The following is a 57,470-nucleotide window of genomic DNA, read 5'->3' on the forward strand; positions in this document are numbered from 1 at the left end:
CCCGGGCGCCGCCTCGAGACCGACAAGAGCGATCTTGCTGTAGCCGGCACCTTGAATGAGATTCATAACCGTCATCAGTTCGCCGTAGTCGACCAAGCGATCCGCGCGCAGGAGAACGCGCGTTTCCGTGCTCCCGCTCGTTATCCGATTGAGTTCCGAAACGAAGCTTTCGCGGGCCGTTTCCTCGTTGCCGATCGCCAGCGTCAAGTCTGCCTTCAACGTCACGAAAACCGGCTTGTCGTCTCTTGGCGCTGGCTTGGCCACGGATTGCGGCAGGTCGACCTTCATGTCGACGGTCGCCAAGGGTGCAGCAACCATGAAGATAATCAGCAGGACGAGCATGACGTCGATGAAGGGCGTCACGTTGATCTCGCTATTCTCGTCGAGATCGCCACCGCTTTCGGAAATCCTTCCCGCCATCGCCTTATCCGATCCTGGTTATCGAAGCATCGACATAGCCATCGCGCCTCTGCGGCTGCGCCTTGCGCACATGTCGATGGTCGAGGTCGCGGCTCACCAATCGCTCCACCGCTGCCGCCGCATCCGCCAGGATGAGCTTGTAGCCGCCCACCGACCGCGCGAAGTAGTTGTAAATCACCACCGCGGGAATGGCCGCGACAAGACCGATAGCCGTTGCCAGCAAAGCCTCGGCAATACCGGGCGCGACGATCGCAAGGTTGGTCGTCTGCGCTTTACTGATGCCGATAAACGAATTCATGATCCCCCAAACCGTACCGAACAGCCCGACGAAGGGACCAACTGAACCGATCGAAGCCAGTATGCCGGTGCCGCCGCTCATCTGCTTGCCGGCACGAATCTCGATACGGCCGAGTAGCGATGACACGCGCTCTTTGATGCCGGTGGCGGGAGCATGATCCAGAACCGCCTCTGAACGGGCCATTTCGTCGACCGCTGCCGAGACCATTTCCGCAGCAACGCCGGCCTTGCGGTCGAGCCCGGCCTTGACCTCGGCGAGGCCATCCGCAGCGCTGAGCACTCGGACGGCGCGCTTCAGCCGCGATTTTGCACCGACGAGTTCTATCGTCTTCACAAGGAACATCGCCCAGGTGACGACGGATGCCATCGCCAGGCCAATCATCACACTCTTGACGACGATATCGGCGGCAAGAAACATGCCGATCGGCGAAAGATCGTGCGGAAGGACCGGGTTGGCGCTTGCCCCGGGCGCCGCGGCGTCGACAGACGCAGGCAGCGCTGACGCGGCCGTGACACTCGCTTCGCCGCCGGTGGCGGCCGGTTCCGTAACGGCAGCTGCCGAGCCCTGTGCTTGCCCGGCAACTGCCGCGGGGGGATCTTGCCGTACCGCCTGGGCGAAGCCCGTCGAAACCGCTCCGACAAGTGAAATGGCGAGCGTTGCCGCAAACAACAGATTCAATTGCGGCCGGGTCCGGTGTGACATCTCGTTCCTCACATATTGTGCGCCTGTCTTGCCGCCTGGCTGCGATGCAACCCGGGGACGAGCAAGCCTGCCTTCGCATGCTCTCTACGACGAACTATGACCGAATGGCAAGGATTTGTGGAGTAAAATAATCAAGAATATTGACCTTATCGCATTCTCTGACGCTGTCGGTCTAGAGAGTGCCTTGCTCGTGGGAGAAGTCGTTGCTGCGCCAGTCATACCGGCGATGACGCTGCCATGGCCTCTCCGTGGAGGCGAACGACTTCTCGATCCGCATACGGGGCGGCGCTGCGACCTCCGTCTCATCGGCATAAATTTCGATCGCGCCGCTCCGCCGCAGAGTCTCAGCGGTCACAATCAGTGCGCGGCTCGATTTGCAGGCCGGCAACGGCCGGCGGGTGGCTGCGATGACGAGGTCTGCTGCCTCGCATAAGGACGGAAAGAGTTCGGGGGCGTCGACGATGACGATGGTCCAGCCCTCGTGGCTGCGGCCGACACACCATTCGCCTTTGCGGCACATAAAGCCGCCTGCTTTCACGGATGGTAGGATCTCAGCCACTTTCGCCGCGCTTGCTGTTGGGTCGCGCACTGCCGTTTTTGCCGCTGTAGCCGAGGCACTCTCGACGACAGGCGCAACATGATTGGGAACAGCAAGCGCCCGTTGCCATTGCGAGAAGATAAAGCCCGGAGGCTTGGGTCGGTTGGTGCCGATGGCGCCTTCGGCGATCAGCCCAACCAACTGGCCATCTTCCGATATCACGACCGAGGGACGTTGGGCCTGGCGCTCCCAGGCGATCGCCGTGCCGCCGAACACCATCAATACCGCACCAAAGAGCGCCAGCCGCGTTCGAAGCACACACAGCACGATGCCGCCGAACGCCCCCAGGGCAAAACCGGTCGCGCCCACCCGCCCCGTCACCCACTCGCCATCGAACGAAGCTACGTAGCGCGCCACCGCGAGCATCCAATCCAGCCCCTGCCCCATCACCACCAGGGGATAATATTCAAGCCCGAATGGCATAAGCAGCATGGCGAACAATCCGAACGGCATGATGAGGATGCTTATCAATGGCGTGGCGAGGACGTTGGCAATCAATCCATAGGCCGGCAGCCGATGAAAATGGGCGGCAGCATAGACTGCCGTCGCCAAGCCGCCGATGAGAGACGTGGCGACGCTGCCTATGGCAAAGTTCGAGGCCGACTCCCAGCGGTGGCCGCCGGTTACTCTCTCACGTTCCCGCATTCGATGCTCGCGCCAGCGGGCGTAGCCAGCCACCAGCGCCAGCGTGGCGGCGAAAGACATCTGGAACCCCGGCCCGGCCACTGCCGACGGTGTCCAGGCGATGATATGATTGCCGCTAGAGCGACATTCCGCAGGCTGATCGAAACGCGGTCGAAAAAGACGGCTACAAGCATGATGGAGATCATGATCCAGGAGCGAAGCGCCGAGACTGCACCACCAGCGATCAGGATATAGAGCAGGACCATCACCAGGGCCCCCGCTGCGGCGATCTTCTTGACCGGCAACCTTTCGGCCAGGCCCGGAACCAGACTTAGCAGCGTCCGCGCTCCAACAAGAAAGGTCCCCGCCGCCAGGACCATGTTCAGCCCCGAAATAGCCAGAACATGCGACAGGCCGGCGGCGCGCAGCGTTTCGACCGTATCGCGGCTGATGGCTCGTTCTTCGGAGGTGACGAGCGCCGCCGCAATCGCACCCGTATCACCGCCGACCACCGTCCGGATCCTGCCTCCAACGGCTTCGCGCACACCAGCAAGAAAAGCCTTGCCTTGCGCCAACAGGGACGTATCGGTGCGAGCGGCAACATGCGCATCTGGCATCTGTCGTGGAACACCGTAGAAGAATCCGACCGCTCCAACGCCCTTGAAGAAGGCGTCGAAGGCAAAATCGTTCAAGCCGGGCAGCGCGGGTCCCGAAGGCGGGGAAAGGCGCGCTTTTCCCTCGATGGTCGCCCCGACCGGAAACCCTTCGTGCTGACTTCGCGCCAGCAGTGTTGCCTTGGAGGGCGGTCTGCGCAGCCGCGGCACGGACGTTTCCTTGATCTCGACCAGATATCGCCAACGCCCCCTATCATCCTGCTCGCGCGACAACACGCTTCCGCGAATGCTCGTCGTCACCGGGCCATCGAGAATGACCGTGCCGAGGCGCGCGGTCTCCACCGCTGCCAGCAACATGCCGGCAACGAAGATGAACGGCACGATCGCGATCGGTCGCCAAGGCGCGAAACGACCTCGACACAGGAGTGCCGCTATGCCGAAAACGCAAAGCAGCGGTGCAAGTTTGGCAATTCCGACATCATACGCCAGCGCGAACCAAACGAGGGAGCCGAGCGCCAGAAGCACAGGGATTAGTACGAAGGTGTGCCCAAAATCGGCTTCCTCCTCCGCGGCAGCGCGCAATCGTCGGACGATCGAAGCGGCAGCCGCAGGGATCCTATAGCCCAGCGCTAAACCATTCGGTGCTGGTGACAGCCGGCGACCGGCCAGCATTGCCGGCACATCGGCGGCATGAACGGCGACTTGGCTGCCGATGAAAGGCGATCCACGATGCATCGCATCGCGCGTCGTCGGTCCTCGCTCTTCCGTCCCCATTCCCGTCCGCTCTGCCCCTCTGCGGCTGTCGGCCGATCCTGCAACCAACGTACCCACATTGCAACCGCAAGATAAGCTGCACAAAAAATAAGCAGAGCTATATGGAATGGTACCGCATTATCAGATTAACGATCATTGATCTGATTGGACATCTGCCCATAACATGCGATTATTGCGTCGCCATATGCACATTTTCGCATCGCACCAATTTGCCTTTCGTACAGCTTGGCAGTCGAAAATAAATCATATAGCAAATTCGCAACGTTCAATTTCGTGGCATTTTGCTATGCCACGTTGCCATAAGACGGAGGCTCCCATGAGTGAAAAAAGCGCGGTTGTAACATTCGATGGAAAATCGGCGGAACTGCCAGTGCGATCGGGATCCATCGGGCCGGCCGTCGTCGATATCGGATCGCTCTACAAGCAGACGAAGATGTTCACTTACGATCCCGGCTTTACGTCGACGGCGTCGTGTGAATCCAAGATCACCTATATCGACGGTGACGAGGGCGTGCTGCTCCATCGCGGCTATCCGATCGAGCAACTGGCCGAACACGGCGACTTCCTCGAAGTGTGCTATCTGCTCCTTTACGGTGAACTGCCGACCAAGGCTCAGAAGGACGATTTCGACTATCGCGTGACCCACCACACGATGGTGCACGAACAGATGTCGCGTTTCTTCACCGGTTTCCGCCGCGACGCCCACCCGATGGCCGTCATGTGCGGCTGCGTCGGTGCGCTGTCGGCCTTCTATCATGACTCGACGGACATCACTGATCCGCACCAGCGCATGGTCGCGTCGCTGCGCATGATCGCAAAGATGCCGACGATTGCGGCGATGGCTTACAAATATCACGTCGGCCAGCCGTTCGTTTACCCGAAGAACGACCTCGACTACGCGTCGAACTTCCTGCGCATGTGCTTTGCCGTTCCCTGCGAGGAATATGTAGTGAACCCGGTTCTCGCCCGCGCGATGGATCGGATCTTCATCCTGCACGCCGATCACGAGCAGAATGCATCGACCTCGACCGTCCGCCTCGCCGGCTCGTCGGGCGCAAATCCGTTTGCCTGCATCGCGGCCGGCATCGCCTGCCTCTGGGGACCGGCGCATGGCGGCGCCAACGAGGCGGCGCTCAACATGCTCGCCGAAATCGGCACGGTCGACCGCATCCCGGAATATATCGCCAAGGCCAAGGACAAGAACGACCCGTTCCGCCTGATGGGCTTCGGCCATCGCGTCTACAAGCACTACGATCCGCGCGCGAAGATCATGCAGAAGACCACGCATGAGGTTCTCGCGGAGCTCGGCCACAAGGACGATCCGCTGCTCGAAGTGGCGATGGAACTCGAGCGCATTGCGCTCACCGACGAATATTTCATTGAAAAGAAGCTCTATCCGAACATCGACTTCTACTCCGGCATCACGCTGAAGGCGCTGGGCTTCCCCACCACCATGTTCACGGTGCTCTTTGCGCTCGCCCGTACCGTCGGCTGGATCGCGCAGTGGAACGAGATGATCGAGGATCCGGAACAGCGCATCGGTCGCCCGCGTCAGCTCTATGTCGGTGCACCGCAGCGCGACTACATCCCCGTCTCGAAGCGCTGAGCGGATATCGCTTTAAGTCAAGCGGCCCGGTCAGAGATGGTCGGGCTTTTTTCTTTGGAGATAATCGAAGACGATTTCCGCGGCCTTGTCGCCGGGCGGTCGGTCGGTAGCCATGCGCTCCTGCACGACGGCAAAACCGTCAAGCATGGCACGGCGTTGTGGCGTGTCGCTCGAAAGCCGCTCGAACCAACGCGTCAGCGCCGCCGGCCGGATCATCTTGTTGAAATATTCCGGTACGACGGGAAAATCGGCGATCAGGTTTGGAAGCGCCGCCGTCCATATCCGAATCCGAGAGTGCAAAAAGCTGACGAGCCAATCGGCTCTGTAGGTTGAAACGACGGGAATACCCGCAAGTGCCAGCTCGAGAATGACCGTTCCGGAAGCGGCAAGCGCGGCATCGGCCTTTTCAAAGGCCTCCCACTTCCGGTCCGTCGCAACCGATATTTCGGGCTGCACCTTCCACGATGCCGTCAGTTCCCTTACGCGCCGCTCCTGCCGGGGAACAGTTGGCAGCAGAAAGCGCGTGCCTGGATGGCGCGCCGCCAGTTCCTCGACGGTGTCGCCAAAGATCGGCAATAGGCGGCTGACTTCGCTCCCGCGCGACCCCGGAAGCAGGAGACAGGTCGCAGGCCCCTGCGGCCGTTCCGCTCGCTGTTTTTCGCGCTGGCGGGCACGAACCGACAAGACATTGATGTCGGATGCAAGGCGGTGCCCGACATAGGTGGTCAGCGGGCCGTCGAGCGCGCGCATCACCTCCGGCTCGAACGGCAGAACCGCAAGCACGTGATCGACGTAGGCACGCATGCGCGGCGCGCGCTCCGGCTTCCACGCCCAGACGCTCGGGCAGACGTAATTGATTACCGGCAGATGTGGTAGCGCGTTGCGAACACGCCGCGCCACACGATGAGTGAAATCCGGGCTGTCGATGATCAGCAATGCATCCGGCCGAGCCGCGATGATAGCGCGTGCTGTCTGGCGGATGCGCAGGATGAGCTTCGGCAAACGCGCGAGCACCTGCGAAAAGCCCATGATCGACAATTCGGAGTAGTCGAACAGCGATGTCAGCCCTTCGGCTTCAAGCGCCTCGCCACCGACACCGACGAGTTCAAGCGAGCCTTCAAGGCGTGGGCGAAGCGCGCGCACCAGATCGGCACCGAGCAGGTCTCCGGAGACTTCCCCGGCTATTACGGCCAGTCTATAGCCCTTGCCCGTCATCGCCGGCTCCTTGATCACGATGATCTTGGGTCGAATCGACCCAGAATCATCGTGATCGATCCTAAAGAGTTAGGGCGGGATGCAGGCGGAAAACCGAACACACTTTTCCTCATCCCGCTCTAGCCCCCACGCTCGACACCCAGGATGAACAGGCCACTTTTGTCGGCTTTCTCGACGAGTTGCGAACGCTCGAGAACAAGCGCTCGGCCCGCTTCGACCGCGATGCCTGCAAGGCCCGCCGCCTCGGCCCCCGCGACCGTGGAAGGACCGATAGAGGGTAGATCCGCGCGTTGATCCTGCTGCGGCTTGCAAAGCTTGACGAGAACCCCCCGACGGCGGGTCGAGACCCGCCCCTCCACCTTCAGCGCGGCAACGCGAGCCAGCATCGCATCGGTGCCCTCAGCACCCTCAAGCGCGATCACCCTGCCGCCGACAGCGACAGCGCCCTGCCCGACGTCGAGCGCTCCCAGTGCGTTGGCAGTGGTGATCGCAGCTTGTATCTCAAGCAGATCGTCATCCGTCGGCACATGGGCTCCAAGCGGGCCGGTGTCTGCAAGAAGGTTAGGCACGACATCCTGTGCGCCGATGACGCGGGCGCCACTCGCTTCGATGAGATCCATCGCCATTCGCAAGACCGCATCGTCACCACCGGACATCAGAGTCCGAAGCACGCTCGGGACCGTGGCAAGTGTCCTTAGCGTGGGGCGGATATCACGCCATTCCGGTCGACGCCGAACCCCGCCGGAGAGCACAACGCGGTCGATGCCCTCTTTCTCGAAGGTTCGGCTGATCCCGGCAAAATCGCCGATGGCCAGAACGGTGTGGTCGAACCCTGTCCAGTCGGCGTCCGCTTCGCGTGACAGCGCAATGATGAAAGGGTCTTCGCCCTGTCGCCGCGCGGCCTCCGCCACGTGATGCGGCAGGGCACCTGCGCCGGCAATGATCGCCAACCTGCCCCCTGTAGCCGGCAGGGTGCGGGCTACCACCGCAGTCAACCTCTGTTGCCGCGGTTCGGCGACGACAGCGCGCGATCACTCTCCGCGGCAATGAAATCGAGGATCTCAAGCGCCGGTGCACAATCGAGATACTCCTGCCGGACTGCCGCAGCATTGGCGCGGATCGATTCCGGTCCCTCGAAAATCTGCTTGTACGCCCGCCGCACCGCATGGATCGTCGCGCGGTCGATGCCAGCCCGGGTCATGCCGACGACATTGAGACCGCTCAAAACGCCCGGATTGCCGTTGAGCATGCCATAAGGAATGACATCGTAGCTGACGGCCGAGAGCCCGCCGATAAACGCCTGCCTGCCAATACGCGTGAACTGGTGGACCGCCGATCCACCGCCGAGAATGGCGCGGTCGCCAACGATCACGTGTCCTGCCAGCATCACGTTGTTGGACAGGATAATATTGTTTCCGAGCCGGCAATCGTGCGCAACGTGGGAATTGGCAAGAAACAGGTTGTTGTTGCCGATGACGGTGGTGCCGCCGTGCTCGACGGTGCCCGTGTTCATCGTCACACCTTCGCGGATGGTGCAGTTGTCGCCGATGACCAGCGTCGTGTTCAGGGCGCTGTGATGCACGCTTTGCGAGTCACCACCAATGACGGCGGACGGGAAGATCTTCGTCCCCTTGCCGACCGTCGTGCGCCCGATGACGACGACGTGGCTCAGGAGTTCGACGTCTTCCCCCAGAACGACGTTCGGCCCGACATGACAAAACGGACCGACCTTCGCGTTCTCTCCGATCACCGCCCCATCTTCGATGACGGACGACGGGTGGATCTTCGCAGTCGATGCAATCATTTTCAGGCGTCTTCCTTGCTGACAATCATCGCGCCGATATCAGCTTCCGCGACAAGTTGCCCGTCAACTTTTGCATCACAGTGAAACTTCCAGATATTGCCGCGTTGCTTCTGTTTCACGACATGGAATTCCACCCGGTCTCCCGGCACGACAGGCTTGCGAAAGCGGGCATTGTCGATAGTCATGAAGTAGACGAGGTTGTCACCAATCCCGGTCTTGCGGGCGCAGATGGCGCCGGCGGTCTGCGCCATGCCTTCGATCAGCAACACGCCCGGCATGATCGGCTTTTCCGGAAAATGTCCCGTGAAATGCGGTTCGTTCGCCGTCACGTTCTTGATCCCGATCGCCGAGTTGTCGGAGTCGATTGCGATGATACGATCGACAAGCAGGAATGGGTAACGATGGGGAAGAAGCGTCAGGATTTCCTGAATATCCGCCGTGCCGAGTACCGTTGCAGCCTCATTCATCCTTGCCACCCTTGTTTTTCTGTCTTTCGCTGGCACGCATCGCCATCTCGGCGATGTCGCGCAGAAAATCCCGCATCGGGCGAGCGGGAATGCCGCCGTAACGCTCTCCGGCCGGCACGTCGCTCGCCACACCGCTCATCGCGGCGATCTGCACGCCATCTCCGATCGTGATATGGCCATTGACGCCGGTTCCGCCGCCGATCATCACGCCGTCGCCAATCTTCGTGCTACCGGCGATGCCGACCTGGCTGACGATGCCGCAATAGCGACCGATGCGGACGTTGTGCCCGATCTGGACAAGGTTGTCGATCTTCGTGCCTTCGCCGATCACGGTATCGTCCATGGTGCCGCGATCGATCGTCGTGTTCGCGCCGATCTCGACGTGATCCTGGATGATCACGCGACCAACCTGAACGATCTTGATCATTCCGCCCCGCGGGCCGGGCGCGTAGCCAAAGCCGTCCTGACCAATGCGGGTGCCAGGATGGATGATGACGTTGTTGCCGATCAGCGCACAAAGAATGCTGGCCCCGGCGGAAATCGTGCACTCACGGCCGATTCGCACATTCGGCCCGATGACGGCTCCCGCGGCGATCCGCGTTCCGCTGCCGATCTCGGCGCCGGCACCGATCACCGCCATCGGCTCAATTTCCACACCCGCCTCGAGCCGGGCTGTCGGATCGACAAACGCACCCGCAGCAACGCCCCGCTCGCTTGTGTTGTAGGATGGGCGCATGGCCATTTCATGAAGCAGAGCGCCCGCGAGAGCGAAGGCCGTATGCGGCTTCGCGGTCAGGAGAACCGGGATGTTATCCGGAACGATCGAAGAAATCGCCTTGTCGCAAATGATTGCCGAGGCATGACAATCGTTCAGCTCGTCGCGGTTCTTACGCGAGAGCATGTAGCAAACATCGCCCGATTTGGCGCGATAAACCGGTGCAACCGCGTGGATCAAACGATCCGCCGCAGCGGCATCCGACAACTCCGCCCCAATTTGATTCGCCAGGTCACCCAAGCGAATCCCTTGATGGGGCGGAAAAAACCAGTTCTGTTCCATAGACACTCCAGAACGATTTTGGACAGCAGTTCTGGACTGCTCTTTATCAGAACGACGAGTTAATGCCGAACTTGAAGTTCTGGATTTCGTCGAAATCTTCCTTCGCAACCGGCACGGCGTAGTCCACACGCAGCGGCCCGAAGGGCGATGCCCAGATCAAGCTGACGCCGACGGAAGCGCGCAACGATGCATCTTCACCACGGACGGACTCTCCGGGGCCAACGGCGACATCGTTGCCATAAAGCGTGCCGGCATCGACGAAGAGCGCACCGCGGAAGCCGCTATCACGCGGGATACCAGGCAGCGGAAACGACGCTTCCGCAGAGGCCGTAAAGTAGGTCGTACCACCGAGAGCGTCGCCGTTGTTGACGCGCGGACCGAGGCCGTTGCGCTCAAAGCCGCGGATATCGTTGCTACCCAGCTGGAATTGGTCGAAGACCTCCATCGAACCGGACGTCTTGAACAAGTGACCTGCACTTCCGCCGAGCGACGCGATGATGTCCGCCTCGTCGTTCAGCGTGTAATACCACTTGGCCTTACCCGTCAGCTTATAGAAATCGGACGTGCCACCAAGGCCGGCGAATTCCTGCGTGACCGAGGCGAGGATGCCCTCATGCGGAAGCTGAGCGTCATCCAGCGTGTTGTAGGTGATCGACTGAGAGACCGACGAGCGGGTCCACGGGCTGCCGTTGATCGCACGGTCATAAGGAGTCGACAACTCGTCCTTGTCGCCGAAGTATTCGAACTCCGTGTAGTTATACCGCAGCGTTGTCGACAGGGCCTCGGTGATCGGCGCAGTCACGCGCAGGCTGAAGCCCTGATCGTTGTAGCTGTAGTGATCGTCGTCAAAGTCGTTTTCGTTCTTGAAGAGATCGAAACCGGCGGCCAGACGGTAACCGAGGAAATAAGGCTCGGTAAACGACACGTTGTAAGTCTGGCTGTCTTCACCCTTGCCGGCGGCAAGGCGGATATATTGTCCGCGACCAAGGAAGTTCTTTTCCTCGATCGAAGCCTCGACAAGGAAGCCACCGCCGCTGCCGGCGGAATAACCGGCACCGATACCGAACGAACCGGTCGACTGGTCCTGTACGTCGACAACGATCACGACACGGTCCGCAGCACTGCCCGGCTGCGTCGAGATATTCACGCTCGAGAAATAGCCGAGGGCCTCGAGTCGGCGCTTGGCGCGAGCGATCATTTCCTGGTTGAAGGCATCGCCTTCCCCGACGTCGAACTCGCGGCGAATAACGTAGTCGCGCGTGCGCGTGTTGCCACGGATCTCAATGCGCTCGACGTAGGCGCGCTCGCCCTGGTCGACCAGATAGTCGACGGCGATCGTGTGATTGGCAAGGTCGCGGTTGCCACGCGGCGTGACGCGAGCGAACGGATAGCCCTCCGAAGCAACACGCTTCGAAATTTCGCTCATCGTGTCCTGAACATCCTTCGCCTTATAGACGGAGCCTTCCCGGCTCTGGATCAGGCCCCTCAACTCCTCGGCGTCGACACCTTCAACGGTCGATTCGACATTGACTGCACCGAAGTCGTAACGCGGACCTTCTTCGACGGTGATCGTCACCGTGTACTCATTGGTCTCTTCATTCAGCGTCGCGTCGGACGAGATCACCTGGAAGTCGGCATAGCCGCGGTTGTAGTAGAACTGACGGAGCAGCTCTTCGTCGGCGCGCAGCTTGTCCGGATTGTAGACGTCCTTGCGCGTCAGGAACGAGAAAATGCCCGATTCCTTGGTCGCGATCACCGACTGCAGCCGGCCGTCGCTGTAAGCTTCGTTGCCGACGAAGTTGATCTGCGAAATCTTCGTGCGCTCGCCTTCGTTGATCACGAAGGCAATGTTCACGCGGCCTTCGGCAATCGGCACGACTTGCGTCGTGACAGTAACGTCACTGCGGCCAATCGCGGCATAGGCGCCCTTGATAGCCTGAATATCGCTTTCGACGGTTGCCTCACTGTAAGGACCGAGCGGCTGAGTCCGCACCAAACCCTGGAGCTTATCGTCCTTGATCTTGCGGTTACCGTTGAAGACGACCTGGTTGACGAGCTGGTTTTCGCTAACCGTGACAACGAGCGTGCCGCCGGCGACATTGATGCTCACGTCGGAGAAATAACCAGTGGCATAAAGGCGCTTCACCGAAGCATCGATATCGGCGTTGCTGAAGTTCTTACCCGGGACAATCGTTATGTTCGCGCGCACGGTGTCCGCGCTTACGCGCGTTGCGCCCCGCACTTCAACCCGATTGATGACCGCGGCTTGTGCGACGGACGTGCCTGCGAGCACCCCAACACCGGTACCCGTGGCAACCATGCTTGCTGACAGCGCAAACGCCGACACCGCGTTCAAAAACCTTGAACCAGCTTTCATGTTAAAATCTTACCTTTTCCCAACGTCCCGGGGCAATTTCGTACCGACTCCGGTCACGGTTGCCGTTTTACCCGCTTTTGCCATACAAGCAAGCCAGCTAGTTAAATTCTGTTTACTTCAATTCGAACCGTGGCTTAACCGCCACTACGGATTCGACTTATCGTAAACAAATCGTTGCCGCGCAAGCCATTGCGCGGCACTCGTTCACAATATCCGAAAGGTTGTTCCGCCCTCCAAGGACCTGGAGAGCAACAAGAGCAAAGGGGCGCCGCAACACGTCCTCAAATCGCAGCCGATTTAAGGAAAGATGCAGCAATTCAAAGTGCTTCAGCGTCCTTTGCGTGTCTGATAAGACGCGCGGCGCTGCAGAGACAACGCCTCACGTCTTCGGGATCCCGTTCAGCCGAAAAGCCAGTTGATGTCGTTCCACGCCGCGAAGACCGTAAGCATCAGCACCATCGCAAATCCGATGCGGAAAGCGATATCCTGTGCCGCGGGCCCGACCGGTTTGCCGCGCAACGCCTCCACCGCATAGAACATGAGGTGACCGCCATCAAGCACGGGCACGGGCATGAGGTTAAGCAATCCTATAGAAACCGAGAGAACGGCTGCGAAATTCAGCACTTCGGCAATGCCAAGCTTGGCCATCTGCCCGGAAATCTGGGCAATACGGATCGGTCCGCCCACCTGATCGGCCTTCATCCGACCAACGACCAGATTCGACAGGTAATCGAACGTGCCGGTGACGATACGCCAGCTTTGCAGAGCTCCCTGCCCGACGGCTTCCAGCGGCCCGTAGGTCTCGATTCGGAAGTTCCCGACCTCCTGATTGGTTCCGATGCCGATCTTGCCCTCTTCCACCTTGTTGCCCAACGGGTCGACGGATTCGGTGCGTTGCGGCACCATCCGCAGGTCAATCGGCGAGCCATCGCGCTCGACGCGCACCGTGATTGGCAGTTCCGGGCGGACACTGACGTAACGTCGCACGTCGTCAAAGGTGACAATCGGCGTTCCGTCGATTGCAACAAGCCGGTCCCCCAGCTTGACGCCTGCCTTCTCTGCCGCGCCGCCCGGCGCCACCAAAGCCACGACCGGATCGGCAACAGCCCGCCCGTAGACGGAAAAGAGAACAGCAAATATCGCAATCGCCAGCACGAAATTGGCAATTGGTCCGGCGGCGACGGTCGCAGCCCTTTTCCAAAGCTTCGCTCCCAGGAACGTGCGAGCCCGATCTTCCGGCGCGATCGACTCGAGACGCCGATAGTCGGGCGTGCTCGCTGCATCGTCGTCGCCGAAGAATTTCACATAGCCGCCGAGCGGAATCGCGCAGAATTTCCATCTGGTGCCGCGACGATCGGTCCAGCCGAAGAGCTCCGGTCCGAAGCCGACGGAAAAGGCGAGAATACGGATACCGGACCAGCGGCCCACCAGATAGTGTCCCAGCTCATGAACGAACACCAAGAGGGTCAGCAGGAACAGGAAGGTGGGTATAGCGTATTGCAGGTTTTCAAGCAGAAGGCTCATTGGCATTTCCTAACGCATCCGCTGCCGCAACGTCGCGCGTCCTGGAGATGCGCGGCTGCCGCTGTCACATGTTGCATCCTTATATAATCTACCCTCAATTCAAATTCGACCTACTGCATGATTCCTTAAATCGGAATCGATTTTAGGACAAAATCATGCAGCAACTCAAAGTGTTACGGCGACCTTTGCGCGTCCGATCGGACGCGCGGCGCCGTAAGGGATTAAACAGCGGGCCTCAAAGCCCCAAGAGAACCGAACCGAAGGCGACGGCGCGCCCGCCGGCAGACAGGATCTGGGCCAACACCAGAACCAGCGCGGCGACACAGGCGAATATCAATCCGTCGACCCGATCCATGACCCCGCCATGTCCCGGAATAAGCTGGCTCGAATCCTTGACGCCGAAACGACGCTTAATGAACGACTCGAACAGGTCCCCGATCTGGCTGGCGACGGACAGCACGAGCGCGATGATCGGAATGCGCAAATCCTGCAGGGAGAAATGAGCCATGAAGACGGCAACGCCCGCTAGGACGCCGCAGATCGTCCCGCCCAGCGCTCCCGACCAGGTTTTTCCAGGCGAGATGGCCGGCGCCAGCTTCGGCCCACCGATCGCCCTGCCGGTAAAATAGGCGAAGATATCCGTCCCCCAAACGACGGCGAACACGAACAACATCGCCACCAGGCCGAGATAATCGGCGCCGCGGATCGCCGCGAGCGAAACCGCCGTCAAACCCGCATAGACTATGCCGCCCGGCAGCCACCAGCTCGTCTTGCGGGCCGACACCCAAAGCCCGGCGAGAACCGAACAGGCGGCAAGGACCGGCAGGCTGAGATGGATATAGTCGGACAGGACGAGGATTGCGATCACGACCTGAGAAAGCCACCCGAACGCATTTCCCTGAAAGTCGCTTTCACCGAGCCTGGTGATGGTCGACCACTCGTAATAGACCAGCGATCCGATCGCGACGGCGAGGATCTGAAAGGCAAGCCCCCCCGCCCAGGTCGCGCCAAGAGCGACCGCCGCAAGCACTACTCCGGAGGCGATGCGTAGCTTGAGTTCTGCCTGCATCAGGAGCCGACCGCCAGCGTCGGTTGCGAGAGGCCGCCGAAACGGCGTTCGCGGCTGGCATATTTTTCGATGGCGGCAAGGAATGTTTCGCGCGTGAAATCCGGCCAAAGTTCGGGAATGAACAGCAATTCCGAATAGGCTCCTTGCCAAAGCAGAAAGTTGGAGAGGCGCTCTTCGCCGCTCGTCCGCAGGATCAGGTCCGGATCGGGAATGCCGGCGGTGTCGATCGTTGCGTTGATCCTCTCCGCGGTGATCTCGTCCGGGCGGAGGCGACCGGCGGCCACCTCTGTCGCCAGGCGACGCATGGCCCTCGCCAATTCGTCCCTTGCACCGTAGTTGAATGCGATCACCAGGGTGATCCCGGTGTTCGCGCTCGTCGTCTCCTCCGCCTCGATCAGCAACGGAAGAATGTCACCCCTGAGATTTGCACGGTCACCGATGACGCGGATGCGGACATTCTCGCGGTGGAGATCGGCGAGATCCCGTCGTATGAATGCCTTGAGCAAGCCCATCAGGTCCGTGACCTCGGCCTCGGGCCTGCTCCAGTTTTCCGACGAGAATGCGAAAAGCGTGAGATAGCGAATGCCGAGTTCGGCGGCCGTCTTTACCGCAGCCCGCACAGCTTCGACGCCTTTTCGATGTCCCATCGTGCGCGGCAGCCCGCGCGCATTGGCCCATCGACCGTTGCCATCCATGATGATGGCAACGTGATTCGGTACGTTTGCGGGGATGAACTCTTGCATTGGCGGTCCGAAAAAAGAGACTCAGATCATCGACGCGTCAGACCTGCATGATTTCCTTTTCCTTATCGGCGAGCAAGCGGTCGATCTCGGAAATCGTTTCGTCGGTCATCTTTTGCACGCGTTCGGACTGAGCACGATGGATATCCTGACCGATCTCGCCATCCTTTTCGGCTTTTTTCAGGTCGTCCATGCCGTCACGGCGAACATGGCGGACGGCGACCTTGCTCTTCTCGGCGTAATCGTGCGCCACCTTGACGAGAGACTTGCGGCGTTCCTCGTTCAACTCCGGCAGCGGAATACGCAGGTTCTGGCCGTCAACGATCGGGTTCAATCCGAGGTTCGATTCACGGATCGCGCGTTCGACGGCGCCAACCATGGATTTGTCCCAAACAGAAACGGACAGCATCCGCGGTTCCGGAACCGTGATGTTGGCCACCTGGTTCAACGGCATGCGCGAGCCATATGCTTCGACGGTTACCGGATCGAGAACATTGGCCGATGCGCGGCCGGTGCGAAGCGACGCGATGTCGTGCTTGAATGCGGAGATCGCTCCATCCATGCGGCGTTTCAGTTCCTTCAGGTCCACACCTTCACTCATGGTTCAAGACTCCCGTTCTGTCTTCAGTGGCCCAGAGGCCTTCAAACTGTCAATTGTCCGTAACGATGGTGGCATGGCCGCCACCGGTCAATATCTCCGCAAAACCACCCTTCTCGTGGATCGAGAAAACGACGATCGGAATGGCATTTTCGCGTGCGAGAGCCACCGCGGCAACGTCCATCACGGCTAATCCCTTCTCAAGAACCTCGCTGTGGGTGAGGCGATCGAACCGGGTAGCCGTCGGGTCCTTCTTCGGATCGGCGGAGTAAATGCCGTCGACCTGCGTTCCCTTGAAGATCGCTTCTGCGCCCATCTCTGCTGCGCGAAGTGCTGCGGCGGAATCCGTCGTGAAGAACGGATTGCCGGTGCCTCCGGCGAAAATGACCACGCGGCCAAGCGAGAGATGATATAGGGTAGCGCGCTGCGAAAAACTCTCACAAATTTCCGGCATTGCGATGGCCGAAAGCACGACGGTATCGATGTCCAGCTTGCGCAGCGACGTCGCCAGCGCCAGCGCATTGATCACCGTCGCCAGCATACCCATGTGGTCGCCGGTCACCCGGTCGCCACCCTTCGAGGCGACTGCGACGCCACGGAAGATGTTACCGCCGCCGACAACGACACCGACTTCGACGCCCATGGCGCGCGCTTCGGCGATATCCGATGCGATCCGGTCGGCGACCGCCACATCGATGCCGAAGCCCTGGCTTCCCATCAAGGCTTCGCCGGAGGCTTTGAGAAGAACACGCTTGTAGATTGGCTTGGCCGACATCATCGCTCCTGAACAGATCGGCACGCCTGTGCGGAAGGCGGTGCACAGCGGCATAAGGATATATCGTGTTGCGCGGTATCGACCGCCCGGGCACAAACCGGCGGGTCCGACGCTTTGACGAATGCCGGATACACGAAGGGCATCGCGTTGTCACGCGATGCCCCCATGTTTTCCCAATAAGGGTGAAGAAATCAGCCCTTGGCAGCCGCGGCGACTTCCGCAGCGAAATCGGACTCTTCCTTCTGAACACCTTCGCCGAGCAGCAAACGCGCGATGCCGGCAACCTCGATCGGCGCACCGACAGTCTTTTCCGCTTCCTTGATCGCTGCCTCGACGGTCTGGTCGGGGTTCATGACGAAAGCCTGCGAGAGAAGGGCAACTTCCTCGAAGAACTTGCGCATGCGGCCTTCGACCATCTTCTCGATGATGTTGTCCGGCTTGCCCGAAGCGCGCGATTGTTCGATGAAGACGTTGCGCTCGCGTTCGGCAACTGCCGGGTCGATTTCGCTCGGGCGAACCGCCAGCGGGTTGGTCGCAGCAACGTGCATCGCAACCTGACGGCCGATCACGTTCAGGGCTTCCTTGTCACCGGTCGACTTGAGAGCGACCAGTACACCGAGCTTGCCGAGGCCGTCCGCAACCGAATTGTGGATGTAGGTCGCGACGACGCCATCATCGACCGACAGGAGCGCGGCACGGCGCAGCGTCATGTTCTCGCCGATCGTCGCAATCGCGTCGGTGATCGTGTCGGCAACCGACTTGCCGGTGGCCGGATACTTGGCAGCACTGATTGCGTCGACCGATCCATCGGTTCCGACAGCAACAGCTGCGACGCCGCGCACGAGGTCCTGGAAGGCGTCGTTGCGGGCGACGAAGTCCGTTTCCGAGTTGATCTCAACGACCACGGCCTTGTTGCCGGCGCTGGCGATGCCGATGAGGCCTTCGGCAGCCGTGCGGCCGGACTTCTTGTCGGCCTTGGCGATGCCTTTGGCGCGCAGCCAGTCGATCGCCGCTTCCATGTCGCCATTGGTTTCAGCAAGCGCCTTCTTGCAATCCATCATGCCTGCGCCGGTCTTTTCGCGCAGTTCCTTCACCATTGCGGCAGTAACACTCATCTTTTTGCCTCTTTGTCTGTTTGGCTGGCGCGCTCACTGTCAGTGGCGCAATGCCAGGAGGTTTTGGCAGGGAATGGCTTTTCAATGTGACACCGTGATGAACGCTTCATCGCGATGATGCGTGGGCGGAATATTGCCGGCCCGACCGCGCCATTTCCGGCTGAAAAGAACGAGGCCGTTCAGATTTCCATCACAAACGGCCTCGTCCGACATTTCATTGGGCACGACGGCCTTGAGCCGTCGTCCGGCCAGATCAGGCCTCGGACGATTCGTCGAGAGCCGGCTCGACCGGAACCTCGACCGACGCACCGAGATCGCGGCCAGCAGCGCCCTGCTGACGGGCGATACCGTCGATGGCGGCGCGAGCGATGAGATCGCAATAAAGGGCGATGGCACGCGATGCGTCGTCATTGCCCGGGATCGCATAGTCGATCTGGTCCGGATCGCAGTTGGAGTCGATAACGGCAACAACCGGAATGCCAAGGCGCTTGGCTTCGTCGATCGCGATCGATTCCTTGTTGGTGTCGATGATGAACATCAGGTCCGGCGTGCCGCCCATGTCGCGGATACCGCCGAGTGCGCGGTTCAGCTTCTCGCGCTCACGCTCAAGGTTCAGGCGCTCCTTCTTCGTGAAGCCCGAGGCTTCCGAAGCGAGGATGTCGTCGAGCTTGCGCAGGCGCTGGATCGAGTTGGAAATCGTCTTCCAGTTGGTCATCATGCCGCCGAGCCAGCGAGCATTGACGTAGTACTGGGCAGAGCGCTTCGCAGCGTCGGCGATGATTTCCGAAGCCTGGCGCTTCGTGCCGACGAAGAGCACGCGGCCGCCGTTGGCGACGGTGTCGCTGACAACCTGCAGGGCGCGCGACAGCATCGGAACGGTCTGGGCGAGGTCGATGATGTGGACGTTGTTACGATCACCGAAGATGTACGGCTTCATCTTCGGGTTCCAGCGATGCGTCTGGTGGCCGAAGTGAACGCCGGCTTCGAGAAGCTGGCGCATAGTAAAATCAGGCAATGCCATGCCTTTGTCTCCTTTTCCGGTTGAACCTCCGCAAGGCGTCGAGCGCATCATTGCTGCGCCCACCGGCGGAACAATCCGGATTTCTCCCGGAAAATCCCATGCCTCACGTGTGGAATGGGCAGCCCCTTAACCGCAACTGCCCGATAAATCAAGACTGGAAGTCAGTTTTATGCGGTTCTCGCCTATTTGCAGTCTTCCGCGTTGAAGACTTCGAGGTTGGCGAGCTTCCCGGTGAGGACGAAATCTCCATAGTCCATCGTCAGGTCGCGCGTTACCCCGTTTTCATAGAGCTTGAACGACATGCTGTAGATGGGCTGTGCGTCTCCGCTCCTGTCGTCGTTGAAGTAGGAGATCGTCACCGGCCAGTAATTCTCCGCCGCGAGCTTTCCGGCCTTGCCGGCATCGGCGTCATCCGGCCGCGGCTTGCGCGGCTTGCCGACGAAGGTCGAGGTGATCAGCGTCTTGTCGCCCGTATCGGAGCCGTCGAAGATACGCGATTCGAAAAACGCGTCACCCTTCTTCGCCCGATCGATGACTTCCAGCATGTGCTCGGTCGGGAAACGGCTTTCGGCGAGCGCCACCTCACGTTTGTCCGGTGCCGTCAACTCGACCTTGACCCCCGTCTTGTCTTCATGCGCGCTGCCGCGGACTTCCTTGTCGAGCTTCTCGTCGGTGAAAGAACGCGTCAGAAAGCGGAAGTTGCGGTTCCGCATGTCTTCGTAGGTGGTCGTCTGCTGGTCCGTAAGGCGAACTTCCTCTCCGGTATCGACCTGGGTCATGAACCTGAAACTGACGGTATAACCCTCGCAGGCCGAGCCGTTGAATTCATAGACCATGCGGCCGTACATGCTCGATATGCCCGAGCGATCGGACGCATCCTTCAGTTCCAGATCGTAAACGGCGCGGTGGGGCGCAAGCACGCCCGCATCGGCGACGCCGGCGCCCAAGGCCGTCATCGCCACGAGACAGACGCTTCCAAAACTGGCAAGACCGAAGCCTGTACGAAACATCCGTTTCCTCCTGTTGCACTCGCCGGCAATGCTATAAACAAACTGTCGGCAGAAGCGAGGCAGATCCGCGACGAAAAAGGTTGATGCCTGTCCCGATCCAGCCTGCATGCCGGATTTTATCACAAAAGACAACAACGGAGCCTTCCATGTCCGCAGAGATCGAAACGCGCCTCGCCGACCTTGGCATTACCCTGCCCCAGGCCGCAGCGCCTGCCGCGAACTATGTTCCTTACGTCATCAGCGGCTCGATGCTCTATATTTCCGGGCAGTTGCCCATGGAAGCCGGCAAGGTCGCCATTACGGGACATGTCGGCAAGGATGTCGACGTCGCGACCGCCCAGCGTGCCGCAGAACTCTGCGCAATCAACATCCTGGCGCAGGCGAAGGCAGCGCTTTCCGGCGACCTCGGGCGCATTCGTCGTCTCGTGAAGATCAACGGTTTCGTCGCGTCCGTCCCAGAGTTCGTCGAACAGCACCTCGTCATCAACGGCGCGTCCAACCTGCTCGCCAACGTACTCGGCGAAGCCGGCAAACATGCGCGCGCGGCCGTGGGCATGGCTGCCCTGCCCTTCAATGCTGCCGTCGAAATCGATGCCGTCATCGAAATCGCCTGATCCGGGGAATCTCATGAAGGATATTTCCTGGCTCAAGGCCCAACCGATCGCCCATCGGGGCTTTCACGACATGAACCGGGAGGTTTGGGAAAACACGCTTTCGGCGTTTTCCCGCGCCGCCGAAGCAGGGTTCGCGATCGAATGTGACCTGCAATACACAGCCGACAGTGTTCCGGTCGTCTTTCATGACGACAACACCGAGCGGCTCTGCGGAATAAAAGGAGACGTCCGGGCAAGGACTGCGGGGGAACTGGGGCTGATGTCGGTCGGCGGCACCAAGGACAAGGTGCCGACGCTGTCGCAGATGCTCCGCCTCGTCGATGGTCGCGTGCCGCTCATCATCGAACTCAAGGGGCGAAAGGACGACGACGAAGGCTTTGCTGCCGCGGTGCTCGAGACGCTCGAGGACTACAAGGGCCACGTGGCGCTGATGAGCTTCGATCATTGGCTGCTCAGGGACCTCAAGGCGTTGGATGCGCCCTATCCGCTGGGCCTCACCGCTGGAGGCATCACGCCAGAGGCCTTTGCCGAGAATGAGGAAGCGATGCAAATCGGCCTCGATTTCATTTCCTATTTCTACCGCGACCTGCCGAATCCTTTCATCACCAAGCAGCGTACGCTCGGCCGCACGGTCATCACGTGGACGGTGCGCGACATGCAGGCTCAGGAGCACACATTCGCCAATGCCGACCAGATGACGTTCGAGGGTTTCGATCCAAGGGAAACCATGATTTCCTAAGGTTATGACAGACGCCATCAACATCCGCATCGAACACTCCTTCACCTCGATCTCGCCGGCGAACTGGAATCGGCTCGCCGGCGCTTCGAAGACGAATGCAAGCGTTCCCTACAACCCCTTCCTCTCGCACGCTTATCTGTCGGCGCTCGAGGAATCAGGTTCCGCGACCGCGGAAACGGGATGGCTCGGGCAACACCTGTTGATGGAAGATGCGGATGGTTTCCTGCGCGGCGCCCTTGTTTGCTACATGAAAAGCCACAGCCAGGGCGAATACGTCTTCGACCACGGGTGGGCGGACGCCTTCGAGCGGGCCGGCGGGCGCTATTATCCGAAGCTGCAATGCTCGGTACCCTTCACGCCGGTCACCGGACCGCGTCTGCTTACCACAGAGGGGCGCGACCCGCGACCGGTTCGCGACGCGCTCGCGGCGGGACTGAAGGAGCTTACGCGGCGCCACGGCGTTTCCTCGGCCCATGTCACCTTCGTACCGGCCGACGAAATGCCGGCCTTCGAGCGAACGGGCTTCCTTCACCGAACCGACCAGCAGTTTCATTTCACCAATGAAGGCTACGGATCCTACGGCGACTTTCTAGAAACCCTCGCATCCCGAAAGCGCAAGGCGCTGAAAAAGGAACGTCGGACAGCCGTCGAAAAGGGCATAACCATCGACTGGCTGACCGGCAGCGACCTGACGGAGGCGATCTGGGACCAATTCTTCGCCTTCTACATGGATACCGGCGGGCGCAAATGGGGCCGCCCGTATCTCACTCGCTCCTTCTATTCCCTGATCGGGGAAAGGATGGCCGACGACATTTTGCTCGTCATGGCCAAGCGCGGCGGCCGCTATGTCGCCGGCGCCATCAACTTCATCGGCGAGGATGCGCTCTACGGCCGGCATTGGGGCTGTATCGAGGACCACCCGTTCCTGCATTTCGAGGTCTGCTACCACCAGGCGATCGATTTCGCGATCGCCAATGGGTTGAAGCGCGTCGAGGCGGGGGCACAGGGCGAGCACAAACTCGCCCGTGGCTACATGCCCGTCACCACGCATTCGGCGCACTTCATTGCTCACTCAGGGCTCGCGCGCGCCGTTGCCGACTATCTCGAACGCGAACGCCGCGATGTGGAAGAAACCAGCGAGTTTCTTGCGGAGCACGGACCTTTCCGCAAAGGTGAGCGCTAGAGCGGGATGAGGAAAAGTGTGCGCGGTTTTCCGCCCGCATCCCGCTCTGACGGGATGCGGGCCGACGCAGGCACAACAAGACGAGGAAAAGAAAATGAGCGCGTATGACACGAACAACATCTTTGCAAAGATCTTGCGGGGCGAAATTCCATCGCACCGGGTCTACGAGGATGATGCGACCGTCGCCTTCATGGATGTGATGCCTCAGGCGGAAGGCCACGTCCTGGTCCTGCCGAAGACCCCTTCGCGCAACATCCTCGACGCCGACGCATCAACGCTGCCTTCGCTGATCGGTACGGTTCAAAAGATCGCCATTGCGGCCAAGGAAGCCTTTGACGCCGACGGCGTGACGATCATGCAGTTCAACGAAGCGCCCGCCGGCCAATCCGTCTACCATCTGCACTTCCATGTCATACCGCGCCGTGACGGCATTCCGCTAAAGCCGCATTCCGGCAAGATGGAAGATGGCGCTGTGCTTGCGGCGAACGCCGAGAAGATCAGGCGGGCCCTGTAGAGCGACTCTGCATCGAGCGGATGCGGGGGAAACGGTGCACAGCTTTCCACATCCCGCTCCCTTGCCGTGACGGCGGCGGCGACAAGCGCTCGCCGTCACATTATCTCGTGGCATCCTCGATCGGCATGCAGCCCGCCTCGGCAGATGCGAGCCATTGCAATGCCTTACCGGAAAGGACATAGGCAAACACGAAGGTAGCGACGCCGCCGAGGACATCCACGAGGTGATGGCCACCATGGATGAGGATTGCCGGCACCATCAGGAGATTGAGCGCCGCCGCCGGAACGAAAAACACCCGGGACCGCGCCATGAACCAGACGGAGAGGCAGGCCAGGAGCATACGCACCGACGGGAAGGCGATGAGGCCGAGGGCATCCTTCGGCGTGAGGAAGCCCGCCCCCTCCTTCCCCAGCCGGGTGAGTTCGGCGCCATAGGCCGGCGTCACGGCCAATTGCGCGCGCTGAACAAGTTCCTGCGGAACGTTGAAGTAGACGCTCGTGCCAAATGACGGGAAGAATATCCAGAAGCAGAGGGCGATCAGCACGCCGACGAGCCCCGTGACCAGGAAACGGTGCAACGCGCGGTCGTCCCGGACCGTGCACAGGATCAGGATGACCGCCATTATCTGCGGCAGCGACGTGAAATAGACAACCGACAGGACACGTGAAATGAGCGGATGCTCTGCCGCAAGGGCGATCAGATCCGGCCAGTGGAGCCCGAGCGCCGCGTCAGCGGCGGCGAGCGCCGCGTCGATCAGCGGGAACTTCACCGGGAGCAGCAGGTAGTTCAGAATGGATGCCACATTGGTGAACAGGACGAAGGCACCAGAAGCGGTCGCAGCCAGGGCCAGCCGCTCGTCCTTGCGCACCGTTCGGTAGAACTGCCCGACGGCGACCATCATGAGGCCGACGCCGACCGTGAATGCATAGCCCGTCATGTCAATGGTCAGTCGTCCCGTCGCGATCAGACACGCATCAATCACCGCAATCGCGGCGACGATCGCCAGGCATAGTTTCTCGGGAGGACGAAGGCGCATGCGACATATCCGTGGTGACAACTCTCTCTAGCAGGCCGCGCTTAATGATCGGCTAAGGCAGCCATGCACCCGAGCGGCAACTCAAAAACCGAGCCACCAGAGTCCGGTCGCAAGAGTAGCGATCGCGGTGGCGATGCCGGCAGCCGGCTTTTGGCCGAGAAAAAAGAAGACAGCCGCGCCTGCGCCCAAGGCGCCGAGCCGCAGGGGAAGCGGCGACTGTTCAAGCACGCCGCTCGGGTAGAGCACAAGCTTCGCGATGACAGCCGCGACCAGCGCCGTTGCCACCGCCCTCACCCAGTTCAGCGCCTCGGATTCCTCGCGGAGCCGTTCGCCGGCGAGCACGCCTAGCCATCGCCAAACATCGGTCGCGAGCCAGCCGGCAATGGCGATGAAGAAGTAGGCCCACCAACCCTCCAGCCACGTCACGCGCCCGCCTCCCTTCGCGAGCGCCAGGACCGCTCGACGAACCACGCGAGCGTTCCGCCGCCGACGCCCGCGAGCAGGATGTCGAACTCGGGCAGCAGCCAATAGAAAAGCGGTCCCGTAACGAGGCCGACGACGAGCGCCAGATAGACCACCCGGTGACGCGCCGAATTCCAGATCGAGGTGAGGAAATAAACCGGCGTCAGAAAGAAGAGGCAGCCGGCAATGATCGGCGGGAAGTCAGCAACGAGACGATAGACGACCGCCACCAGCATCATGTTTGCGGCGACAAGGGTGATGCCGAAGCCAGCGAAGAAGGTTGCCCGGTGCGCACGCGGCACCTGCTGTATGCGCTCCATCGCAAACACCCACGCTGTGATCGCGATGAAATGCGACAACACGAGAAGCAGCCATGTCGGCGTCTTCGGCGTGCGCAATTCCGGGACGAGGGCCGCGACCATCGGCATGAGCCGCACCGACGAGAGCGTCACTGCGAGAAACGCCGTGGCAAGGCTCGCGCCACTGAGGATCGAACTGACGAGGATGACCTTTGCCGGCAGTGCCCAGACAATACCCGTCATGAACACGACTTGCTCGGGCGGGATGCCGGCCTGCGCAGTCAGCGAACAAAAGCCGACAAAGGAAAGCATCAGGATGATGGCAGGCAGGCTGAAAATGCCGCGTGCGCCGGTCAGAAACCAGGCGAGAGATGATCGTTCTTCTTCAACGCGTTCCATGAACACCTGCAAGCGATGCTTACTCACCTACAACGCCGCGCATCCAACCAAACGCACAAAGCCGCTCTAGCACTTCGAATACTGTAAAACGTGACGGTGCCGGGTGAGCTTCACCCGGCACCGTCTGGGTCAATGGTATTCGCGTTACTTCTTGCGCGGCACCTTGGGAACCGTCCGTCCCTTCAGCGGGGCCGCGCCTGCCTTGCTGTCCTTGGAGGAGGCCTTCCCGGCAGCCTTTTTAGCCTTTGTCTTCGGCTCGGAGTCGGCGGCAACGGTTTCCTTCTCGTCGCCTTTCTTCGGCTTGGCACCCTTGCCTGCCGGACGCGAGACTTCAGCCTTCGGCTTGATGGGCGCCGTTTCCGGCACCGCATCAAGGATCAGCCCCTTCTTACCGTCTTCCTTCGTGCCGATCGTCACCTTGACGACGCCACCCTTCTTCAGCTTGCCGAAGAGGATTTCGTCGGCGAGCGGCTTCTTGATGCTTTCCTGGATGACGCGAGCCAGCGGCCGAGCACCCATCTTTTCGTCGTATCCCTTCTCGGCGAGCCAGGCGATGGCGTCCGGCGCCAGGTCGAATGTGACGTTGCGTTCGGCAAGCTGCGTCTCGAGCTGCATGACGAACTTCTGCACGACCTGGTGGATGACCGGCGTCGGCAGCGAGCTGAACGGAATGACCGCATCCAGTCGGTTGCGGAATTCCGGCGTAAACAGCCTGTTCAGCGCTTCGATGTCCTCGCCCTCACGCTTCGTTGAGCCGAAACCGATCGCCGGCCGTGCCATGTCGGAAGCGCCCGCATTGGTCGTCATGATCAGGATGACGTTGCGGAAGTCGATCTTCTTGCCGTTGTGATCGGTCAGCGAACCATGGTCCATCACCTGCAGGAGGATGTTGAACAGATCCGGATGCGCCTTCTCGATCTCATCGAGCAGCAGCACGCAGTGCGGATGCTGGTCGACGCCGTCGGTCAAGAGACCGCCCTGGTCGAAGCCGACATAGCCGGGAGGTGCGCCGAGCAGGCGGGACACCGTATGCCGCTCCATGTATTCCGACATGTCGAAACGCAGAAGCTCGACACCGAGTGACGACGCCAGTTGCTTGGCCACTTCGGTCTTGCCGACACCGGTCGGGCCGGAGAACACATAGCAGCCGATCGGCTTGTTCGGTTCCCGAAGGCCCGCGCGCGCCAGCTTGATCGACGAGGCGAGCGCCTCGATCGCCAAGTCCTGGCCGTAGACCACGGACCTCAGCTCCTTCTCGAGGTTGGCGAGAACAGCTTCATCGTCCTTGGAAACGGTCTTCGGCGGAATGCGCGCCATCGTCGCAATTGTCGCCTCGATCTCCTTCTCGGTGATCAGCTTGCGACGCTTGCCAGCGGGAAGCAGCATCTGGGCGGCACCGGACTCGTCGATCACGTCGATCGCCTTGTCCGGCAGTTTCCGATCGTTGATGTAGCGGGCGGAAAGCTCGACTGCCGCCTTGATGGCATCGTTCGAGTATTTGAGGTGATGATAGTCCTCGAAATAGGGCTTCAGACCCCTCATGATCTCGATCGCGTCGGCAATCGTCGGCTCGTTGACGTCGATCTTCTGGAAACGCCGCACCAGCGCGCGATCCTTCTCGAAGAACTGCCGGTATTCCTTGTAGGTCGTCGAACCGATGCAGCGGATCGCGCCCGTGGAGAGCGCCGGCTTCAGAAGGTTGGACGCATCCATCGCGCCGCCCGACGTCGCGCCGGCGCCGATCACGGTGTGGATCTCGTCGATGAAGAGCACGGCGCCCGGATAATCCTCAAGTTCCTTGACGACCTGCTTCAGGCGCTCCTCGAAGTCACCGCGGTAGCGCGTTCCAGCCAGCAGCGTCCCCATGTCGAGCGAGAAGATCGTGGCGTCCTGGAGAGCTTCCGGCACCTTCTTTTCGACGATGCGCTTGGCAAGACCCTCGGCAATCGCCGTCTTGCCGACGCCGGGGTCACCGACATAGAGGGGGTTGTTCTTGGACCTGCGGCAAAGCACCTGGATCGTACGATTGACTTCGGCATGGCGACCGATCAGCGGATCGATCTTTCCGGACTTCGCCTTCTCGTTGAGGTTCACGCAGTAGGCGGTCAGCGCGTCCTGTTGTTTCTTCGGACCGGCCTCGTCGCTTTCACGGGGCGCCTTCTGCTCGGAGTCCTGATCCTCGGCGCCGCGCACCGGCCGCGATTCGGAACTTCCCGGTCGCTTGCCGATCCCATGGGAAATGAAGTTGACCGCGTCATAGCGGGTCATCTCCTGCTCCTGGAGGAAATAGGCGGCGTGGCTTTCGCGCTCGGCGAAGATCGCCACCAGCACGTTAGCGCCCGTCACTTCCTCACGGCCGGAGGATTGCACGTGGATGACCGCGCGCTGGATCACGCGTTGAAAGCCTGCGGTCGGCTTGGAGTCTTCGTCATAGCCTGTGACAAGATTCGACAGTTCGTTGTCGACATAGTCCGTCACGGTCTTGCGAAGCGTTTCGAGATTTACGTTGCACGCGCCCATCACGGCAGCCGCATCGGCATCGTCGATCAATGCCAGTAGCAGGTGCTCGAGCGTCGCATATTCATGGTGGCGCTCGTTGGCAAAAGTCAGTGCCTGATGCAGCGCCTTTTCGAGGCTGGGCGAAAAAGTTGGCACGTTAGTTCCTCATTTCTTTTCCATGACGCATTGCAACGGATGCTGGTGCTGCCTGGCGAAATCCATCACCTGCGTCACCTTGGTTTCGGCGACTTCGTAGGTGAAGACGCCGCACTCTCCCACACCGTGGTTGTGGACGTGGAGCATGATGCGGGTCGCGTCTTCCCGATCCTTCTGGAAGAAGCGCTCCAGGATATGGATGACGAATTCCATCGGCGTGTAATCGTCATTCAAAAGCAGAACGCGATACAAACTCGGCTTTTTGGTCTTCGGCTTGGTGCGCGTGATAACGGAGGTGCCACGACTGGCGCCGCCTCCGTCCCCTTCGCTTCCCTGCTGCATCCGGACCGGCATGGCGATCATTCTTGTTCATTCCTTTACAGCTGCGCTTCCAACGAACGTGGCTGCCGCATGCTTGTCTTATCTAATGGTTCGTTTCTGAATTTTAAGGCCGAACCAACGCACTGCAATCATATTCGCACGGCGAAACACAAGATTGATCAACTTTCTTCGGTCACAAGCGGCAGTATTTTCGAAAAGCAAGAAGGCCGGCCGCGGCAACCGCGACCGGCCTTCTTGCGATGGCGATGGTCCTTTGTCGTCAGGCCGCGGCGGCAGACTTGACTGCTGCGGTCGCCTTGGCGACCGGCGCCTCGTAAGGCTTATAGGCATCCTTGGCGAGATCGGCATACATCTCACCGATCTTCGTTGCCTCGGCCACAAAGCCTTCGTAGCTTGCCTTCACATAATTGGTCTGAAGCTCGAAAGCAGCTTCAACGCTCTTGGCATTGGTGAGCTTTTCGAAATGGGCAATGCCGTCTTCGAAGGACTTCTTCGAATAGTCCGCCGCTTCCGTCGCAATGGCCTGGAAACCCTTGGTCAGGGCCGAATAGCTTTTGACAGCAACGTCAATGGCTTCTTTGCTTTTCTTGTTGGCATCGTCGAAGTTAAACATTGGGGTGTCTCCTTTAGACGGCTTAACTGCTTGTCAGTTTATGTGCGGTGCACAAAAAGTCAAGTTCTGTGTGCGATGCAATAAAACACTGTTCTTGCAACGACTTGATGAAAATCGGCGGCTAATCCTGCGATTTTTTTTCGCACAGGCGCATTAATATGACTTTTAATGAAAAAACCCGGCCTGATCGCTCAGAACCGGGTCAAAGATCACCGAACGATCTTGATCTCACAGGTCGATGTCGAGAATTGCCATCGAGAAATTGTACGAAAGCTCCCCATCCTCTTCGTCGCGGAAAACGACGCCGAGAAATTCGTCGCCGAGATAGACCTCCGCGGACTCGTCCTTCTTCGGCCGCGCCTTGACGACCATCGACTGGTTGAAGGTACGCTTGAAATAGGCTTCAAGCTTTCGGATTTCTTCGGGCTTCAAATCTTCTCTCCGTAGATGTTTGATTTGCGGCGCTTCTCGCATGCGGAATTACCAAGTGTAAACCCACTTGCGCGCCGGGCGTCCCTTCAGATTTGCGAAGTCGCCTTATCGTTTTGAATTTCTGTCCAATTTTCTGCGAAGCTGAACGCGAGCGGAAAACCGCTCGCAAGGTCGTCATGCCGCCTGATCGCCTCCGATCACCGGAATTGCGAGACGCGGTCGCACCGGCGCTCAGATATCGAAGCTGGCCAGGATCTGGTCCATCTGGCGCGACGGCTCGGAACATCCGGCCTCACCCACGACCTTTGCCGGAACGCCGGCCACCGTTGTCTTAGGAGGTACCGGCTTCAGCACCACCGAGCCCGCCGCAACGCGCGAGCAATGCCCGATGTGGATGTTGCCGAGTATCTTTGCGCCTGCGCCGATCAATACGCCGTCACCGATCTTCGGATGACGATCGCTGCCCTCCTTGCCGGTGCCGCCAAGTGTCACCCCGTGCAGGATCGACACGTTGTCACCGATGGTTGCCGTTTCGCCGACCACCAGCCCGGTTGCGTGATCAAGGAAGATGCCGCGCCCGATCCGGGCGGCAGGATTGATGTCGGTCTGATAGACGCTCGAAGAGCGGCTCTGCAGATACAAGGCGAAATCCTTCCGTCCGCGCTTCCACAGCCAATGGGCAAGGCGATGCGTCTGGATCGCGTGGAACCCCTTGAAATAGAGCACGGGCTCGATGAACCGCGTGCACGCCGGGTCGCGATCGTAGACCGCCTGGATGTCGACGCGAAGGATCGTGCCCCATTCGGGCCAGTCCTCAAGCATTTCGGAAAAGGTCTGGTGGAGCAGGTTTGCCTGCAGGTCCGGGTGATCCAACCGCTCGCAAATCCGGTAAATCACAGCCTCTTCGAGGGAGTGCTGATTGACGACAGTCGAATACAGGAACGCTGCCAACATCGGATCCCGCTCGGCAGCGACGCGAGCTTCCTCGCGCAGGCTGTCCCAGATCGGGTCTATCGCCTTGAACGATTCCGTATGGCGCAGTTCCGTCTTGGCGACCATAGTCGCTCTCCTTCATGATCGATCAATAGTTCGAATATAGGGTAATTCCCTGTCGACATAAATGGGTGCGCCACATTTCAGCCACAAGTCGTAAAACGGCTTCACGCTCACCCAACCTCGCCAAGGAATTCGAGCACGGCCCTCTTGAACACCCGGTCACCAACCGCCAGCATATGGTCGCGCCCAGGAATGTCGAGCGCTTTTGCCCGCGGCATAAGCGCTGCAAGTTCCTGCGCCGACCCTGCAATTTCGTCCTTCGTTCCGACACCGATCAATACCGGCACGTCGATGCGGGCCATTTCTTCGGGCGACAGAAGATCGCGCGACGTGGAAATGCAAGCCGCAAGCGCCTGGCGGTCGCTCTTGGTCTGATCGGCAAAAGCACGAAACATTCGGCCGCGCGGATGCGTCACGCTCTCCAGCGACGGTGCAAGCAGCGCGTCGGCAATCGGGTCCCAGTCTCCGACCCCGGTGACCATGCCTATACCGAGGCCGCCGAACACGAGCGAGCGCACGCGATCGGGATGCGCCAAAGCCAGGAACGCCGAAATGCGCGCGCCCATGGAATAGCCCATGACATGCGCTGCGCCGATCCCGAGATGCGCCAGAAGTGCCGCAGCGTCCCCTGCCATCCGTTGCGGATGATAGAGCGAAGGATCGTAAGGCTTGCTGCTCTTTCCATGGCCGCGATTGTCTAGCGCGATAACCCGGTAGCCGGCATCGCCCAGTGCCTTCAACCAGCCGGGATACACCCAGTTCACATTGGCGCTCGAAGCGAAACCGTGAATGAGCAGGACGGGATCTCCCGATGGGTCGCCTTCGTCGAAAAAGGCGATCTCCATTCCTTCATGCACGAAGTGCGAAAATCGCGGCGGGTTCAGATCCATGTCTCATTTCCTGAAAGGCGTTCTGTTTTCGGCGCAAACTAGGTTGTAACGCCACGGCTTGAAACCCCCGGCCCTTCAAAAACCCACAGGCGCGGCATGTTTGCCGCTACACATTTGCGGCAAAGCTCACTATGGTGCCGCCAAATTTATAATCCAAAGACTTGCATTCATCGGAGCATGACATGGCCGGCCACAGCATCCCCCATTTTCAAAATGACGGCGGACATCAGGCGATCGAAATCGGCGTCAAGGAATTCATGTGCACGGGCGCATCCGTTCCGTTCGACCACCCCCACATCTTCATCGACATGGGCGACGACAACGAGAAGGTCTGCTCCTATTGCTCGACGCTCTATCGGTACAACCCTTCACTGAAGGCAACGGAGACAAATCCTCCGGGATGCCTCTTCACCAGCAAGGCGGCTTAGGTCGTCGCGGTTCGCCGGTACGAGATCGATGCAAAACGTTGATCCGGTCGCGATTGTCGGGGCCGGCATTGCCGGCCTGACGACGGCTCTCTGTCTCGCCCGGCAGGGTTTCGAGACGGAAATATTCGAACAGGCCGACTCTTTGAAAGAGGTGGGCGCCGGGCTGCAATTGTCGCCGAACGCGTCACGCATTCTGATCGAGCTCGGCCTGCTGCCCGCCCTTGAAGCTGTCTGGAGCGAGCCGGATTCGGTCGTTCTTCTCGACGGCCGCTCGCTGCGCTCGCTTGCAAGCGTGCCGGCTGGCTCCTATGCCCGCAACCGCTGGGCGGCTCCCTATGGTGTTCTGCACCGCGCCAGCCTGCAAAAGATCCTGTTGGACGCAGTTGCAGCCGAACCACGCTGCTGCATTCATCTTGGATCCCGGATCGAAAGCGACCCGGAAGCAGCGATCGATCGCGCGATGGCACGACGCCCATCCGTAATCGTCGGCGCCGATGGGATCTGGTCACGCACAAGAACGTCCATCGCGGGCGCCGGACCCGTCCAGTTCTCGGGCAACATCGCCTGGCGCCTGATGGTGCCGCGCGCGGAGGTGATCGGGCCTCTGTCCGACGACCGTGTAACCGCTTTTCTCGGCCCGAATGCGCATCTCGTCGCGTATCCGATCAAGGAAGTCGGCGGCTTCAACCTCGTGGCGATCGTCGAGGGCAAAGCTGGCGACAGCGTGTGGATCGGCAAGGATTCCGAGGAGAGACGGCGTGAGCTTGCGGCAGCCTTCGATGGTTGGCATCCGAAACTGCGCGCGTTGCTCACGAGCGCGACCGCAGCGACCTACTGGCCCTTGTGCACCGTCGGGGACGGTGCATGGCACGATAGGACGCGAACCATCCTCATCGGCGACGCAGCCCATGCGATGACGCCATTTGCGGCCCAGGGCGCCGCGATGGCGATCGAGGATGCCCGGGAACTCGCGCGCTGCCTCGCCGAAAGCCAGGATGTCCCCTCCGCATTTGCCAGATATGATCGTGCGCGAAGGTCGCGGATCGATCGCGTGCGAAAGCGGGCTGCCCTCAACCGCTTCGCCTATCATGCCCGAGGGCCGGTCCGTCTCGGGCGTGATCTGGTCCTTGCACTCAAGGGTCCCGAATCGCTCGCCGCCGACCTCGACTGGCTGTACGACTACGGCGCTTAGATCACGATGACTTTAGGTCGGATCGACCTGAAATCATCGCGATCTATTGTAGTAGGTTAGAGCAGGGTGTGGGCGGAAACCGCACACACTGTTCCCGCTCTAGGAATAATAGGCTTCAGACCGCGTTGGCGGCGGCGAAAGCCGCTTCGATGTCGCGACGGATATCCGGAACGTCCTCCAGGCCGATCTGCAACCGGATCACCGGCCCTTCCGAGGGAGCCTTGGCCACCTTGCGGTCGGACAGGTTGACGTGAACGGCGAGGCTTTCGAAGCCACCCCAGGAGTAGCCAAGGCCGAAGAGCGAGAGCGCGTCGAGGAAGGCATGGGCCTTGGCCCTGAACCTTTCGGGGCTGTCCGCCTTCAGCACGAAGGAGAAGATCCCGCTCGCCCCGCCGAAGTCACGCTTCCAGAGGTCGTATCCCGGAAAACTCGGCAGTGCCGGATGCAGCACGCGGGCGACCTCGTCGCGGCTCTCCAGCCATTCTGCGATCGCCAGCGCACTCGCCTGATGCCTTTCCAGGCGGATCCCCATCGTGCGCAAGCCCCTGAGGATCTGGTAGCTGTCGTCCGGCGACACGCAGACGCCCAGCGTGACCATCGCCTCTGTCAGCGCCGGCCAATGGGTGACGTTGGCCGACACTGTTCCGAACAGCACGTCCGAATGGCCCGACGGGTACTTCGTGGCTGCATGGATCGAGACATCGACGCCGTGGTCGAGCGGGCGGAAATAAACCGGCGTCGCCCAGGTGTTGTCCATCGTCACGACGCATCCGTGGCGGTGCGCCGCGGCTGCGATTGCGCGAATGTCCTGCATCTCGAACGTATTCGAGCCTGGCGCCTCAGTGTGCACCAGGCGCGTGTTCGGCCGAATCAGGCTTTCAATGCCGGCACCGATCATCGGGTCGTAGTATTCGACGGTGACGCCGAGGCGCTTCAGCATCGTGTCGCAGAAATGCCGCGTCGGGAAATAGACCGAATCAACGACGAGCGCGTGATCCCCGGCCGACAGATAGGTCAGGAACGGCACCGTGACCGCCGCCAGGCCCGAAGGCACGAGAATCGTTCCGGCGGCGCCCTCAAGCTCATTGATCGCTTCGCAAAGCGCATCGGTCGTCGGCGTGCCGCGCGTTCCGTAGGTATATTTCTGCGCCCGGCTTTCCATGGTCCTGGCGTTGGGAAACAGCACGGTGGAAGCATGCACCACCGGCGGGTTGACGAAACCGTGGAAATCCGAGGGATTGTTGCCAGTGTGCGCCAGACGGGTGTTGATGCCCGATTCCTTGAGCGCGCTGATCTTGTCTGCCATTGAAAAATCCGCTGTTTGAATTCGACGCCAACTCATCGAACGCAGCCCCCGCCGGGTCAAGGGAAAATTCGGGTGAAGCGGTAAGGCGTCGTGCAAAATGCCGGGCCGGCCGCTTTTTTGTTCAAAGAAACCGATTTTCCGGGAAGAAACTGCCTAAACTTCTGGCGAAATTCGGGTTTTTCACATGCAAAATCAGAAAATCGGCAACGTCTCTTGACCCTTATGGATTTTGAGCATGTGATAGATTGCACTCACGCCAGGAGGGTGGCGGAGGCTGCACGCGCTTACCGAGCGCACCGGTGCAGACGGGAACTAACAACAGCCGAAAAGGTTCAAAAAATGGCAAGAGGAATTCTGACAGCTCTGGTTGGCGCTGCTGTCATGGGTATTGGCGCACATGCGGCATCGGCCGCGACCCTTGACGACGTGAAGGCCAAGGGCTTTGTCCAGTGCGGCGTGAACACCGGTCTCGCCGGCTTCTCAGCCCCCGACGCTTCCGGCAACTGGACTGGTTTCGACGTCGACTACTGCAAGGCACTCGCCGCCGCGATCTTCGGCGATGGCAGCAAGGTGAAGTTCACACCACTTTCCGCCAAGGAACGCTTCCCGGCTTTGCAGTCCGGTGAAGTCGACCTTCTGGCTCGCAACACGACCTGGTCCATCAACCGGGATACGGCGCTCGGCTTCAACTTCCGCCCGGTCAACTATTATGACGGCCAGGGCTTCATGGTTCGCAAGAGCCTCAATGTGAAGTCCGCGCTCGAACTGTCCGGCGCCGCCGTTTGCGTGCAGACCGGTACGACGACGGAACTGAACCTCGCCGACTACTTCAAGTCGAACAACCTGCAGTACAATCCCGTCGTCTTCGAGAAGCTCGAGGAAGTGAACGCTGCCTATGACGCCGGCCGTTGCGACGTCTACACCACCGACCAGTCGGGACTTTATGCGCTGCGGCTTACCCTGTCGAAGCCGGACGATCACATGATCCTGCCGGAGATCATCTCCAAGGAGCCCCTCGCTCCGGCGGTTCGTCAGGGCGACGATCAGTGGTTCGATATCGTCAGTTGGACGCACTATGCGATGATCCAGGCCGAAGAATTCGGCATCACCCAGGCGAACGTCGAAGAGATGAAGAAGTCGACCAACCCTGACGTGCAGCGCTTCCTCGGTGTCGAGGCCGATAGCAAGATCGGCACCGACCTTGGCCTGACCAATGAATGGGCAGTCAACATCATCAAGGCGGTTGGCAATTACGGCGAAGTCTTCGATCGCAACATCGGCGCCGGCAGCCCGCTGAAGATCGAGCGCGGTCTGAATGCCCTCTGGAACAAGGGCGGCATCCAGTACGCTCCGCCGATCCGCTGATTGTGACCTACAGCGCCGCGTCTTGCGAGACGCGCAAAAGACGCGGTAGCACTTTGAATTGCTGCATGTTTTTGTTCTTAAAATCGGCTACGATTTTAAGAAACATGCAGGAGGAGCGGGGATGCCCCGCTCCTCCTTTCCAACAATAAAAAACGCCCGGAAAGGGCGGATCGGGGAAAGAGGCATTGTATGGCCATTGGCGTCACGAATGCGCCTGAAAAAAGCAAATCCTCGGGATCGATCATCAACGATCCTCAGGTGCGCGGAATATTCTATCAGGCGATCACCATCATCATCCTCGCGGTCCTCATTTACTGGATCGTAGACAACACGATTGAGAACCTTCGGCGCGCGAATATCGCATCGGGTTATGGTTTCTTGAGAAGCCGAGCAGGCTTCGACGTCGGCCAATCGCTGATCGCCTTCACCAGTGATTCGAGCTATGGCCGCGCACTCGTCGTCGGCTTCGTCAATACGCTGGTCGTCGCGATCACCGGCATCGTCACGGCCACGATCATCGGCTTCCTCGTCGGCATCGGGCGACTTTCGCACAACTGGATCATCGCCAAATTGTCGCTGGCCTATGTCGAGGTGTTCCGCAACATCCCTCCGTTGCTCGTCATCTTCTTCTGGTACAGCGGCGTTCTGGCAGTGTTGCCGCAGGCGCGCGAAGCGCTGGCCCTGCCCTTCAATGTTTTCGTGAGCAATCGCGGCGTTGCCTTCCCGAGGCCCATCTTCGGAGAAGGGGCCGAATATACGATTCTCGCGTTCCTTATTGCCGCCGCCGCGAGCTTTCTCGTCGCGCGGTATGCCAACCGGCGACAGGCGGCAACCGGCCAGCGCTTTCCGGTGTTGTGGACGGCGCTGGGATTGCTCATCGGCCTGCCGCTGATCACATTCCTCGCCACCGGCGCACCGCTCACCTTCGACGTCCCGATTGCCGGCAAGTTCAATCTTACGGGTGGTTCGGTCGTCGGGCCTGAGTTTATGTCGCTCTACCTCGCGCTTTCGTTCTACACCGCTGCCTTCATCGCGGAGATCGTTCGCGCAGGTATCCGCGGCGTTTCAAAGGGGCAGACCGAAGCGGCCCACGCGCTTGGCATCCGCCCGCGGCTGACCACGCGACTGGTCGTCGTGCCGCAAGCGATGCGAATCATCATTCCACCGCTGACCAGCCAATATCTCAACCTCACCAAGAACTCGTCGCTGGCAATTGCCATCGGCTACGCCGACCTCGTTGCTGTCGGCGGTACCATCCTCAACCAGACCGGGCAGGCCATCGAAGTGGTCAGCATCTGGCTCATCGTCTATCTCAGCTTGAGCCTTGCGACCTCGCTGTTCATGAACTGGTACAACGCCCACATGGCGCTGGTGGAGAGGTAAGATCATGACCACACACGAAGCAAGTTTCGTTCGCGCGTCGATGGTCGAGGCTTCACCTGCCCCGATATTGGAAAGCGGCATCGTCTTCTGGCTCAGGAAGAATCTCTTCGCCACGCCGAAGGACACGGCACTTACCATCATCAGCCTGCTGGTGTTGGCCTGGCTTGTGCCGCCTGCAATACAGTGGCTTTTCATCGACGCCGCTTGGACAGGCGGCGGCCGTGGCGTCTGCGCGACGGTCGCACAGGGCGGCTCACAGCCGGATGGATGGAGCGGCGCCTGCTGGGCCTTCGTCAACGCGAAATTCAGCCAATTTCTCTTCGGGCGCTATCCGATGGACGAACGCTGGCGCCCCGCGCTCGTCGGCATCCTCTTCGTACTGTTCCTCGTGCCGATGTTGATGCCCAAGGTGCCATACAAGGGGTTGAACGCCGTTCTGATGCTGGTCGCTCTGCCGATCATCGCGACGATCCTGCTGCCGGGCGGCTGGTTCGGCCTCACCTATGTCGAAACCCCGCTGTGGGGCGGCCTCCTGGTCACACTGGCTCTCTCCTTCGTGGGAATAGCAGTCTCGCTGCCGCTCGGCATTCTGCTTGCTCTCGGACGTCGGTCGGACATGCCAGTGATAAAGATGCTCTGCACGGTCTTCATCGAGATCGTTCGCGGCATTCCGCTGATCACGGTGTTGTTCATGGCAAGCGTGATGCTGCCGCTTTTCCTGCCGCAGGGCGTCACTTTCGACAAATTCCTGCGCGCCTTGATTGGCGTGTCGCTCTTTGCTTCCGCCTACATGGCGGAGGTCGTGCGCGGCGGATTGCAGGCCATTCCGAAGGGGCAGTATGAAGGCGCCGATTCGCTGGGCCTCAGCTACTGGCAAAAGATGAACCTCATCGTCCTGCCACAGTCGTTGAAGTTGGTGATCCCGGGGATCGTCAACACCTTCATCGGCCTGTTCAAGGACACGTCCCTCGTCTCGATCATAGGCATGTTCGATTTGCTTGGTATCGTCCGCCTGAACTTCAGCGACACGAACTGGGCTTCCGCGGTCACGCCGGTGAGCGGCCTGATTTTTGCGGGATTCGTATTCTGGCTTTTCTGCTTCGGCATGTCGCGCTATTCAGGCTTTATGGAACGCGTGCTCGACAGAAGCCAACGATAAAAAGGGGAAACATATGGCAAACACTGCCACTGCATCGAAGATGACCGTGTCCAGCACGGACGTCGCGATCGAAATCACCAATATGAACAAGTGGTACGGTGATTTCCACGTGCTGCGCGACATCAATCTCAAGGTGATGCGCGGCGAGCGTATCGTCATTGCCGGCCCGTCGGGCTCCGGCAAATCGACGATGATTCGCTGCATCAATCGCCTCGAAGAGCACCAGAAGGGCAAGATCGTAGTTGATGGAATCGAACTCACCAACGATCTGAAAAAGATCGATGAAGTGCGCCGCGAAGTCGGCATGGTCTTCCAGCACTTCAACCTTTTTCCGCATCTGACGATCCTTGAAAACTGCACGCTGGCGCCGATCTGGGTGCGTAAGATGCCGAAGAAGCAGGCCGAGGAAATCGCGATGCATTTCCTCAGACGCGTCAAGATTCCCGAGCAGGCCCATAAATATCCGGGCCAGCTTTCGGGCGGCCAGCAGCAGCGCGTCGCGATTGCCCGTTCGCTGTGCATGAATCCGAAGATCATGCTGTTCGACGAGCCGACTTCCGCGCTCGACCCGGAAATGATCAAGGAAGTGCTGGATACGATGGTCGGTCTCGCCGAGGAAGGCATGACGATGCTGTGCGTGACGCATGAAATGGGGTTCGCGCGTCAGGTCGCCAACCGCGTGATCTTCATGGACCAAGGCCAGATCGTCGAACAGAATTCGCCGGCCGAATTCTTCGACCATCCGCAGCACGAGCGCACGAAACTGTTCCTCAGCCAGATCCTGCACTGATATCAGTGTCATGAAGCCGAACGAGAACGGCCCGCCAGTTGCTGGCGGGCCGTTCTCGTTTCAGCATCACCGTGAGTTGGCGTGGGCCTCGAACAGCAGCGCTCCAGTCCGGCTTTGCCGAACTCGCCTTCGGTTACTACCAGATACTGACGCCGCAGGCCTCCTTGATGCTGATATATCAGCCCTCTTGCTGCTATTTCGAATCTCTGCCAATGTCTGATATATCAGCACTAGCGGGATACTTATGCCAGTCCAGTCCCAGGCCCACCTCGCCTATCTCGCGCTCGAACGCCTCATCATCACGCTGAAGCTCGAGCCCGGATCACTCGTTACCGAACGCCAACTCATCGAACTCGCCGAACGTGGCCGCACGCCGGTTCGAGAAGCGATCCAGAAACTTGCCTGGCAGGGACTCATCGACATTCGTGCTCGCGTGGGACTGCAGATCACGACGATCCGGCCGGAGGATCGCGCCCATGTGATGCAGACGCGCCAACGGCTGGAGCCGCTGGCGGCCGCCCTCGTGGCACAGAACGCGTTCCCCGAGATCCGGCAGGCGATCAACGGCTGTGAGCAGGCGATGACGACGTGTTCGGATCGAGGCGACATGGAGGGTTTCCTCGTCGCCGACAAGATGTTCGACGAGATCATGGAAGACGCCTGTCCGAACCGCTTCCTGACGGCAGCGCTTGCGCCGTTGCAGACCCACGCGCGCCGCATATGGTTTGCGTCGGCGACGCCGGAAAAAATGAAGGCATCGGTGGAGCGCCACGTCGGGGTGATGCGTGCGATTCAGGCGGGAGACGGCGAAGGCGCCGCCACTGCCATGTCCGGATTGATGGCTTATCTGGCGGAGGCTTGATGTCGTCGACGGCTCAAACCTTCGACAACGGGCCGCCGATCTTCAGTCGCCGCATATGCTGGCCGAAGACCTACTGCAATCCAAAGTGCCACAGCGAACCTTTGCGCTTCCGATAAGACGCGCCGCCCGGCTGTGCGGCGCCGACTGAGTTGATCCATGCGAAAGCACCCGGTATCACGCGCTGACAGCAGCTTCAGATCATCTCTGGAGCGCGTCGCTCCCACGGACGTGGCAACCCAAGGCACAAACGAAGAGAGGCGCATCTGGAGACGCGCCTCTCTGTTGATACCGATATCTTGGCAGCCGCGACGTCAGCCGACGAATGCGCGCTCGATGACGAATTCGGCAGGCTTGTTGTTCGCGCCTTCAGTCAAGCCGGCAGCTTCCAGAATTTCCTTGGTGTCCTTCAGCATTGCCGTGGAACCGCAGATCATGCCGCGATCGATCGCCGGGTCAAGCGGCGGCAGCCCCAGATCCGCGAAGAACTTGCCGTTGGTCATCAGGTCGGTGATGCGGCCCTTGAACGGATAGTCTTCGCGCGTCACCGTCGCATAGTGGCGAAGCTTGTCGCCAACAATCTCGTTCAGGAACTCGTGGTTACGGATCTCGTCCATGAGGTCGAAGCCGTACTTCAGCTCCGCCACGTCACGGCAGGTATGCGTAAGAATGACTTCCTCGAACTTCTCGTAGGTTTCCGGGTCGCGGATGAGGCTCGCGAAGGGGGCAATGCCGGTACCGGTCGAGAACATGTAAAGCCTGCGGCCCGGCACCAGCGCATCGAGCACCAGTGTGCCGGTCGGCTTCTTGCGCATGAGGACCTGGTCGCCCGGCTTGATCTTCTGCAGATGCGACGTCAGCGGACCGTCCGGAACCTTGATCGAGAAAAACTCAAGCTCTTCGTCCCACGCCGGGCTCGCAATCGAATAGGCGCGATAGACTGGCTTGTCACCGACCATGAGGCCGATCATTGCGAATTCACCGGAGCGGAAACGGAACTCCTGGGGACGCGTCATACGGAAACGGAAGAGCCGGTCCGTATAGTGCGTAACACTCGTGACCGTCTCGACAAAGACACCTGCCGGTGCCTGGATCGCGAAATCTTCCGTTTTTGCCGGAGCATTCATCGTGGCTACAGTCCTATAATGTGACCCTGTCTATCAAGTACGAGCGGATATTCCAAGGCGCACTCGATTGAAAGGAAATCCCTTCCAAATATAGTCGCTTTCGAGGATTTCGGCGTGCTTCACACTGTCGCGGCTGCGTATTTTTCAGGAGACACGCCGCCAACTGTAGGATTTGGCATCCGAAGATGGCCTGGCAGTCGGCTGATAGTGATTGGTGATGCCCGGCAAACGCCCTTCCGAGAGCCGCTTGATCGCCGTCGCATTCGTCACCGCGAAGCTCCCGATACCACAACGCAGCATCAGCGGGATCTGGTCGATCAGGACATCTCCGACCGCCCGGACCTCCCCTTCGAAGCCTAGCTGCGAACGAAGCAGCGACGCGTGGCTGAAGGCGCGACCGTCATTGAAGGCTGGAAACACCACGGCAACGAGCGCGATCCGATCGAGGTAAGGCGCCAACCGCGTGACGTCATCGGCGGGCGCGATCAGTACGCCCAGTTCACGCGCGTCGCCTGTGGCGACCTCGTCGATGAAGGCGTCCAGGCCGAGTATCGCCTTTTCGTTTGACCCGGCCTTGGTTTCTTCCGTTTCGACGATCCAGGGATCATCGCTCACAAAGCCGGTTTCTTTCCAAATTTTCGTCATCTTCTCGTCCCTGCCTCAAGCGGCTTCCTGAGCACTGCCACCATAGAGCGCATCCTTGAACGGCTGCGGCCCAACCCGGCGATAAGCCTCCAGGAAGGTCTCCGTCTTGTCCCGGCGCAGGCCAAGATAGGTATCGACGATTGTTTCTACCGCATCGGTGACTTTTTCCGGCTCGAAACCGCGGCCGATGATTTCCCCGATCGACGTGTTCTCGTCTCCGGAGCCGCCAAGCGTGATCTGGTAGAGCTCCTCGCCCTTTTTCTCCACGCCCAGAAGGCCGATATGGCCAACGTGATGGTGTCCGCAGGCATTGATGCAGCCGGAGATCTTGATCTTGAGATCTCCGATCTCGGCCTGCCGCTCGGGCGAGCCGAAACGGTTCGAAATCTCCTGGGCGACCGGGATCGAACGCGCATTGGCGAGCGCGCAATAGTCGAGTCCCGGGCAGGCAATGATATCGGTGATCAGCCCGGCATTGGCCGTCGCGAGGCCTGCCGCTACCAGTGCACGGTAGACCGGCTCCAAGTCGGCGAGCGCCACATGCGGCAGGATCAGGTTCTGCTCGTGGCTGACGCGGATTTCGTCGAAGGCGTATTCCTCGGCAATGTCCGCAACCGCATCCATCTGCTCGTGGCTCGCATCACCCGGAATGCCGCCGATCGGCTTCAGCGAAATGGTCACCATGCCGTAGTCCGGATGCTTGTGCGGCTGCACGTTCTGTTGAACCCAACGCGCAAACTCTGCGTCGGCCTTCTTCCAGCCGGCGAGCGTACCCCAGCCTTCCGCGCGGTTCGGCAAGGCTGCCGGCGCAAAATAGGCAGAAATCGCTTGGATATCGGCATCCGGCAGCTTCAGCTCAGTGTCCTTGAGCTTGGCGAACTCGATCTCCACCTGTCGAGCAAGCTCTTCGGCACCGGTTTCATGCACCAGAATCTTGATGCGCGCCTTATATTTGTTGTCGCGACGGCCATAGAGGTTGTAAACGCGCATGATCGCCGTGGTGTAGGAGAGCAAGTCCTCTTCCGGCAGGAAGTCGCGGATCTTCTTGGCGATCATCGGGGTCCTGCCCTGCCCGCCGCCCACATAGACGGCAAAGCCCAACCTACCCTGCTCGTCCTTTTTCAGGTGCAAGCCGATATCATGCACCTGGATCGCCGCACGGTCGCGCTCGGCGCCGGTCACGGCGATCTTGAACTTGCGCGGCAGGAACGAGAATTCCGGGTGCACACTCGACCACTGGCGGAGAATCTCGGCGTAGGGGCGCGGGTCGGCGACTTCGTCGGCCGCCGCGCCGGAGAAATGATCCGCCGTCACGTTGCGAATGCAGTTGCCTGAGGTCTGCAGCGAGTGCATTTCAACACTTGCCAGTTCCTTGAGGATGTCCGGCGTGTCCGAAAGACGCGGCCAGTTATACTGGATGTTCTGGCGCGTGGTGAAATGACCATAACCGCGGTCATATTTGCGGGCGACATGGGCAAGCATCCGCATCTGCCGGCTCGACAGCGTGCCATAAGGAATGGCAACACGGAGCATGTAGGCATGCAGTTGCAAATAGACGCCGTTCATCAGGCGCAGCGGCTTGAAGGCGTCCTCGGCCAGTTCACCGGACAGCCGCCGCTGGACCTGGTCGCGGAACTGCTCGACGCGTGCAGAAACGAAGGTGTGATCGAATTCGTCGTAACGGTACATAGGGTCTCAGGTCCTCAGGCAGCAACTTTCGGGCCGGAAAGCCCACGATATCCCGGAGCATAGGCGATCGACGGGCCTTCGGCGCGGATGCGCTCGCGCATGCGCAGCGGGCGAAGTACGCCATCGACTTCCTCGACGTCGATAACGTTGACGTCTACGACTTTATTCTCGTCGAAAGCGCGCTTTCCAGTCGCTTCAAGCGCCGCGACAGCCTCGGCATGGCGGGCGACGAAGGCGTCCTGCAGCGACTCCACCCAATTGCCGGAGGCGTCGAGCCAGACGGATATGCCATCCCCCAGTCGGTTTGCCGTCAAGACCTTGTCCACCATTCGCGTCATCCTCACTTCAAATCTGTTCAGCGCGTTGCGCGCCGGAGGCATCCCTGGCCTCGGTGCCGTGCCGTCTCCCGGCAGCAAGCGGTTCCGACCGGCCGAAATTCGCACCTGCAACCGCGTCGCCAATGATCACCATGACCGGACCTTCGAGCTCCGTGCGGGTCTCAAGGTCCGGCAGGTCGCGAAGAATCCCGTGCAGGAGCCGCCGTTCGGGGCGGCTGGCGTTCTCGACCACGGCTACAGTCGTCTCCTGGGGCAGGCCCGCCTTCATCAGCCGCCCGGCAACCGAAGCGGCGACACTGCGGCCCATATAAACCGCAATCGTCGCACCCGAGACGGCAAGGCGCGCCCAGTCGGGCAGCACATCACCGGCAAGGTCATGGCCGGTCGTGAATACCAGCGACGACGCGACGCCACGCAGGGTCAACGGCAACTCGAAGTCTGCCGCTGCCGCAAATGCGGAGGTGATTCCGGGGACGATCTCATAGCTGATACCGGCATCCCGCAGGGCAGCCATTTCCTCGCCGGCTCGACCGAAGATCAGCGGATCGCCGGATTTCAGCCGAACGACGCGTTTGCCTTCGCCTGCAAGCTCGACCAGCAACTGATTGATTTCGTCCTGCGACTTGGTGTGGCAACCCTTGCGCTTGCCGACCGAAAGGCGCTCGGCATCGCGGCGCCCCATATCGACGATCGCCTGCGGCACGAGCGCATCGTAAACGATCGCATCGGCTTCCATCATCACCCGCTGCGCGCGAAGTGTCAGCAGGTCCTCCGCACCCGGACCGGCGCCAACCAGCCAGACGTGACCGGGAATGCGATCCGCGCCCTCGAGCAGCCGCGACGCTTCGCGGCGCGCCGAGGCGACATCGCCAAGCGCAACGTGATCGGCAACCGGCCCAGAAAAGAACCGTCGCCAGAACACGCGGCGCGCAACACCGCGCGGCACAAGTCGCTCGACCGCATCACGATAGCTCGCGGCCAAAGACGCGACGATGCCGAGCGACGGGGAAAGCAATTGGTCGATCTGGGCGCGGATCATCTGCGCCAGAACGGGTCCGGCCCCTTCGGTTCCGATCGCCACGGCGACCGGAGCCCTGTTGACGAGTGCCGGCGTCAGGAAATCGCAATAATCCGGCTGATCAACGGCATTTGCGGGGATCTTTCGGTCCCGCGCGGCGGCAACGATCGCCCGATCGACCGATGCATCGCCAGTCGCAGCAAACACCAGGACGGCGCCCTCAACCTGATGCGCAGCGAAGGTTTCCCGGATGATCTCGAGGCGGTTGGTCGTGAGGAATGTCTCGAAGGCTGCCTCAGGCGCATACGCGTAAACGGCGATACGCGCCTCGGTGTTCAACAGCAGTCGCACCTTGGCGAAGGCCTCGTCCCCATTGCCGAACACCGCCACGCGCTTCTGCGCGACGCTAAAGAATGTCGGAAAAAAGGACAGTTGCTGCGACATCACTGAGAGAACGACTCCTTCTACAGGCTGCGGCGAATATCCCCCATAGCCGGTAACAATTGAAGAAACAGAAATTTCAATGCTTTTCCGGCCACGTATTGTTTTGCTCGACAGTTAGCCATTTTGAGTAAATATCTCCGGCGACACGCGGGCGCTGCGGGCCTGGCTCGGCCATTGCGCCGGAGGGCCGACCTCCGTTAAATGCCGGCGACATTCGTAGGAAGCACAGAAGATGAAACAGTCGGAATTGGCCGAACGCCTCTTGACGGTAATCGAAAAAGATATCCTTCCGCTGACCGAAAAGGGTGTTGCTGCCGGCAACAAGGTGTTCGGCGCGGCAATCCTGCGCAAGTCCGATCTTTCGCTGGTGCTTGCCGAAACCAACAACGAGACGGAAAATCCGCTGTGGCACGGCGAGGTCCACACGCTCAAGCGTTTTTACGAGATGGCCGACAAGCCCGATACGCGGGAGCTGATCTTTCTCTCGACGCATGAGCCCTGCTCCATGTGCCTCTCAGCGATCACCTGGGCGGGGTTCGACAATTTCTACTATTTCTTCAGCCATGAGGATTCGCGCGACAGCTTCTCGATTCCGCACGACCTGAAGATCCTGAAGGAAGTCTTCCGGCTGGAGCCGGGCGGCTATGCACAGGAAAACGCCTTCTGGAAATCGGCCTCGATAGCGGCACTGACGCGCGACGCCGACCAACAGACAAAGGAAAGACTCGCCGCGCAGGACGCTCGTATCCGCGCGCGCTATCACCGCCTGTCTGAGGACTATCAGGCCGGCAAGGACCAGAACGCCATACCCCTGAACTGAGCCATGGAACCTTCTCGCGACATTCGACGCCTGCTCGACATAATGGCGGCGCTCCGCCAGCCGGACACGGGCTGCCCCTGGGACATCGTCCAGACCTTCGAGACGATAAAACCCTACACGATCGAAGAGGCCTACGAGGTCGCCGACGCGATCGAGCGCCATGACATGGACGATCTCTGCGACGAGCTCGGCGACCTTCTGCTCCAGGTGGTCTTTCACGCCCGCATGGCGGAAGAAGCCGGTGAATTCTCCTTCGGCGATGTCGTCGAAGCCGTGACCCGCAAGATGATCCGTCGCCATCCGCACGTTTTCGCCCGTTCCGACGCCGATACGCCCGAGGCCGTCAAACTGCAATGGGACGAGATCAAGCGCGCGGAAAAGGCGGACCGGCGGCAACGCCGTATGCGGCGTGGTCTACTGCAGGATGCCGATGCCGGCCACCTCGGGTCCGTGCAACGCAGCTTCCCGGCCCTGGTCGAAGCGCTCAAGCTGCAGGAACGCGCGGCAAAGGTCGGCTTCGACTGGTCGAAGCCCGAGCCGATCCTCGACAAGATCGAGGAGGAGATCACCGAACTGAGGCAGGCGCTCAAGGACGGAGACCAGCGAAAGGTTGCCGACGAGCTTGGTGACCTGATCTTCGCCGTCGTCAATATCGGCCGTCATGTCGGCACCGACCCGGAAATGGCGCTCCGCGGCACCAACACCAAGTTCCGCCGCCGCTTCGGCCATATCGAACAGGAGCTGGAAGCAGGCGGCGAGACGCTCGACGCCGCTTCTCTGGAGCGCATGGAAGAACTCTGGCAAGCCGCAAAGGCGATCGAGCGACAGCTGACGTAGCGGGATGCCGTAGCGTCAGCCGCGTTACCAATCCTCTTCGACCGGTTTCGGTCCGTTGCCAAGCCGCCGTTCAAGCTCTGCAGCCTCGCCCTCGGTCAGGCGCAGGTCCAGGCTTACCCTTCCGTCTTCAAGGTCTTCTCGGCCATCGACGATCGAGTGCTCGTAGACCCAGGGCAACAGCTGCAACTGGTCGAGGCCGAGAACGACCGTGCACTCGGTCAAGACGCCCGAAAGACGGCGGCCGATCTCGGCGAGCAGGTGATCGACGCCCTCGCCGGTCACAGCAGAAGCGGCGACCGTATTCGGCGTGCTTGCCGCCTTTTTCACGAGCGCCTCGCGCACCTCCGGTTCGAGCTTGTCGATCTTGTTCCAGACCTCGACGATCCGCTCGGCGCCTTCCTTCTCGTCAATGCCGAGATCGGCAAGGATGCGCAATACGTCGCTCGCCTGTGCCTGGTTGTCCGGATCGGAAAGGTCGCGCACGTGCAGAATCAGGTCCGCTTCGAGCACTTCTTCAAGCGTCGCCCGGAAGGCCGCGACAAGGTGGGTCGGCAGATCGGAGATGAAACCGACCGTATCGGACAGAATGACCATACGCCCATGCGGCAACTTCAGACGCCTGAGCGTCGGATCAAGCGTCGCGAAAAGCATGTCCTCGGCCAGCACGCCCGCGCCGGTCATCCGATTGAAGAGCGTCGACTTGCCGGCGTTCGTGTAGCCGACCAGGGCCACGATCGGGTGCGGCACCTTCCTGCGCTTCGAACGATGAAGTTGCCGGGTGCGCCGCACCTGCTCCAATTCGCGTTCCAGCCGAACGATCTTTTCCTGCAGCAGGCGACGGTCAGCCTCGATCTGCGTCTCACCGGGACCGCCCATGAAGCCCGCACCGCCGCGCTGGCGTTCGAGGTGTGTCCAGCTTCTGACCAGTCGGCCCTTCTGATAGTTGAGATGCGCGAGATCGACCTGAAGCGTGCCTTCCTTGGTGGAGGCGCGCCGCCCGAAGATTTCCAGAATGAGGCCCGTCCGGTCGATGACCTTGGCGTTCCATTCTTTCTCGAGGTTGCGCTGTTGCACCGGCGTCAGTGGATGATCGACGATCACCAGCCCGGCATCCTTTTCGTTCAGGATGTGGCCGATCTCCTCGATCTTGCCACTGCCAAGCAACGTGCCCGGCTTCGGCTGGGCGACCGGAACGATCGTTCCGTGCACGACGTCGAGATCGATGGCAAGCGCGAGGCCCATTGCCTCTTCCAGACGACTTTCGTCGGAGCGCGTCGCTGGCGCAGACAGGATCTCGGCCGCTGCCTTCCCCGTCTTCTTCAAAACCGGAACGACGACGACCGCGCGCATGTCATCGCGGAGCCGTTCGAGCTCCGGGATGATCGACGACGATTTTGAATCACGCTTGGTAATGTTCCTCACGTCCCGTCAGGATGCGGCTTCCTCATTCTCGAACATCTGCAAGGGCTGACCCGGCATGATCGTCGAGATGGCGTGCTTGTAGACGAGCTGAGAGTGGCCGTCACGGCGCAGCAATACACAGAAATTGTCAAAAGATGTGACCACACCCGTCAGCTTGACGCCGTTGATCAGGAAAATGGTCAATGAAATCTTTTGCTTGCGGACCGTATTGAGAAAGAGATCCTGCAAGTTTTGAGAACGTTCCGCCATCGCGCCGCTTCTTTCTTATTTGCCGGCCTTTTTGACGCCGGTGCATTTTGTCAAATTCTGCGTTCCGAAGCGTCACAGTATCCGTCCCCGACGCCTCTCCAAGTTTGGTATCAAATCAATGTCTTTTCCGCAATGTCGAAAAAGGCTTCGCGAATATTCTGTGCTATGCTTCCTGGGTGGCCATTGCCGATCGCCTTTCCGTCGATGGAAACGATGGGAAAGCAGATGCTGGTCGCCGCTGTAACAAACACTTCGCGCGCCGCCAGCATCTCCTCCACCGAGAATGGCTTCTCCTCGACCCTCAGGCCAAGGGGCCCGGCGACGTCCATCAACGTGGTCCGCGTTATGCCCCGCAGGATACCATGCTCCGCGGGGCGGGTGCGTAGGGTGCCGTCTCGATCGACGATCCAGACATTCGTTGCCGCCCCCTCTTTAACGAGGCCGTCGGTATCGACGAAGATCGCTTCCTGAGCGCCGAGCTCCTTTGCCTTCTGGCGTGCAAGCACGTTCGGCAGAAGACCGACCGACTTGATGTCGACCCGATCCCAACGATTTTCCGGCACCGTTATCGCCGCGATCCCTTCGGCATTCTTCTTCGCTATTGCGGCGGCATCCGTCCGCTTGGCCGTGACGACGAGCGACGGCGGCGTCTCCTTTGTCGGGAAGACGTGGTCGCGGCGCGCCACGCCGCGCGTCACCTGCAGATAGAAAAGCCCGTTGTGCACCCGATTCCTGCGCAGTACCTCGCGAATGACCTGGATCAACGCCGCGCGGCTCATCGGCCAGCCGATCCGCAGCTCCCTTAAGGATCGGTCGAGACGGTCCAAATGCCGGTTGAGATCCACGATAAAGCCGTGCCGAACCTCGCAAACCTCGTAGACACCGTCCGCGAACTGGTAGCCGCGGTCTTCGACGTGAACGGCGGCTTCGGAATGCGGCACGTAAGAGCCGTTGACATAGGCAATTCTCGGCATTGGGGACGAGACCTCAGAAATATTGGATGCTGACTCGGAAAAGCTGTTCGACGTGGCGCACCGCGTCGGCGGCTGCAAAAAGAACGACGCGATCCTTCGCCTTTATCCTCGTATTGCCGTCAGGGCGAATGAAAGCCTTGTCGCGGTAGAGCGCGCCAATGCGGATGCCCTCCGGCAATTCGAGCTCGCGCAGAGCCTTGCCGACCAGTGGCGACGTCTCGAGCGCCTCGGCCTCGATCACCTCCGCCATGCCGCTCTGCACCGCATAGATCGATCGGATGCGGCCTTTCCTGACGTGCTGCAGGACACGGGAGATGGTCACGGCCCGCGGGTTGATATGCGCATCGACACCGGCCGTGCCCGCGAAATCCTGGTAGGCTGGCTCGTTGATCAGCACCAGCGTGGACTTCGCGCCCAGGCGCTTCGCCATCATGCTGCCGAGGATATTGATCTGATCGTTGTTCGTGAGCGCGACCACGAGATCGGCCTCCTGAACATCGGCCTGCATCAGGATCCGCTGGTCCATGGCCGAGCCGTTCAGCACAACGGTGTTGTTCAGCTTGTCGGCCATCAGTACGGCCCGATCGCGGTCGTTTTCGATCAGCTTGACCCGCATGCGGGGCTGCTGCTGCTCGATCGTGCGCGCGACGAAATAGCCGATATTGCCGCCGCCCATGATGATGATCCGCCGCGCCTCCTGCTCCTCATGTCCGAAGAGCCCCAGCGTACGGCGCGTGTGATCCCGATCGCAGACGACATAGGCAAGATCGCCCGTCTGCAATTGATCGGAGGAGTGGGGGACGATGAGTTTTCCGTCCCGGAAGATGCCCGTAACGGTCGCCAGAAGATCCGGAAAAAGCTCGCTCAGCTGCTGCAATGGCGTGTCCACCACCGGGCAGTCTTCCATGCACTCGATCGCGATCATCGCAATGCGGTCATCGGCGAAGCGGACCACGTCGGTCGCGCCCGGAAAGGAAATCCGCCGAAGCACAAGACGCCCCACCTCGATCTCCGGCGAAATTGTCACGTCGATCGGGACGTTCTCCCGCGAAAAGAGATCCGAATATTCCGGTGCGAGGTAGTTCTGCGCGCGAATGCGGGCGACCTTGGTCGGCACGTTGAAGATCGCATGCGCGACCTCGCAGGCCACGATGTTGACCTCGTCGAAAAGCGTCACCGCGATAATCATGTCAGCCTGATCGGCACCGGCTCTCGCCAAAACGTCCGGATGCGCACCGTGGCCGACATAGCCGCGCACATCCAGGGTTTCGGTGATATGGGCGATCAGTGCGGCGGATGTGTCAATCACCGAGACATCGTTGTCTTCCTGTGACAGGCGCTCGGCAATGCCGTAGCCGACCTGTCCGGCGCCGCATATGACCACTTTCATCGCCGTTCCTTCATCCCACATGCTGTCGCGGCAAAAACCGCCGCGAGCCGCTCCGGATCAGACGCCCAGCGACTTCAGCTTGCGATGAAGCGCGGAACGTTCCATGCCGACGAATTCCGCCGTGCGCGAGATGTTTCCGCCGAATCGGTTGATCTGGGCGATGAGATAATCGCGCTCGAACATTTCACGGGCCTCGCGCAGCGGCAAGGTCATAATGTGCTGGTCGCCCTGTGCGGAGATCTTGGGCAGCGTGTCACCGACCTCGGTCGGCAGCATGTCGGCGGTGATCGGTGTATCCGGTCCGTCGCTGCGGGCGAGGATCATCAGGCGTTCGATGTTGTTGCGCAACTGGCGGATATTGCCCGGCCAGTCATGCGCCTGCAGGACGGCGAGCGCGTCCTCGCCGATCTTGCGCGGACGGATGCCGGCCTGCTCACTCACCTGGCGCATGAACATATCCACAAGGAAGGGAATGTCCTCACGCCGCTCGGCAAGCGCCGGGACACGTACTGGAATCACAGCCAGCCGGTGGAACAGGTCCTCGCGGAACAGGCCCTCGGAAATCATGTTCTCGAGATTGTAGGCCGTCGAGGAAATGATGCGCACATCCACCTTGACGCGTTTCGAACCGCCGACGCGCTCGAACTGCTGGTCGACCAACACGCGCAGGATCTTGTTTTGCGTTTCCCGCGGCATTTCGCCGATTTCGTCGAGATAGAGGATGCCGCCATGAGCCTCCTCCAACGCGCCCGTGCGGCGCGGTTGGCCGGGCGTGCCCTCCGTACCGAAGAGCGCGACTTCCATGCGATCCGGGGTGATCGCCGCGGCGTTGAGCGCGACGAACGGCCCGGAGGCACGCGTGGATTTACGGTGGATCATGCGCGCGACGAGTTCCTTGCCGGAACCCGAAGGACCCTGGATCATGATCCGGCTGTTGGTGGGAGCCACCTTTTCGATCGTCTGCCGCAGCTGCGACACCGCGACAGAGGTTCCGATAAGCTCCACCGGGTCGCCGGACTTCTTCTTCAATTCCGAGACTTCGCGCTTCAGCTTGGAGTTCTCCAGCGCCCGCTCGGCGATAAGAATCAGCCGGTCCGCCTTGAACGGTTTCTCGATGAAATCGTAAGCACCCCGCTTAATGGCGGAAACGGCCGTTTCGATGTTGCCGTGACCAGAAATCATCACCACCGGCAGATCGGGATGGCGGCCCTTGATCTCGTCAAGCAGCGCCAGTCCGTCGAGGCGGCTGCCCTGCATCCAGATGTCCAGGAAAACCAATCGCGGCACTCGATCGTTGATCGCCGCAAGCGCGCTGTCGCTGTCGAAAGCCGTCCGGGTCTCATGTCCTTCGTCCGACAGGATGCCCGACACGATCTCCCGGATATCCTCCTCATCGTCCACAACCAGAATATCAGCCGCCATTGGTATTACCCTTGTCCTTTACAGTATCTTCGCCCCCGGTTTCCCCGGCAGGCGGCAGGATCACGCGGATCATTGCCCCGACGCCGCCGTCGAAATCGACCGGTGCGTCGTGCAGTTCCAGTTGTCCGCCATGGTCCTCGATGATCTTCTTGACGATTGCGAGACCGAGACCGGTGCCCTTTTCGCGCATCGTCATGTATGGCTCCAGAATTCTGTGCCGGTTCTCGGTCGGCAGCCCCTTGCCGTTATCGATGACGTCGACAACGAAACGGCCGGAAGCACCGTCGCGACGGGAGCGGACGGCGATGGTCGGCGCCCCCCGCGACGTTCCGGCAGGGACAGCCTCGATCGCCTCCACCGCATTCTTGACGATGTTGCCGAAAGCCTGGCCGAGCATGCGGCCGTCGAATTGGCCTTCGAGCGGCTCGCCGCCGAAATCGCGAACGAAGGTGATGTGATTGTTGCCCATCTCGCGCAGGAAAACCGCATCCTTGAGGATCGATCGCAGATCGGATTTTTCCTTCGTCGGCTTTGGCATCCGCGCAAAGGCGGAAAATTCGTCGACCATCCGGCCGATATCCTCGACCTGGCGCACGATCGTATCGGTGCACTGGTCGAAGACCGCCCTGTCCTGCTGGTCGATCTGCTTACCATAGCGACGCCTCAAGCGCTCGGCCGAAAGCTGGATCGGTGTCAGCGGATTCTTGATCTCATGCGCAATGCGGCGGGCCACGTCGGCCCATGCGGTCGACCGCTGCGCGATCACCAGGTCAGTGATGTCGTCGATGGTGATGACGTAGGATCCGTGCGACTCGTCGCCCTCCTCCCTCGTCACCTGCACGTTCAGCGTGCGCTCGGTTCCGCCGCGCATGATATTGATCTGCTTGCGGTAATCGTTGCGATAGCGGCTTTCCGCCTCGACCAGCACGGCATCGATTTCCGGCGCAACCTCGCTGAGGCTAGCGCCCAGCAGTCCCGGCGCGGCCTTCCGCAGAAACTCTTCCGACGAAGGATTGGCAATCGTGATTCGACGGTCCTTGCCGACGCCGATGACCGCCGTGGTGACGCCGGAAAGCACCGCCTCGATAAAGCGGCGGCGCTGGTCCACTTCGTCCTTCGCCACCAGGATCTGCTGCTGTTGCGTGCGGATCTCGCTGACCATCTTGTTGAAAGTTCGCGACAGATTGCCGACGTCGCCGTCGACCGCGCGCACAGGAACAACCACATCGAGATTGCCAGAAGCCACGCTGTCCGCGGCGCCGATCAGCTGCCGGATCGGCCGCACGATGCGATCGGCAACCGCAATTGCCGTCCAGATCGCCGCCAGCAGAACGATGAGGGCAAAACCGATATAGAGGACGCCGAAGGCGATCTGAAGCGACGTGCGCCCCGCTTCCAGCGCCTTGTATTCGGCCGTGTTCTCCTCCATCAGCCGCATCGAACGCATCACTTCGGGATCGACGTTGCGCACCGTGTAGAGGTACGTTCCGGGTATATTGTCGAGCGGAATGACGGCGCCGACGAGGTTTGTCACACCGGGAGGAATAAGCGTCGGCTGGCCGGAAACGGTGCTTTTAAGGGCATCGGCCGGAATAGCCGGCAGCGGCCTTTCAGTCGAGATATTGGCCTGAAGGATGGCGCTGCCGTCGGCGCGCACCAGGAAGGCGCCAAGCATGCCGCGCCCCCTCGCCTGGCGCGTCATCAATTCGGTGAAGCCGGTGCGATCGAGGCTGTAGAGTTGCCGGTTGCGCTCGAGGTCGTTGGCCATCGACACTGTCTGACCTTGCAGGTAGTTGGCATTCTCGAGCACATAGGCCTGCGCAACGTTCAGCGACGAGCGGACGATCGCCTGGGTGCGCAGCGAGAACCAGCGATCAAGCCCGACATCGAGCGTGATGCTGGCAAAGATCGCAACCAGAATGGCCGGCGTTATCGCGACGATCGAAAATAGCGCGACGATGCGCACATGCAGCCGTGCTGCCGCTCTTCCCTTGCTGCGCGCTCTAAGCAGTCTGAGGATTTCGCGTGCGATCAGATAGATCAGGCCAACGACGAAGACACCGTTGATGCCCGCGCAGGCAATGACGATGTTTCGTTCCGGCCGAATCGGAGTGAGGCCGAGGAGAACGAGCAGCGACAAGGTGGCACAGATCAGCGCGCCGGTGGCGAGCATCAATCCGGGCAGCGCGAAGGACGCCCGCCGATCCTGGACAGTTGCGACCCTGTCCTCTGTGCCCAATGGCAGGGCCATTCCGTCCACCATGTAAAACGCTTCCCCCAAACCGGCGCCCGACGGCACCGGCAAACGCGAACTTTTCCGGGTCAAAGAAACTGACCGTAACGCCCTACCCCAAACAGCATCGGCGTACCTCGACCGGGTGGGCCGCCTCCAATGACGACGCAACGAATCGACGCTATCGGACGTTCAAGCAACGCATTGTGGCGAAAATGCAACGGTGTTGCATCTCAGTCAAGCACTGCGTGAACTGCGGTAGACGGAAACCCCGAGTTCGCGAATCTTCTTGCGCAGTGTGTTTCGGTTAAGGCCGAGGAGGTCGGCGGCCTTGATCTGGTTGCCTCGCGTCGCCGTCAGGGCTGCCAGGATCAACGGATACTCCATCTCGGCAAGTACCCGATCATAGAGGCCCGATGGTGGCAGGGCATCACCGAAACTGGCAAAATACTGCCTCATATTCTCTTCGACTGCCTGCGAGATCGACATCGAACCGGAGCGGGTCGCCGATTTCTCGATCGGGCTGTCCGGAATCTCCGAGCGCAACTCGTTCTCGATGATTTCCCTGGTGATCACATCCTGCGGATAGAGCGCCGTCAGCCTCCGCACGAGGTTTTCGAGCTCGCGTACATTGCCGGGCCACGGATGCGTCTTCATCAATTCCAGCGCTTCCTGGTCGAAACGCTTGACGTCCAGCCCTTCCTTTTCGGCCTGCTGGACGAAATGGCGGACAAGATCCGGGATATCCTCGGCCCGGTCTCTCAGCGGCGGCAAGCGCAGCGGCACGACATTCAAGCGGTAGTAGAGGTCTTCGCGGAAAAGCCCCTGATTGATCGACTGTTTCAGGTCCTTGTTCGTCGCGGCGACGATCCGCACGTCTGAACGGATCGGCGTCCGCCCGCCAACAGTCGTGTATTCGCCCTGCTGCAACACGCGCAGCAGCCTGGTCTGGGCATCCATCGGCATGTCGCCGATTTCATCGAGGAAGAGTGTCCCACCTTCCGCCTGCTCGAAACGGCCGGTCGAGCGCGTCTGCGCACCGGTAAAGGCACCCTTCTCGTGGCCGAACAGTTCCGATTCGATCAGGTCGCGAGGGATCGCCGCCATGTTGATCGCAACGAAGGGGCCATTCCGGCGCTTGCCGTAGTCGTGCAACGCTCGCGCGACCAGTTCCTTGCCGGTTCCCGACTCTCCGGTGATCATCAATGTCAGATCAGTCTGCATCAGCCGCGCGAGCACGCGGTAGATTTCCTGCATTGCAGCCGAGCGGCCGACAAGCGGCATGCCGTCCTGCGAATCGTCGTCGATCCTCAAGGGACGGCGCTTCGGTTCGGCAAGCGCCCGGCCGATGATGCCGATCAGTTCCGTCAGATCGAAGGGCTTCGGCAGGTAGTCATAGGCTCCCTTTTCGGACGCCTTGATGGCCGTCATGAATGTGTTCTGTGCGCTCATCACGAGCACGGGCAGGTCCGGCCTCGCCTTCTTGATCCGGGGCAGGAGATCGAAGGCGTTCTCATCCGGCATCACGACGTCGGTCACGACCAGATCGCCGTCACCGGCCGCAATCCAGCGCCACAGCGTCGCCGCATTGGAGGTGATGCGCACATCATAGCCGGCGCGGCTCAAGGCCTGGTTGAGCACTGTGCGAATGGCGGCATCGTCATCCGCAACGAGGATCGTAGCGCCCGTCATGCAATGTTTCCTTTTGTCATCGGAATTTCGTCGTCATCCGCCGCAGCTCCTTTGGACGCCGGCATCAGAACACGGAAGGTGGTGCGGCTGTGCTGGCTGTCGCACTCGACAATGCCTCCGTGGCCGCCAATGATCTTGGCGACCAGCGCCAGACCGAGGCCCGAGCCATTCGTCTTCGTGGTGATGAAGGGGTCGAAAAGGTGCGGAAGCAGATCCGCGGGAACGCCGGGGCCGTTGTCGTGAACGCAGAACTCCAGCGGCAACGAGATCTTTTCGCGGGTGCCGGCAACCGAGAGGCGAATGCCCGGGCGATAGGCCGTTGTCAGCATGATCTCGCCATCGAGCCGATCGCCGATCGCCTCGGCGGCATTCTTGATCAGATTGAGGAACACCTGAACAAGCTGGTCGCGATTGGCATAAACCGGCGGCAGCGACGGGTCGTAGTTCTCCGAAATCTTGATGCCACGGGCAAACCCGGCCTTGGCGATCGCCTTCACGTGATCGAGCACGGAATGGATATTGAGCGGTACGCGATCAACGGGCCTTTCGTCCGAGAATACCTCCATACGGTCAACGAGCGACACGATGCGGTCCGTCTCGTCGCAGATCAGCCGCGTCAGGGCCCGGTCCTCGTCATTGACGGACGTCTCGAGAAGCTGTGCGGCACCGCGAATGCCGGAGAGCGGGTTCTTGATCTCGTGGGCCAACATCGAGGCGAGACCGGTCACCGATCGCGCCGCGCCTCGATGGGTCAGTTGCCGGTCGATCTTGTCGGCCATCGAGCGTTCCTGGAAGACGATGACCACAGATCCTGGCGTGGAAAGAACCGGCGCGACATAGAGATCGACAAGCTTGTCGGCGCCGAGACGCGGCGAACTCAGATCGACCCGGTATTCGTTGACAGGCGCCCGTCGCTCGCGGACCTGGTCGATCAACGTCAGAAGCGGGCTGCCGAATGGAATGAAGGCGCTGATATTGTGGCGGGCGAGATGATTGGCGCTGGCACCGAAGAAGGACTCGGCCTCCCAATTGGCAAAGGCCACAAG

The 57,470-nt window shown here is 60.5% G+C and carries 53 protein-coding genes and 1 pseudogene (2 of these 54 cut by a window edge); 14 read left to right on the forward strand and 40 right to left on the reverse strand.

Annotation, left to right across the window (positions count from 1 at the left end):
• The 3 genes and pseudogenes from exbD to QN222_RS19380 all read right to left on the reverse strand — a co-directional run.
• On the reverse strand, positions 1-420 hold the 5' portion of the coding sequence (gene exbD / locus QN222_RS19370; RefSeq protein WP_283965072.1) for a TonB system transport protein ExbD. It extends 6 nt beyond the left edge of the window; the window shows 420 of its 426 coding nt (coding positions 1-420); its start codon is at positions 418-420; its stop codon lies beyond the left edge, outside the window.
• A gap of 4 nt (positions 421-424) precedes the next feature.
• On the reverse strand, positions 425-1,420 hold the full coding sequence (gene exbB / locus QN222_RS19375; RefSeq protein ID WP_283965071.1) for a tonB-system energizer ExbB: 996 nt from the start codon (positions 1,418-1,420) through the stop codon (positions 425-427).
• Between the two features lie 172 nt (positions 1,421-1,592).
• A pseudogene (locus QN222_RS19380) lies at positions 1,593-3,928 on the reverse strand (ComEC/Rec2 family competence protein).
• 418 nt (positions 3,929-4,346) lie between these two features.
• Between QN222_RS19380 and gltA the strand changes: the two are divergent.
• The gene (gene gltA, locus QN222_RS19385; RefSeq protein WP_284005555.1) at positions 4,347-5,636 is read left to right on the forward strand and encodes a citrate synthase; all 1,290 of its coding nucleotides are present in this window, start codon (positions 4,347-4,349) and stop codon (positions 5,634-5,636) included.
• A gap of 30 nt (positions 5,637-5,666) precedes the next feature.
• On the opposite strand, the gene lpxB is transcribed toward gltA, so the two are convergent.
• From lpxB to QN222_RS19455, 14 genes are all read right to left on the reverse strand, one after another.
• Positions 5,667-6,851, reverse strand: a complete 1,185-nt coding sequence (lpxB, locus tag QN222_RS19390) for a lipid-A-disaccharide synthase (RefSeq protein ID WP_283965011.1) — start codon at positions 6,849-6,851, stop codon at positions 5,667-5,669.
• A 119-nt stretch (positions 6,852-6,970) separates the two neighbouring features.
• Positions 6,971-7,837, reverse strand: coding sequence for an LpxI family protein (locus tag QN222_RS19395; protein ID WP_284005557.1), 867 nt, complete (start codon positions 7,835-7,837; stop codon positions 6,971-6,973).
• A gap of 5 nt (positions 7,838-7,842) precedes the next feature.
• Positions 7,843-8,661, reverse strand: a complete 819-nt coding sequence (gene lpxA / locus QN222_RS19400) for an acyl-ACP--UDP-N-acetylglucosamine O-acyltransferase (RefSeq protein WP_283965014.1) — start codon at positions 8,659-8,661, stop codon at positions 7,843-7,845.
• Positions 8,658-9,122, reverse strand: coding sequence for a 3-hydroxyacyl-ACP dehydratase FabZ (gene fabZ / locus QN222_RS19405; RefSeq protein ID WP_136504485.1), 465 nt, complete (start codon positions 9,120-9,122; stop codon positions 8,658-8,660). The genes lpxA and fabZ overlap by 4 nt, the downstream gene beginning before the upstream one ends.
• On the reverse strand, positions 9,115-10,179 hold the full coding sequence (gene lpxD / locus QN222_RS19410) for a UDP-3-O-(3-hydroxymyristoyl)glucosamine N-acyltransferase (protein ID WP_283965013.1): 1,065 nt from the start codon (positions 10,177-10,179) through the stop codon (positions 9,115-9,117). Before lpxD ends, fabZ begins: the two co-directional genes overlap by 8 nt.
• Positions 10,180-10,225: 46 nt before the next feature.
• Positions 10,226-12,556: an outer membrane protein assembly factor BamA gene (gene bamA, locus QN222_RS19415; RefSeq protein ID WP_283965009.1), complete on the reverse strand. Its 2,331-nt coding sequence runs from the start codon at positions 12,554-12,556 to the stop codon at positions 10,226-10,228.
• 399 nt (positions 12,557-12,955) lie between these two features.
• Complete coding sequence (rseP, locus tag QN222_RS19420) at positions 12,956-14,080, reverse strand: RIP metalloprotease RseP (protein WP_283965008.1); 1,125 nt, start codon at positions 14,078-14,080, stop codon at positions 12,956-12,958.
• A gap of 235 nt (positions 14,081-14,315) precedes the next feature.
• Complete coding sequence (locus QN222_RS19425; RefSeq protein WP_283965007.1) at positions 14,316-15,149, reverse strand: phosphatidate cytidylyltransferase; 834 nt, start codon at positions 15,147-15,149, stop codon at positions 14,316-14,318.
• Entirely contained in the window at positions 15,149-15,892 is a 744-nt protein-coding gene (locus QN222_RS19430; protein WP_283965006.1) for an isoprenyl transferase, read from the reverse strand. Before QN222_RS19430 ends, QN222_RS19425 begins: the two co-directional genes overlap by 1 nt.
• Before the next feature lie 37 nt (positions 15,893-15,929).
• Complete coding sequence (gene frr / locus QN222_RS19435; protein WP_283965005.1) at positions 15,930-16,490, reverse strand: ribosome recycling factor; 561 nt, start codon at positions 16,488-16,490, stop codon at positions 15,930-15,932.
• 49 nt (positions 16,491-16,539) lie between these two features.
• Positions 16,540-17,262 carry a UMP kinase gene (pyrH, locus tag QN222_RS19440; RefSeq protein WP_180940965.1) on the reverse strand — a complete coding sequence of 241 codons (723 nt, stop codon included), beginning with the start codon at positions 17,260-17,262 and terminating at the stop codon, positions 16,540-16,542.
• Between the two features lie 191 nt (positions 17,263-17,453).
• Entirely contained in the window at positions 17,454-18,377 is a 924-nt protein-coding gene (gene tsf, locus QN222_RS19445; protein ID WP_283965004.1) for a translation elongation factor Ts, read from the reverse strand.
• A gap of 253 nt (positions 18,378-18,630) precedes the next feature.
• Positions 18,631-19,398, reverse strand: a complete 768-nt coding sequence (gene rpsB, locus QN222_RS19450; RefSeq protein ID WP_283965003.1) for a 30S ribosomal protein S2 — start codon at positions 19,396-19,398, stop codon at positions 18,631-18,633.
• 182 nt (positions 19,399-19,580) lie between these two features.
• On the reverse strand, positions 19,581-20,408 hold the full coding sequence (locus QN222_RS19455; RefSeq protein WP_283965002.1) for a cell envelope integrity EipB family protein: 828 nt from the start codon (positions 20,406-20,408) through the stop codon (positions 19,581-19,583).
• Positions 20,409-20,554: 146 nt separating this feature from the next.
• On the opposite strand from QN222_RS19455, the gene QN222_RS19460 reads away from it, so the two are divergent.
• From QN222_RS19460 to QN222_RS19475, 4 genes are all read left to right on the forward strand, one after another.
• A complete protein-coding gene (locus QN222_RS19460; protein WP_283965001.1) occupies positions 20,555-21,022 on the forward strand; it encodes a RidA family protein in 468 nt (155 codons plus the stop codon).
• Positions 21,023-21,035: 13 nt separating this feature from the next.
• Positions 21,036-21,761 (forward strand): glycerophosphodiester phosphodiesterase, encoded by a 726-nt coding sequence (locus QN222_RS19465; RefSeq protein WP_283965000.1) that lies wholly within the window; start codon positions 21,036-21,038, stop codon positions 21,759-21,761.
• A gap of 4 nt (positions 21,762-21,765) precedes the next feature.
• Positions 21,766-22,944 carry a GNAT family N-acetyltransferase gene (locus QN222_RS19470; RefSeq protein ID WP_283964999.1) on the forward strand — a complete coding sequence of 393 codons (1,179 nt, stop codon included), beginning with the start codon at positions 21,766-21,768 and terminating at the stop codon, positions 22,942-22,944.
• 94 nt (positions 22,945-23,038) lie between these two features.
• Positions 23,039-23,458 carry an HIT family protein gene (locus QN222_RS19475; protein WP_283964998.1) on the forward strand — a complete coding sequence of 140 codons (420 nt, stop codon included), beginning with the start codon at positions 23,039-23,041 and terminating at the stop codon, positions 23,456-23,458.
• A gap of 100 nt (positions 23,459-23,558) precedes the next feature.
• Here QN222_RS19475 and QN222_RS19480 read toward each other — a convergent pair whose 3' ends face one another.
• From QN222_RS19480 to QN222_RS19520, 9 genes are all read right to left on the reverse strand, one after another.
• Positions 23,559-24,494, reverse strand: coding sequence for a phosphatase PAP2 family protein (locus QN222_RS19480; RefSeq protein ID WP_284005558.1), 936 nt, complete (start codon positions 24,492-24,494; stop codon positions 23,559-23,561).
• 81 nt (positions 24,495-24,575) lie between these two features.
• The gene (locus QN222_RS19485; protein ID WP_283964373.1) at positions 24,576-24,947 is read right to left on the reverse strand and encodes an AzlD domain-containing protein; all 372 of its coding nucleotides are present in this window, start codon (positions 24,945-24,947) and stop codon (positions 24,576-24,578) included.
• The gene (locus QN222_RS19490) at positions 24,917-25,654 is read right to left on the reverse strand and encodes an AzlC family ABC transporter permease (protein WP_283964351.1); all 738 of its coding nucleotides are present in this window, start codon (positions 25,652-25,654) and stop codon (positions 24,917-24,919) included. Before QN222_RS19490 ends, QN222_RS19485 begins: the two co-directional genes overlap by 31 nt.
• 144 nt (positions 25,655-25,798) lie before the next feature.
• Entirely contained in the window at positions 25,799-28,309 is a 2,511-nt protein-coding gene (gene clpA / locus QN222_RS19495) for an ATP-dependent Clp protease ATP-binding subunit ClpA (RefSeq protein ID WP_283964352.1), read from the reverse strand.
• 9 nt (positions 28,310-28,318) lie between these two features.
• Complete coding sequence (gene clpS, locus QN222_RS19500) at positions 28,319-28,672, reverse strand: ATP-dependent Clp protease adapter ClpS (RefSeq protein ID WP_180940954.1); 354 nt, start codon at positions 28,670-28,672, stop codon at positions 28,319-28,321.
• A gap of 238 nt (positions 28,673-28,910) precedes the next feature.
• Complete coding sequence (locus tag QN222_RS19505) at positions 28,911-29,264, reverse strand: phasin family protein (RefSeq protein WP_283964353.1); 354 nt, start codon at positions 29,262-29,264, stop codon at positions 28,911-28,913.
• Positions 29,265-29,492: 228 nt separating this feature from the next.
• Positions 29,493-29,696, reverse strand: a complete 204-nt coding sequence (locus tag QN222_RS19510; RefSeq protein WP_034854672.1) for a DUF3126 family protein — start codon at positions 29,694-29,696, stop codon at positions 29,493-29,495.
• A gap of 231 nt (positions 29,697-29,927) precedes the next feature.
• A complete protein-coding gene (gene cysE, locus QN222_RS19515) occupies positions 29,928-30,755 on the reverse strand; it encodes a serine O-acetyltransferase (protein ID WP_283964354.1) in 828 nt (275 codons plus the stop codon).
• A 107-nt stretch (positions 30,756-30,862) separates the two neighbouring features.
• The gene (locus QN222_RS19520; RefSeq protein ID WP_283964355.1) at positions 30,863-31,642 is read right to left on the reverse strand and encodes an alpha/beta hydrolase; all 780 of its coding nucleotides are present in this window, start codon (positions 31,640-31,642) and stop codon (positions 30,863-30,865) included.
• Between the two features lie 182 nt (positions 31,643-31,824).
• Here QN222_RS19520 and QN222_RS19525 point away from each other — a divergent pair, with 182 nt between their 5' ends.
• Together QN222_RS19525 and QN222_RS19530 are read left to right on the forward strand one after the other, a co-directional pair.
• Complete coding sequence (locus tag QN222_RS19525; RefSeq protein WP_180940950.1) at positions 31,825-32,070, forward strand: zinc-finger domain-containing protein; 246 nt, start codon at positions 31,825-31,827, stop codon at positions 32,068-32,070.
• A 28-nt stretch (positions 32,071-32,098) separates the two neighbouring features.
• Positions 32,099-33,262: an FAD-dependent oxidoreductase gene (locus QN222_RS19530; protein ID WP_283964356.1), complete on the forward strand. Its 1,164-nt coding sequence runs from the start codon at positions 32,099-32,101 to the stop codon at positions 33,260-33,262.
• 115 nt (positions 33,263-33,377) lie between these two features.
• Here QN222_RS19530 and QN222_RS19535 read toward each other — a convergent pair whose 3' ends face one another.
• Positions 33,378-34,568, reverse strand: a complete 1,191-nt coding sequence (locus tag QN222_RS19535) for a cystathionine beta-lyase (protein WP_283964357.1) — start codon at positions 34,566-34,568, stop codon at positions 33,378-33,380.
• 339 nt (positions 34,569-34,907) lie between these two features.
• Here QN222_RS19535 and QN222_RS19540 point away from each other — a divergent pair, with 339 nt between their 5' ends.
• The 5 genes from QN222_RS19540 to QN222_RS19560 all read left to right on the forward strand — a co-directional run bounded on the left by QN222_RS19540 (position 34,908) and on the right by QN222_RS19560 (position 40,127).
• Positions 34,908-35,933: an amino acid ABC transporter substrate-binding protein gene (locus QN222_RS19540; protein ID WP_283964358.1), complete on the forward strand. Its 1,026-nt coding sequence runs from the start codon at positions 34,908-34,910 to the stop codon at positions 35,931-35,933.
• A gap of 189 nt (positions 35,934-36,122) precedes the next feature.
• Entirely contained in the window at positions 36,123-37,316 is a 1,194-nt protein-coding gene (locus tag QN222_RS19545; protein ID WP_283964359.1) for an amino acid ABC transporter permease, read from the forward strand.
• 4 nt (positions 37,317-37,320) lie between these two features.
• Positions 37,321-38,475, forward strand: coding sequence for an amino acid ABC transporter permease (locus QN222_RS19550; protein WP_283964360.1), 1,155 nt, complete (start codon positions 37,321-37,323; stop codon positions 38,473-38,475).
• Between the two features lie 13 nt (positions 38,476-38,488).
• Positions 38,489-39,265: an amino acid ABC transporter ATP-binding protein gene (locus tag QN222_RS19555; protein WP_283964361.1), complete on the forward strand. Its 777-nt coding sequence runs from the start codon at positions 38,489-38,491 to the stop codon at positions 39,263-39,265.
• A gap of 244 nt (positions 39,266-39,509) precedes the next feature.
• The gene (locus QN222_RS19560) at positions 39,510-40,127 is read left to right on the forward strand and encodes a GntR family transcriptional regulator (RefSeq protein ID WP_283964362.1); all 618 of its coding nucleotides are present in this window, start codon (positions 39,510-39,512) and stop codon (positions 40,125-40,127) included.
• A gap of 311 nt (positions 40,128-40,438) precedes the next feature.
• On the opposite strand, the gene QN222_RS19565 is transcribed toward QN222_RS19560, so the two are convergent.
• From QN222_RS19565 to cysG, 5 genes are all read right to left on the reverse strand, one after another.
• On the reverse strand, positions 40,439-41,251 hold the full coding sequence (locus QN222_RS19565; RefSeq protein WP_283964363.1) for a ferredoxin--NADP reductase: 813 nt from the start codon (positions 41,249-41,251) through the stop codon (positions 40,439-40,441).
• A 144-nt stretch (positions 41,252-41,395) separates the two neighbouring features.
• Positions 41,396-41,896: a DUF934 domain-containing protein gene (locus tag QN222_RS19570; protein WP_283964364.1), complete on the reverse strand. Its 501-nt coding sequence runs from the start codon at positions 41,894-41,896 to the stop codon at positions 41,396-41,398.
• Positions 41,897-41,911: 15 nt separating this feature from the next.
• Positions 41,912-43,585: a nitrite/sulfite reductase gene (locus QN222_RS19575; protein ID WP_283964365.1), complete on the reverse strand. Its 1,674-nt coding sequence runs from the start codon at positions 43,583-43,585 to the stop codon at positions 41,912-41,914.
• A gap of 14 nt (positions 43,586-43,599) precedes the next feature.
• Positions 43,600-43,914 carry a DUF2849 domain-containing protein gene (locus tag QN222_RS19580; RefSeq protein WP_283964366.1) on the reverse strand — a complete coding sequence of 105 codons (315 nt, stop codon included), beginning with the start codon at positions 43,912-43,914 and terminating at the stop codon, positions 43,600-43,602.
• Positions 43,915-43,930: 16 nt separating this feature from the next.
• Complete coding sequence (cysG, locus tag QN222_RS19585; RefSeq protein ID WP_283964367.1) at positions 43,931-45,385, reverse strand: siroheme synthase CysG; 1,455 nt, start codon at positions 45,383-45,385, stop codon at positions 43,931-43,933.
• 232 nt (positions 45,386-45,617) lie between these two features.
• Here cysG and QN222_RS19590 point away from each other — a divergent pair, with 232 nt between their 5' ends.
• Positions 45,618-46,205 carry a nucleoside deaminase gene (locus QN222_RS19590; protein ID WP_283964368.1) on the forward strand — a complete coding sequence of 196 codons (588 nt, stop codon included), beginning with the start codon at positions 45,618-45,620 and terminating at the stop codon, positions 46,203-46,205.
• Positions 46,206-46,208: 3 nt separating this feature from the next.
• Positions 46,209-47,042: a nucleoside triphosphate pyrophosphohydrolase gene (gene mazG, locus QN222_RS19595; protein ID WP_283964369.1), complete on the forward strand. Its 834-nt coding sequence runs from the start codon at positions 46,209-46,211 to the stop codon at positions 47,040-47,042.
• A 24-nt stretch (positions 47,043-47,066) separates the two neighbouring features.
• Here mazG and hflX read toward each other — a convergent pair whose 3' ends face one another.
• From hflX to QN222_RS19635, 8 genes are all read right to left on the reverse strand, one after another.
• On the reverse strand, positions 47,067-48,464 hold the full coding sequence (hflX, locus tag QN222_RS19600) for a GTPase HflX (RefSeq protein WP_283964370.1): 1,398 nt from the start codon (positions 48,462-48,464) through the stop codon (positions 47,067-47,069).
• Positions 48,465-48,470: 6 nt separating this feature from the next.
• Positions 48,471-48,713, reverse strand: a complete 243-nt coding sequence (gene hfq / locus QN222_RS19605) for an RNA chaperone Hfq (RefSeq protein WP_003535434.1) — start codon at positions 48,711-48,713, stop codon at positions 48,471-48,473.
• Positions 48,714-48,823: 110 nt separating this feature from the next.
• The gene (locus tag QN222_RS19610; RefSeq protein ID WP_283964371.1) at positions 48,824-49,687 is read right to left on the reverse strand and encodes a D-amino-acid transaminase; all 864 of its coding nucleotides are present in this window, start codon (positions 49,685-49,687) and stop codon (positions 48,824-48,826) included.
• A 13-nt stretch (positions 49,688-49,700) separates the two neighbouring features.
• Entirely contained in the window at positions 49,701-51,077 is a 1,377-nt protein-coding gene (gene trkA / locus QN222_RS19615) for a Trk system potassium transporter TrkA (RefSeq protein ID WP_283964372.1), read from the reverse strand.
• Positions 51,078-51,134: 57 nt separating this feature from the next.
• A complete protein-coding gene (ntrX, locus tag QN222_RS19620) occupies positions 51,135-52,499 on the reverse strand; it encodes a two-component system response regulator NtrX (protein ID WP_180940932.1) in 1,365 nt (454 codons plus the stop codon).
• The gene (locus QN222_RS19625) at positions 52,489-54,804 is read right to left on the reverse strand and encodes a PAS domain-containing sensor histidine kinase (protein ID WP_284005560.1); all 2,316 of its coding nucleotides are present in this window, start codon (positions 54,802-54,804) and stop codon (positions 52,489-52,491) included. Before QN222_RS19625 ends, ntrX begins: the two co-directional genes overlap by 11 nt.
• Before the next feature lie 165 nt (positions 54,805-54,969).
• Positions 54,970-56,424 (reverse strand): nitrogen regulation protein NR(I), encoded by a 1,455-nt coding sequence (ntrC, locus tag QN222_RS19630; RefSeq protein ID WP_283964719.1) that lies wholly within the window; start codon positions 56,422-56,424, stop codon positions 54,970-54,972.
• A protein-coding gene (locus tag QN222_RS19635; RefSeq protein WP_283964718.1) for a nitrogen regulation protein NR(II) crosses the window boundary here: on the reverse strand, positions 56,421-57,470 show its 3' portion. 108 nt of this gene lie beyond the right edge of the window; only the last 1,050 of its 1,158 coding nucleotides appear in the window; its start codon lies beyond the right edge, outside the window — the gene reads right to left on this strand; the stop codon is at positions 56,421-56,423. Before QN222_RS19635 ends, ntrC begins: the two co-directional genes overlap by 4 nt.

The sequence above is a fragment of the Sinorhizobium sp. 6-70 genome, from assembly GCF_030124375.1.
Classification (GTDB): domain Bacteria; phylum Pseudomonadota; class Alphaproteobacteria; order Rhizobiales; family Rhizobiaceae; genus Sinorhizobium.

What these genes read in the sequence shown, in the direction of transcription:
- QN222_RS19460 (WP_283965001.1), top strand. Translation starts at nt 20,555, where the DNA reads ATGTCCGCAGAGATCGAAACGCGCCTCGCCGACCTTGGCATTACCCTG.
- rseP (WP_283965008.1), bottom strand. Translation starts at nt 14,080, where the DNA reads ATGAGCCTTCTGCTTGAAAACCTGCAATACGCTATACCCACCTTCCTG.
- QN222_RS19525 (WP_180940950.1), top strand. Translation starts at nt 31,825, where the DNA reads ATGGCCGGCCACAGCATCCCCCATTTTCAAAATGACGGCGGACATCAG.
- rpsB (WP_283965003.1), bottom strand. Translation starts at nt 19,398, where the DNA reads ATGGCATTGCCTGATTTTACTATGCGCCAGCTTCTCGAAGCCGGCGTT.
- trkA (WP_283964372.1), bottom strand. Translation starts at nt 51,077, where the DNA reads ATGAAAGTGGTCATATGCGGCGCCGGACAGGTCGGCTACGGCATTGCC.
- ntrX (WP_180940932.1), bottom strand. Translation starts at nt 52,499, where the DNA reads ATGGCGGCTGATATTCTGGTTGTGGACGATGAGGAGGATATCCGGGAG.
- cysG (WP_283964367.1), bottom strand. Translation starts at nt 45,385, where the DNA reads ATGTCGCAGCAACTGTCCTTTTTTCCGACATTCTTTAGCGTCGCGCAG.
- QN222_RS19550 (WP_283964360.1), top strand. Translation starts at nt 37,321, where the DNA reads ATGACCACACACGAAGCAAGTTTCGTTCGCGCGTCGATGGTCGAGGCT.
- ntrC (WP_283964719.1), bottom strand. Translation starts at nt 56,424, where the DNA reads ATGACGGGCGCTACGATCCTCGTTGCGGATGACGATGCCGCCATTCGC.
- pyrH (WP_180940965.1), bottom strand. Translation starts at nt 17,262, where the DNA reads ATGTCGGCCAAGCCAATCTACAAGCGTGTTCTTCTCAAAGCCTCCGGC.
- QN222_RS19580 (WP_283964366.1), bottom strand. Translation starts at nt 43,914, where the DNA reads ATGGTGGACAAGGTCTTGACGGCAAACCGACTGGGGGATGGCATATCC.
- QN222_RS19540 (WP_283964358.1), top strand. Translation starts at nt 34,908, where the DNA reads ATGGCAAGAGGAATTCTGACAGCTCTGGTTGGCGCTGCTGTCATGGGT.
- lpxD (WP_283965013.1), bottom strand. Translation starts at nt 10,179, where the DNA reads ATGGAACAGAACTGGTTTTTTCCGCCCCATCAAGGGATTCGCTTGGGT.
- QN222_RS19565 (WP_283964363.1), bottom strand. Translation starts at nt 41,251, where the DNA reads ATGAATGCTCCGGCAAAAACGGAAGATTTCGCGATCCAGGCACCGGCA.
- QN222_RS19465 (WP_283965000.1), top strand. Translation starts at nt 21,036, where the DNA reads ATGAAGGATATTTCCTGGCTCAAGGCCCAACCGATCGCCCATCGGGGC.
- QN222_RS19545 (WP_283964359.1), top strand. Translation starts at nt 36,123, where the DNA reads ATGGCCATTGGCGTCACGAATGCGCCTGAAAAAAGCAAATCCTCGGGA.
- QN222_RS19560 (WP_283964362.1), top strand. Translation starts at nt 39,510, where the DNA reads ATGCCAGTCCAGTCCCAGGCCCACCTCGCCTATCTCGCGCTCGAACGC.
- bamA (WP_283965009.1), bottom strand. Translation starts at nt 12,556, where the DNA reads ATGAAAGCTGGTTCAAGGTTTTTGAACGCGGTGTCGGCGTTTGCGCTG.
- QN222_RS19570 (WP_283964364.1), bottom strand. Translation starts at nt 41,896, where the DNA reads ATGACGAAAATTTGGAAAGAAACCGGCTTTGTGAGCGATGATCCCTGG.
- clpS (WP_180940954.1), bottom strand. Translation starts at nt 28,672, where the DNA reads ATGATCGCCATGCCGGTCCGGATGCAGCAGGGAAGCGAAGGGGACGGA.
- QN222_RS19455 (WP_283965002.1), bottom strand. Translation starts at nt 20,408, where the DNA reads ATGTTTCGTACAGGCTTCGGTCTTGCCAGTTTTGGAAGCGTCTGTCTC.
- QN222_RS19480 (WP_284005558.1), bottom strand. Translation starts at nt 24,494, where the DNA reads ATGCGCCTTCGTCCTCCCGAGAAACTATGCCTGGCGATCGTCGCCGCG.
- QN222_RS19475 (WP_283964998.1), top strand. Translation starts at nt 23,039, where the DNA reads ATGAGCGCGTATGACACGAACAACATCTTTGCAAAGATCTTGCGGGGC.
- fabZ (WP_136504485.1), bottom strand. Translation starts at nt 9,122, where the DNA reads ATGAATGAGGCTGCAACGGTACTCGGCACGGCGGATATTCAGGAAATC.
- exbB (WP_283965071.1), bottom strand. Translation starts at nt 1,420, where the DNA reads ATGTCACACCGGACCCGGCCGCAATTGAATCTGTTGTTTGCGGCAACG.
- tsf (WP_283965004.1), bottom strand. Translation starts at nt 18,377, where the DNA reads ATGAGTGTTACTGCCGCAATGGTGAAGGAACTGCGCGAAAAGACCGGC.
- QN222_RS19505 (WP_283964353.1), bottom strand. Translation starts at nt 29,264, where the DNA reads ATGTTTAACTTCGACGATGCCAACAAGAAAAGCAAAGAAGCCATTGAC.
- QN222_RS19425 (WP_283965007.1), bottom strand. Translation starts at nt 15,149, where the DNA reads ATGCAGGCAGAACTCAAGCTACGCATCGCCTCCGGAGTAGTGCTTGCG.
- QN222_RS19555 (WP_283964361.1), top strand. Translation starts at nt 38,489, where the DNA reads ATGGCAAACACTGCCACTGCATCGAAGATGACCGTGTCCAGCACGGAC.
- QN222_RS19430 (WP_283965006.1), bottom strand. Translation starts at nt 15,892, where the DNA reads ATGCAAGAGTTCATCCCCGCAAACGTACCGAATCACGTTGCCATCATC.
- QN222_RS19575 (WP_283964365.1), bottom strand. Translation starts at nt 43,585, where the DNA reads ATGTACCGTTACGACGAATTCGATCACACCTTCGTTTCTGCACGCGTC.
- hfq (WP_003535434.1), bottom strand. Translation starts at nt 48,713, where the DNA reads ATGGCGGAACGTTCTCAAAACTTGCAGGATCTCTTTCTCAATACGGTC.
- QN222_RS19490 (WP_283964351.1), bottom strand. Translation starts at nt 25,654, where the DNA reads ATGGAACGCGTTGAAGAAGAACGATCATCTCTCGCCTGGTTTCTGACC.
- QN222_RS19470 (WP_283964999.1), top strand. Translation starts at nt 21,766, where the DNA reads ATGACAGACGCCATCAACATCCGCATCGAACACTCCTTCACCTCGATC.
- QN222_RS19520 (WP_283964355.1), bottom strand. Translation starts at nt 31,642, where the DNA reads ATGGATCTGAACCCGCCGCGATTTTCGCACTTCGTGCATGAAGGAATG.
- mazG (WP_283964369.1), top strand. Translation starts at nt 46,209, where the DNA reads ATGGAACCTTCTCGCGACATTCGACGCCTGCTCGACATAATGGCGGCG.
- frr (WP_283965005.1), bottom strand. Translation starts at nt 16,490, where the DNA reads ATGAGTGAAGGTGTGGACCTGAAGGAACTGAAACGCCGCATGGATGGA.
- QN222_RS19610 (WP_283964371.1), bottom strand. Translation starts at nt 49,687, where the DNA reads ATGCCGAGAATTGCCTATGTCAACGGCTCTTACGTGCCGCATTCCGAA.
- lpxB (WP_283965011.1), bottom strand. Translation starts at nt 6,851, where the DNA reads ATGACGGGCAAGGGCTATAGACTGGCCGTAATAGCCGGGGAAGTCTCC.
- gltA (WP_284005555.1), top strand. Translation starts at nt 4,347, where the DNA reads ATGAGTGAAAAAAGCGCGGTTGTAACATTCGATGGAAAATCGGCGGAA.
- QN222_RS19530 (WP_283964356.1), top strand. Translation starts at nt 32,099, where the DNA reads ATGCAAAACGTTGATCCGGTCGCGATTGTCGGGGCCGGCATTGCCGGC.
- cysE (WP_283964354.1), bottom strand. Translation starts at nt 30,755, where the DNA reads ATGGTCGCCAAGACGGAACTGCGCCATACGGAATCGTTCAAGGCGATA.
- QN222_RS19590 (WP_283964368.1), top strand. Translation starts at nt 45,618, where the DNA reads ATGAAACAGTCGGAATTGGCCGAACGCCTCTTGACGGTAATCGAAAAA.
- QN222_RS19535 (WP_283964357.1), bottom strand. Translation starts at nt 34,568, where the DNA reads ATGGCAGACAAGATCAGCGCGCTCAAGGAATCGGGCATCAACACCCGT.